Below are 57,671 nucleotides of genomic sequence, written 5' to 3'. Positions count from 1 at the left end.
GACCGCCGACGGGCTCATGCCGAGCTCGGCCGCGGCAAGCGCGAAGCCGCCCCGTCGCGCCACGGCAACGATGACAGGCAGGTGGGTGAGCAGGTCCCGATCCATTCATGAATTGTATCGCACAGTCTTTGCGAACAATGCAATCTTATCGACGACGGCACATTTATCCACATTGTCCCCGATACAGCGGGTGGGCTGATTTCCAGGAGACGAGACATGAACGCTTTGAAACATGTGACCTTCGCCGCGGGACTGGCGCTGGCGCCGATCGATGCCGGGGGAGCCGAACCGGCGGAGTGGCAGGCGCTTGCCGACGAGCGCGCGGTTATCCACATCGCCGATGCCATCGACCGCGCCGTCGATGCACAGGACTGGAAACTTGCCCGCAGCTATTTCGCGGATCGGGTTACCGCTGATTTCAGCAGCCTGTCCGGACAGCCGGCGGCCAATATTGCCTCCGACGACCTGATCGGCGCCTGGGCCGGCAACCTCAAGGGCAGCAAGACCAGCCTGCATCTGCGCACCAATCACCAGGTCGTTCTCGAAGCGGACACAGCGACCGTCCTATCGAACGGCTATGCCTGGAACCGCATGGAAGGCAATGGCGATCCGCTCTGGGAAGTCTGGGGCACATACGAGCACCGTTTCATCCGTTCCGACGCCGGCTGGAAGGTGGATGGCTTCACATTCCGCATGACGCATGAGCGCGGCAACCCGTGGGTCAAGACCACGCCCGGCCAGTGAACGGCGGCATCCGGCGGATCAGAATGGGAACGATATCATGACCATGAATTATTATACTCTCGGCAACAGCGGCCTGCGCGTCAGCCGGCTGGCGCTGGGTACGATGACATTCGGCACCGAATGGGGTTGGGGAGCGGACAGGGAGACCGCCCGCGCCATATTCGACGCCTATGTCGAGGCCGGCGGCAATTTCTTCGATACCGCCGATCTTTATACCGGCGGCACCGCCGAAACCTGGCTGGGCGAGTTCGTCGCCGAGCGCGGCCTGCGCGACAGAGCGGTGATCGCCACCAAATTCACGATGAACACCGAGCCCGGCAATCCGAATGCCGGCGGCAACGGGCGCAAGAATATCATGCGGGCGGTCGACGCTTCGCTGAAGCGGTTGGGTACAGACTATATAGACCTCTATCTCCTGCATGTCTGGGACAGGCTGACGCCGGCCGAGGAGGTCATGCGCACGCTGGACGACCTCGTGCGTGCGGGCAAGATACGCCATGTCGGCCTGTCCGACGTGCCCGCATGGTACGCGGCTCGGGCGCAGGCTATCGCCGAATTGCGCGGCTATGAGCCGGTCTCGGCCTTGCAACTGGAATACTCGCTCGCCGAGCGCACGATCGAAAACGAGTTCGTGCCTTTCGGCACGCGCCATGGCGCCGGTATCATGGTCTGGAGCCCGCTGGCCAGTGGCCTGCTCAGCGGCAAATACCGGCCGATGCAGGCCGGCAATGCCGGCCGGCTCGACGGGTTCCGCAACTCGACGCATCCGGGCTTCCAGAAATTCACCGAGCGCAACTGGGCGATCGTGGCCGAACTCGAGAAGGTCGCGGCCGAACTTGGCCGCGGCATGGCCGAGGTCGCACTCAACTGGGTGGCGACACAGTCGGGCATCGCCACCGTCATTCTCGGCGCAACGAAGCTCGAGCAGATGCAGGACAACCTTGGCGCGCTGGACTTCGATATCCCAGCCGCGCTTCGCGACCGGCTGGATTCGGTCAGCAGAACTCCCGCACCGTTTCCCTATTCCTATTTCGGATCGCAGATACAAGCGCGCGTCACCGGGGGCGCGACGACCGGCGATAAGCCCTCGGGCTACGCATTGCCGGTGCTTGTCGAAGGCGAGGCGGCCAGCGTCTCCACCAACTGATCGATCCGCCGGGGCGCTGGCCCCCATTTGCCGTCGGGCGCTGCGTGACATCGCGGCGCCCTTCGTGTATCGGAACTCGGCATCGCGCCATTGTTCGGGGGCGGCGCCTGCGCGAAGGGGGTGGCCACGCCCGGGCGCACCACATGCAAATGATGAGGACCAGATGACGGTGAAGCCCCTCTACCGACGTGTCTTGCTGAAAGCGTCTGGTGAAGCGTTGATGGGCGAACAGCATTTCGGCATCGATGTCTCGGTCGTCGACCGTATCGCCGGCGACATCGCCGAAGCCCGCGCGCTGGGCATCGAGGTCGGCGTGGTTATTGGCGGCGGCAATATCTTCCGCGGTGTGGCGGTTGCCTCCAAGGGTGGCGACCGCGTCACTGGTGACCATATGGGCATGCTCGCCACCGTCATCAATTCGCTGGCGCTGCGCACTTCGCTGAACAAGATCGGGGTCGATGCGGTGGTTCTTTCCGCGATCGCCATGCCTGAGCTTTGCGAGAGCTTTTCGCAGCGCCAGGCAACCGCCTACATGAACCAGGGCAAGGTGGTGATCTTTGCCGGCGGTACCGGCAATCCGTTCTTCACCACTGATTCGGCCGCGGCACTTCGCGCCGCTGAAATCGGCGCCGACGCGCTGTTCAAGGGCACACAGGTCGACGGCGTCTATTCTGCCGACCCGAAGAAGGACCCGAACGCGACGCGTTTCGAGCGCATCAGCCATGCCGAAGTGATAAATCGCGGGCTTTCCATCATGGATACGGCTGCGATTGCACTTGCGCGCGAAAACAACATTCCGATAATCGTCTATTCGATCCACGAAAAAGGTGGTTTCGGCGATATTCTGAGGGGCGGCGGCCGCTGCACGGTCGTCGCGGACGATTGATCCGGGGCCTGATCGCGGAAAAAGGCGAAACCGGTTTCGAAATCAGGCTCGAACACGGGGCCTTGCCCCGAAAGCAGTGAACCCGCGTCAGACGGGTCGAGGAGACTAAAATGAGTGGTGAGTACGACGATCTCAAGCGGCGCATGGATGGGGCAATCGCCGCGTTCAAGCATGACCTGGCTTCGCTGCGGACCGGTCGCGCTTCCAGCAACCTGCTCGACGCTATCCAGGTGCAGGCCTATGGCACCAGCATGCCGATCAACCAGGTGGCCAATGTCACGGTGCCTGAGCCGCGCATGATTTCGGTGTCGGTTTGGGACAAGTCGATGGTGGGCGCGGTCGATCGCGCCATCCGCGAATCCAATCTGGGCTTCAACCCGATCGTGGACGGCACCAATCTCAGGATTCCGCTGCCGGAACTCAACGAGCAGCGCCGCAAGGAACTCGTCAAGATCTCGCATGGCTACGCCGAGAACGCCCGTGTCGCAGCGCGCCATGTGCGCCGCGACGGCATGGACTTCCTGAAGAAGGCGGAGAAGGACGGCGTTATCAGCGAAGACGATCAGCGCAAGCGCTCCGACCAGGTCCAGAAGCTTACCGACGAAACGATCAGCACCATCGACCACCTGCTTTCCGACAAGGAAGCTGAAATCATGCAGGTTTAGGGTCTGGCCGGCGGCTGGCCCGAAAGCGAGATCATGGCAACGCCCGCGCATGTCGCGATCATCATGGATGGAAACGGACGCTGGGCCAAGGCGCGCGGCATGCCGCGGCTCGCCGGCCATCGCGCGGGCGTAGAGGCACTGCGCAAGACGGTGCGCGCCGCGCCCGATCTCGGCATTTCCTACCTGACTGTCTATGCCTTCTCTTCGGAAAACTGGTCGCGGCCGAAATCCGAAGTCAGCGACCTGATGGGCCTGTTGAAGCTGTTCATTCGCCGCGACCTCGCCGAACTGCACCGCAGCGGCGTGCGCGTCAGGATCATCGGCGACAGGGCAGGGCTGCAGCCCGATATCAGGCTCCTGCTGGAAGAAGCCGAAGCGCTGACATCGGCCAACGAGGCGCTGACGTTGGTCATCGCCTTCAACTACGGCGGACGCGACGAGATCGTGCGCACGGCGCGCAAGCTTGCCTCGGCCGTCGCGCGCGGCGAGCTCGACAGCGAGGCCATCACCGCCGAATCCTTTGCCGGCTGCCTCGACACACAAGGCATTCCCGATCCCGAACTGGTCATACGCACCAGCGGTGAGCTTCGCCTTTCCAATTTTCTTCTATGGCAGGCTGCCTATAGCGAGCTTGTTTTCCTGCCTTGCTATTGGCCCGACTTCAGCCGTGAGCACCTCGCCGAAGCCTTGCGCGAATTTGCCGGCCGCGAACGCCGTTTCGGCGGACTGGGCACGCAGGACGTCGCTTCGCGACCGGCCGCGGGATGAGCAATCTTCAGCTTCGCGTCCTTTCGGCGGTCGTGCTTGCCATCGCGACGCTTGGCCTGACCTGGCTCGGCGGCCTGCCGTTCCGACTGCTTTCAGCCGCGATTTCCGCGGTGATCTTCTATGAATGGACGCGCATGTCCCGCCCCTCCGGGACGACCGGGCTGGGTTTTTTGCCGGAAGCGCTGCTGCTGGTGTTCCTCGTCGCCCTGATCGCCGGCCTGCCAGCCTTGTGGCTGCTGCTGCTGGTGGCTGCACTGGTCGCCGTCACGGCCATCGCCGCCCAACTGCGCGGGGCCGGGCAGTGGGATGCGTCAGGCCTTGCCTATGCAGCCGTCTCGGGTCTTTCCCTTGCGCTGCTGCGTGACGGCGACCATTCCGGTCTCGTCGCCATCCTGTTCCTGTTCGCGGTGGTCTGGGCGACCGATATCTTTGCCTATTTCGTCGGCCGGGCCGTCGGTGGCCCGAGGCTGGCGCCGTCCATCTCTCCCGGCAAGACACGGAGCGGCGCACTCGGCGGCGCCGTGGGTGGGGTCGTTGCGGGGCTCATCCTGGCCGCCGCCGCCGGTGCGGGCAACCTGGCAATGCTCGGTCTCGTCGCGCTCGCGCTTTCAATCGTCTCCCAGGCTGGCGACCTCCTGGAATCCTGGGTCAAGCGCCGCCACGGCCGCAAGGATTCGGGCGCGCTCATTCCGGGCCATGGCGGCGTCATGGACCGTGTCGACGGGCTTGTCGCGGCGGCTTTCGCCCTATACGTCATCGGCTGGATTGCGGCGGGCGCCGATCAGCCGGCACAGGGGCTGTTTCCCATTTGAACGGCATCGTTCCACGATCGATGCGGGCGCGCCTTGGATTCGCCTGGATTGATGTCACAGTCGCGGCGCAACGATGTCGCGGAAGAACTGAGGGCTTGAGTTGAACGAGATTCTTCACGCGATATTCGGCATGGAAGGCTTCCTTCTCGGCACGCTCGTGCCCTTCCTGTTCGTGCTGACCGTGGTCGTGTTCGTCCACGAAATGGGCCACTATCTCGTCGGCCGCTGGTGCGGCATTGGCGTCAGGGCCTTTTCGATCGGTTTCGGCCCGGAACTCTTCGGCTTCAACGACAGGCACGGCACGCGCTGGAAGCTCTGCGCCATACCGCTTGGCGGCTATGTCAAATTCGTCGGCGACATGAACGCCACCTCCAGCCAGCCGTCGACGGAAGAGATCGAAGCGCTGACCGACGCGGAACGCAAGGTCGCCTTCCACACCCAGCCGATCTGGAAGCGGGCGGCGACGGTGGTGGCCGGGCCGCTGTTCAATTTCCTGCTGACGATCGTCGTCTTTTCGGTGCTGTTTTCAGCCTATGGCCGCTATGTCGCGGAACCCATGGTGGCCGAGGTGACCGCCGACAGTCCGGCGGCGAAAGCCGGCATCCTGCCCGGCGACCGATTCGTCAGCGTCGACGGTAGCAAGATCGAAACCTTCGGTGATGTCCAACGCCTGGTTTCGGGCCGGGCCGGCGACAGCATCACCTTCGTCATGCTGCGCGACGGCAAGGAAGTGACCGTGACCGCCACGCCGCAGCTGATGGAGCAGCAGGACGCGCTCGGCAACAAGGTCAAGGTGGCCGTGATCGGCGTCGTCAACAACAAGGAACTCGGCCAGCCCAGGCTGATCACCTACAGCCCCGCCGGCGCGTTGACCGCGGCGGTGGAGGAGACCGGTCACGTCATCCAGCGCACCGGCCAGTTCCTGCAGCGCTTCGTCGTCGGGCGCGAGGACAAGTGCCAGCTTGGCGGCCCGGTGAAGATCGCCGACATGGCCGGCAAGGCGGCGAAGCTCGGCTTCGAATGGCTCGTGCAACTCGTTGCGCTGCTGTCCGTGGGCATCGGCATCCTCAATCTTTTGCCGATTCCCCCCCTCGACGGCGGCCATCTCCTGTTCTACGGGGTGGAGGCCGTCATCCGCCGGCCGGTGTCGGAACGGATGATGGAAATGGCCTATCGGGCTGGTCTGCTTCTGGTTTTGGGCTTCATGGGTTTCGTATTCTGGAACGATCTGTTTGGGTGCTGAAATCATGAAGAAATTTGGCTTCGGCATGGTCGATGTTGAGACGCCGTTTACCATGCACGGGGATATGAGTGACGCGAAAGCCACGCACCAGGGTTAAGTAAATACAAATTAACCAGAAGCCTTGCGTGTAGGGAAAATCCGGTTAATACGGTACGGGAAATTACCGCACGTCCGGTTTTCTCGCCGTGGGGACTACGAGAAAAGGTTATTAAGCCCGATGAAGGCAGCATCCAAGTTTTTGAGCGCCGCTTCCGCGGCAGCCCTGTCCGCGGCTTTGGTCGTGCCAGGTGCGCTCGCAGTGCAGTTCGTTGCCACATCGGCGGCCGAAGCCGCTGTCGTCAGCAGGGTGGAGGTGAGCGGCAACCAACGTGTCGACGCCGATACCATCCGCAATTACATCACCATCAAGCCGGGCAAATCCTTCTCCAGCTCCGATATCGACAGCGCGGTCAAGGCGCTGTTCGGCACCGGGCTGTTCTCGGATGTGCAGATCAATCAGGTCGGTTCGACGTTGGTGGTCAAGGTTTCCGAGTACCAGGTCGTTAACCAGGTGTTGTTCCAGGGCAACAAGAAGCTCAAGGACAACGCGCTTGCGGCTGCCGTACAGTTGAAGCCGCGCGGCACGTTCTCGCAGGCGGCGCTCGACGCCGATGTAGAGTCGGTCAAGGCCGCCTACAGGCGTATCGGCCGTGACGATGCCGCCGTAACCACCGAGGTCATGCAGCTCGGCGACAACCGCGTGAACGTGGTCTTCCATATCAATGAAGGTGATCGCACGCAGATCGCAGCGATCAATTTCGTCGGCAACAGCGCCTATTCGAGCCGCCGCCTGTCAGATGTGATCTCGACCAAGCGCTCGTCCTGGGTTTCGTTCATCCTGCGCGACGACGTCTATGACGACGACAAGCTGCGCGCCGACCAGGAGCTGCTGCGGCGCTTCTACTACAATCACGGCTATGCCGACTTCCAGGTCGTATCCGCTGTCGGCGAACTCGACAACGCGACCAACAAGTACACGGTCACCATAACCGTCCAGGAAGGCGAGCGTTATACGTTCGGCGACATCAGCGTCGAAAGCACGATTCCGGAAGTCGACTCGAAGGCGCTTGAATCGGTGGTCGAGACCCACAAGGGCGACGTCTACAACGCCAAGAACGTCGAGGACACCATCATTGCCCTGACCGAGAAGGTGGCCGGCTCTGGCTACGCCTTCGCGCAGGTGACGCCGCGTGGCGACCGCAATTTCGAGAATCATACGATTTCGGTGGTCTACACCATCGACCAGGGCACCAAGGCCTATGTCGAGCGTATCGAGATCCGCGGCAACGACCGCACACGCGACTATGTCATCCGCCGCGAGTTCGACGTCAGCGAAGGCGACGCGTTCAACCAGGTGCTGATCCAGCGCGCGAAGAAGCGGCTGGAAGATCTCAATTACTTTGACAAAGTCGAGGTTTCGACGGTTCCCGGCTCGGCGCCGGACCAGGTCGTGCTGGTGGTCGATGTGGTCGAAAAGTCGACCGGCGAGTTCTCGGTCGGTGCCGGCTATTCGACCGGTGGCGACACCGCCGGTCCGTCGGTCGAAGGATCGATCACCGAGCGCAACTTCCTCGGCCGCGGCCAATTCATCAAGGTGTCGGCGGGTGGCGGCAAGAACTCGCGCGATTACAGCCTTTCGTTCACCGAGCCGTATTTCCTCGGGCGTCGTATCGCCGCCGGCTTCGATATCTACAAGCGGACCAGGGAATACGACGACTACGACAGCGATACTGTGGGCGCGACGGTGCGCTTCGGTCTGCCGATCACCGACAGCATCTCGACCCAGCTGGCGTACAATATCTCCCGGGAGAAGTATGAGGTAGACGACGGTTGCGATGCCACCGATGTAGATCCCAGCGGCAACTGCGATATTTCCCGAGCCGTGTTGGATGGCATCGAGCAAAGCCCTTGGATCAAGTCGTCGGTCAGCCTGGGACTGGTCTACAACACCATTGACGACATGAAGAACCCGCATGAGGGTATCTATGCCACCTCCACGGTTGAAGTGGCCGGCCTCGGTGGCGACGCCAAGTTCGTGAAGGTCACCGGACGCGGCAGCGTCTATCAGACGCTGTCCGAGCAGTTCGATCTTGTCGGCCTCATTTCGGGCGGCGCAGGCCATGTCGAAGGCTACGGCGGCGACGGCGATCTCCGCATCTTCGATCACTTCCAGAGCACCGATCGCATGATCCGCGGTTTCGCTTATGGCGGCATCGGCCCAGTCGACAGCGACGGTGCGGGTGACCACCTTGGCGGCACCACTTATTTCAACGCGTCGGCAGAGGCTCAATTCCCGCTGCCGGTCGTTCCAGAAAGCTTCGGTCTGCGCGGCGCGGTCTTTGCAGACGCGGCAACACTCTATGGCAGCAAGGTTGCCAATGATTTGGTTGACCAATCATCCGTGGGCATGAAATGGCGCGCCTCCGTCGGTGTCGGCCTGATGTGGGCTTCGCCGTTCGGCCCGATCCGTATCGACTATGCGATCCCGGTCAAGAAAGAAGCGAGGGACGACGTGCAGGAATTCAACTTCGGCATATCGACCCGCTTCTGACCGGCGGATGACGATGCTCCCGGGTCGTTGAGATCCGGGAGAAAATGTTCCGATCTAGCTGGATATAGCTTCTGGAATGACCGATCCGGTGTTCTTCGCGCCATCACGCCGGTATACGGCGGGCGAAGTCGCGAATCTGACCGGCTCGGTGCTTGTCGATTCCGGCCAGTCCGGCGTTTTCATCGACGCGCTGGCGCCTGCCAACGAAGGCGGCGAGAATGCACTCGTTTTCGTCGATGGCAAACGCAATTCCGTGCTGATGCCGTCGCTGCGGGCGGCCGCTGTGCTGTGCCCGGCGGAGTTCGCCGGCAAGGCGCCTACCGCCATCGCCGTCCTTGTACATCCTCGTCCGCAACAGGCATTCGCGCTGGTCGGACGACTGCTGTTTCCGACAGCGGCGACACCGGGGCCGATGACCGGTGAAACCGGCATCTCGCCGCATGCCCATGTCGATCCGAGCGCACATGTCGAGGAAGGTGCTGTCGTCGAAGCCGGGGCGGTGATCGGTCCGGCAGTGTCCATTGGCGCCGGCACCGTCATTGCGCCTCATGCCGTCATCGGCCGCTCCTGCCAGATCGGGCGGGACGGCTATATCGGCCCGGGCGCCAGCGTCCAGTATGCCTTGATCGGCAACCGCGTCATCATCCATGGCGGCGCCCGGATCGGCCAGGACGGCTTTGGCTTCGTTGCCGGTGCCAAGGGACCGGAACGTGTTCCGCAGATCGGCCGCGTCATCATCCAGGACGACGTCGAGATCGGTTCCAATTCCACCGTCGACCGCGGCGCCATGTCCGACACGATCATCGGCCAAGGCACCAAGATCGACAATCTCGTGCAGATCGCGCATAACGTCCGCATTGGCCGCAACTGCATCGTGGCCGGGCTTTCGGGTATCTCCGGTTCCGTCGTCGTGGGCGACAATGTCACCATGGGCGGCGGCGTCGGGCTTGCGGATCACCTGACCATCGGGTCGGGAGCGAAGCTTGCCGCGAGAAGCGGATTCATGAGCAATGTGCCCGCGGGCGAGATCTGGGGCGGCTATCCGGCACAGCCGATGGCGGAAGCCATGCGCGAGATAGCCATGCTGCGCAAGCTCGCCAGGACCCGCAAACAGGGCGAGGGGAGCAATGGCTGACATGACCGCGGCGACGACGCTGGAAGCAGTCGACATATTGGCGCTGATGAAGCTCCTGCCACATCGCTATCCGTTCCTGATGATCGACCGGATCGTCGACATCGATGGCGACGAATCCGCTACCGGCATCAAGAACGTGACCATAAACGAGCCGCATTTCCAGGGTCATTTCCCTGAGCAGCCGGTCATGCCGGGCGTTCTCATCGTCGAGGCGATGGCACAGACTGCCGGCGCCATCTGCATCCGCAGTCTTCGCACTGAAAAGCCGTCGCTGGTCTATTTCCTGACTATCGACAATGCCAAGTTCCGCAAACCGGTCGTTCCCGGCGATCAGTTGAAGATCCATGTCAAGAAAATCAAGAAACGCGGCAACCTGCTCAAATTCGCCTGTGAAGCCCTGGTCGACGGCAACAAGGCCGCCGAGGCCGAGATTTCAGCCATGATGGTCACCGGCGACTGACAAATCGAATGCTTATGAAAATCAACACATCCATCCATCCTTCCTCCGTCGTGGAGGAAGGCGCTCAAATCGGCCAGGGCGTTCGCATAGGACCGCTCTGCTATGTCGGCGCAGATGCCGTGATCGGCGACGGCGTCGAACTGGTCAGCCATGTCTCGGTGATCGGCGCGACGACGATCGGCGCGTCGACCAAGGTCTATCCGATGGCGATACTGGGGGGGCCGCCGCAGAACACCAAGCATAAGGGGGGCCGCACCACGCTCGTCATTGGCGAGAATTGCACCATTCGCGAAGGCGTGACCATGCATGTCGGCACCGATACCAGCCGCGGCGAAACGACGGTCGGCGACAATGGTAATTTTCTCGCCTACGCCCACATCGCCCATGACTGCGTCGTCGGCAAGAACGCCACCTTCGCCAACGGCGCGACGCTGGGCGGACACTGCGAAATCGGCGACAACGTCTATATCGGCGGTCTCAGCGCCGTTCATCAATTCGTGCGGGTAGGCGACAACGCTTTTCTTGGCGGGTGCTCGGCTTTTGTTGGTGATGTCATTCCCTATGCCATGGCGGCGGGAAATCGGGCCAGTCTGCGCGGCCTCAACATCATCGGGCTGAAGCGCTCCGGCCTGCCAAGATCCGAGATCTATCTGCTGCGCAGGGTCTATAAGACAATATTCGACAGCTCGCGCACCGTTGGCGAGAACATCGAATTCGCCAAGGCGGAATTCGCCACGTCACCGACCGCCATGAAGATCATCGATTTCATCTCCAGTCGCGGCAAGCGGCACTATGCTGTGCCATCGCTCAAGGGGAGCGATGGCGATGACGGCGATGACGAAGACTGAGGCGGCTGCAGCGGATTTCGTTCTCTTGCCGGGGGGCAGGGTCGGCATCGTCGCCGGCGGCGGCAGCCTGCCAGTGGAAGTCGCGCAAGGCCTGGCCGAGCACGGCTACCCGCCCTTCATCCTCTTGATGGAAGGTGAGGCCGACCGCCAGCAGGAGTTGCTCCGATACGAACACGACAGCCTCGCCCTCGAGCAGATCGGTTCACTGGTGGCGACGCTGAAGCGCCACGGCATCACTCATGTGGTCCTTGCCGGCGAAATCAAACGCAGGCCCCGGCTGACCGACATCCGTCCTAGCCTCGGCTTGCTGGCGATCGTGCCGTCGGTGATCATGGCGCTGGCGCGCGGCGACGACGGACTTTTGAAGGTGGTGACACGCGGCCTGGAGAAGCGGGGCATCAAAGTTGTCGGCGCGCATGAGGTCGTTCCCGAACTGGCGGCCGGCGAAGGCACGTTGACCGCGGCGAAACCAAAGCAATCCGACTGGCGTGACATCGAGGCCGCCAGGCTGGCCGCCAAGGCCATCGGCGCGCTCGATATCGGGCAGGCGGCGATTGCGATCGGAGGCCGGGCGATCGCGCTGGAAGGCATTGAGGGCACGAGCGGCCTGCTCGAAAGAGCGCGCGCGCTGCGTGGCCATGGCAGGCTTGCCGGAAAGACCCGCGGGGTGCTGGTCAAATGCGCCAAACCCGGCCAGGAGCTGCGGGCCGACCTGCCGTCGATCGGACCGCAGACGGTGGAGGCAGCCCATGCGGCGGGGCTTGCCGGCATTGCCGTCGAAGCGGGGCGCTCGCTGATCCTGGAGGGACCCGCCACGCTGTCGCGGGCGAACGCGCTGGGCCTGTTCATCGTCGGGCTGCCAGCGGCGGAGCCGGCGCATGGCTGACAGGGCGCTGAAGATCGCAATCGTGGCCGGCGAGGAATCCGGCGACCTGCTTGGCGCCGACATCGTGCGCTCGATCAAGCAGTCGACGGGCCGCGAGGTGCAGATCGTCGGTCTCGGCGGCCGTCATCTGCAGGCGCTCGGGCTGGTCTCGCCGTTCGACGCCGGCGAGATCGCGCTCATGGGCTTCAGCGCCATCCTGCGCGACCTGCCAAGGCTGATGCGGCGGATCGGACAGCTGGCCAGGATGGTCGCGGATGAGAAACCCGACTGCCTCATCACCATCGATAGTCCCGACTTTTCGCTGCGCGTGGCCAGGAAAGTGCGCGCGGCCAACCCGTCCATCCCGATCATCCACTATGTCTGCCCCAGCGTCTGGGCATGGCGGCCGGGCAGGGCGGTGGCGATGAAGCCCTATGTCGACCACATCCTCTGCATCCTGCCGTTCGAGGTGAAGGAGCTAGGCAGGCTCGGCGGACCGCCAGGCACCTATGTCGGACATCGCCTCACCCATGACGCGGGCGTGCTGTCGGCGGCCAGGACGCAGGCCCAACCGCGGGACCTTTCGCCGGATCGCCTGAAGACGCTGCTCGTCCTGCCCGGCTCGCGACGCAGCGAAGTGCGGCGGCTGCTCGAGCCGTTTGGGGAGACCGTGTCGATGCTGCGGGCACGCGGGCATCGCCTGCGGCTGATGTTGCCGACCGTGCCGCATGTCGCCGATGTCGTGCGCTCGGCGGTCGCTCGCTGGGACGAGAAGCCCGAGATCATCCTCGACGCTGAGCGAAAGTGGCAGGCCTTCGGCAAGGCCGACGCGGCGCTGATCGCGTCCGGCACGGTTTCGCTTGAGCTGGCGCTGTCCGATGTGCCGATGATCTCCTGCTATAGGCTCGACCCTGTTGCGCGCATCGTGGCGCCATATCTCGTTTCGGTCTGGTCGGCGCTGCTGCCCAATCTGATATCGGACCGGGCGCTGATCCCGGAATTCTACAACGAATATGTCAAGCCGAACAATCTGGCCCGCCAGCTCGAAGCGCTGTTCGCCGACACAGGCATGCGCAGATGGCAGAAGGACGGGTTCGCCGAGATCGCGCGGCGCATGACGACCGACAAGCCGTCAGGCGACATCGCCGCGCAGGTGGTAATGAGGTATATCAAAGGAGTGAGTAGTGAGTAGGAAATGCCGCTCTTTTCCCTACTGACTACTGACTACTGACTACTCACTACTGCCTTATTTTACCGCTTCGCGATCGGCACATAATCCCGCTCGGGCGCGCCGGTATAGAGCTGGCGCGGGCGGCCGATCTTCTGGCGCGGATCCTCGATCATCTCCTTCCACTGCGCGATCCAGCCGACGGTGCGGGCAACCGCGAACAGCACGGTGAACATGGTGGTGGGGAAGCCCAGCGCCTTCAGCGTGATGCCGGAGTAGAAGTCGACATTGGGATAGAGCTTCTTCTCGATGAAGTAGGGATCGGTGAGCGCGATCTTCTCCAGTTCCATGGCGATGTCGAGCAGCGGATCGTCCTTGATGCCGAGCTCGCCCAGCACTTCGTGCGCGGTCTTCTGCATGATCTTGGCGCGCGGATCGTAGTTCTTGTAGACACGGTGGCCAAAACCCATCAGCCGGAACGGATCGTCCTTGTCCTTGGCGCGGGCGATGAATTCGGGAATGTGATCGACATGGCCGATCTCCCCCAGCATGTTCAGCGCCGCTTCGTTGGCGCCGCCATGCGCCGGCCCCCACAGGCAGGCGATGCCGGCGGCGATGCAGGCAAACGGATTGGCGCCCGACGAGCCGGCGAGCCGCACGGTCGAGGTCGAGGCGTTCTGCTCGTGGTCGGCGTGCAGGATGAAGATGCGTTCCATGGCGCGCGCCAGGACCGGGTTGATCTTGTATTCCTCGCACGGCACGGCAAAGCACATGTGCAGGAAGTTGGCGGCGAAATTCAGTTCGTTCTTCGGATAAATGAAGGGCTGGCCGATATGGTATTTGTAGGCCATGGCCGCGATCGTCGGCATCTTGGCGATCAGCCGCATCGACGCCACCATGCGCTGGTACGGGTCGGATATGTCGGTGGAGTCGTGATAGAAGGCCGACAGCGCGCCGACCACGCCGCACATCACCGCCATCGGATGCGCGTCGCGGCGGAAACCGGTGAAGAAGCGCGACATCTGCTCATGCACCATGGTATGGCGCGTCACGCGGTAGTCGAAATCGTCCTTCTGCGCCTTGGTCGGCAGTTCGCCGTAGAGCAGGAGATAACAGACTTCCAGGAAGTCGCCATGTTCGGCCAACTGGTCGATCGGATAGCCGCGATGCAGGAGAATGCCGGCGTCGCCATCGATGAACGTGATCTCGGACTCGCAGCTTGCCGTCGAAGTGAAGCCGGGATCGTAGGTGAAGGCACCGGTGGTGCTGTAGAGCGTGGCGATGTCGATGACGTCAGGCCCGACCGAACCACTTCGCACCTTGAATTCGTGCGTCTTGCCGGCGAATTCCAGCTTTGCGGTGGCTTCCTGGGTCTTGCCGCCCAGTTCCCGTCTTGTCGCAGCTTCGGTCATTGCAAACTCCTTCTTGTTTCCTCATGCCGGCAAAGGCAAATTCTGCAAAGCGACACGTCGAAGTCACCGAATGCGCGTATTCGCGACCGCATTTTAGGGGGTGCGTGCCAGATTGGGCCAAGGCCCAATGTTGCACTGCGAAACGCGCCTTTCAATGCCAATCTTCTTGGGCCAGATTGCTCCTAATCGATTTGATCCGCGATGCGCGCCAAGCTCTCCTCGCGACCAAGCACGGCGAGAACGTCGAACACGCCGGGTGAGGTGCTCTTGCCGGTCAGGGCGGCGCGCAAGGGCTGGGCGACGGCGCCGAGCTTGTGGCCGCCGGCCGTCGCATAGTCGCGGATCGCGGCTTCAGCCGAGGCCGCCGTCCAGTCGCCTGAAACCGCCTCGAGGGCGTCGTGAGCGCCACGCAGGACCTTGCGCGCATCGTCATTGAGCAGCAGGGCTGCCTTCTCGTCCATCGGCAACGGCCGCGCGGCGAACAGGAAGGCGGCGCCGTCGACGAGTTCGACCAGCGTCTTGGCGCGCTCCTTCAGCCCCGGCAACGCTGCCAGCAACTGCGCCCTGTTCCTGTCGTCGAGGCGTGCGGCCATCGCCGGACCGCCCTCGAGATAGGGCAGGGTGGCGATGAAGATGTCGAACAGCTCGGTATCGCCCATGCGGCGCATATGGACGCCGTTCAGCGCCTCGAGCTTGGCGAAATCGAAGCGGGCGGCGCCCTTGTTCACGTCGCCGATATCGAACCAGGCGATCATGTCCTGGATCGACATGATCTCGTCGTCGCCGTGGCTCCAGCCGAGCCGAGCCAGATAGTTCAGCAGCGCTTCGGGCAGGTAGCCCATGGCGCGGTAGGCCTCCACGCCCAGCGCGCCGTGCCGCTTCGACAGCTTGGCGCCGTCGGCGCCGTGGATCAGCGGTATGTGCGACATTGAAGGCACATCCCAGCCCATGGCGTTGTAGATCACGGTCTGGCGAGCGGCATTGGTGAGGTGGTCGTCGCCGCGGATGATGTGGGTGACGCCCATGTCGTGGTCGTCGACGACGACGGCATGCATGTAGGTCGGATTGCCGTCCGAGCGCAGGATGATGAAGTCGTCCAGATCCTTGTTGGGAAAGCGCACGTCGCCCTGGACACGGTCATGCACCACCGTCTCGCCCTTGGTCGGCGCCTTGATGCGGATCGCGCCCTTGACGCCGGGAGGCGCCTGCGAAGGGTCGCGGTCACGCCAGCTTCCGTCATAGCGCGGTGGCAGGCCCTTGGCCCGCGCCGCCTCGCGCATTGCCTCAAGCTCAGCGGGGGTCTCGTAGCTGTAGTAAGCCTTGCCCATGCGCACCAGCTCCTCGGCCACCTCGCGATGGCGCGGCGCGCGCTCGAACTGCGACACCGCCCCGCCATCCCAGGAGAGGCCGAGCCAGGTCAGCCCATCGAGAATGGCGGCCGTTGCCGCATCGGTGGAGCGCTCGCGGTCGGTGTCCTCGATGCGCAGCAGCATCGTACCGCCGGTGTGCCTGGCATAGAGCCAGTTGAACAGCGCCGTACGCGCGCCGCCAATGTGTAGGTAGCCGGTGGGCGAGGGGGCAAAACGGGTGACAACCTTGTCGGACATACAACTCTCGGGAAACGTCTGGAGCGGGGTGCGGATCACGCGCACTTTCGCGCGCCGCGCGTTCATGTAGCATAGGGTGTCGAGGGCGCAAGGGGCAGACCCGATGGCTGGAGCGGGCCGGGCCGCGGAGGAAGGCGACGACGTCGTTGCTGGCGTCAGCGAACGCTCGCTTTTTGCCATGCCCGCGCCGGTCTCATTGCCGCTGGCGCCGCCGCCCTTGCAGCAGCCGGGCAAGTCGCTGCCGCCGGATGTTTCCGCGCCGCCTGGCGTCCCTGCTGTCCGCGCGGCCTCGCGCCTGCGCCGGGAGTTCGGTCGTGCTTCATGGCCTCGCCTGCGCAACGGAGTGGCCAGAGCCGCCGAGCTCGAACTCGATCGGGGCGTAGCCTTCCTGCTGATACCGGTGTTCCTGGCATGCGGATCGGTGGCCTATTTTTCGCTGGCGGCGGAGCCGGGCTTTGCCAAGCCTCTCGCGATCGCGATCCTGATGGCGCTGTGCGCGCTCGTTTCGCGCTCATGGTCGAAAACCCATCTGTGCTTCATGGCGGCGCTGTTGTGCGCACTCGGCATGCTCGCCGGCAAAGTCGAGACCTGGCGGGCGGGAACGCGGATGCTGGGCTCGGAAATCTCCACGCAAATCACCGGCCGCGTCGTTTCAGTCGACCAGATGGAGACCGGTCGCATCCGGCTGACCATCGACGTGACATCGACCGCACGGCCGAAACTACGCTACGCGCCGGAGCGCGTCCGCCTTTCGGCGCGCAAGGTGCCGGCTGAGGTGACGGCCGGCTCGCTCGTGACCGGCTATGCCAAGCTGTTGCCGCCGACCGGGCCGGTGCGGCCGGACAGCTACGACTTTTCCTTCGACAGCTACTTCGCCGGCATCGGTGCCAGCGGGTTCTTTCTCGGCAATCCCAAGATCGTCTCGGCCGATGATAGGCCGCTGTGGGCCGCCCTTTCAGCCGCCATCGAGAGTGCTCGTGAAAGCATTGCCGACCATATCAGGGACAGCATCGGCGGCGCCGAGGGCGAGATCGCCGCGGCGCTGATCGTGGGCGTGCGCGCCGGGATTCCCGACGAAATCAACGAAGCGATGCGACGCACCGGCATCTACCACATCATCTCCATTTCCGGGCTGCACATGGCGCTGGTCGCCGGCACCGTCATGGGGCTGCTGCGTGGTGGCTTCGCGCTGTTCCCGAACTTTTCCTCCCGCCGGCCGGTCAAGAAATACGCGGCCGCGGCGGCACTTTTCTCGATCGCCGCCTATCTCGTCATTTCGGGCGTCGTCGTTGCCGCCGAACGCAGCTTCATCATGCTGGCGGTGATGCTGATCGCCGTCCTGTTCGATCGGGCGGCACTCACCATGCGCAATCTGGCTATTTCGGCGATCGCCGTCATCGTGGTGTCGCCGCACGAGGTGGTAGGGCCGAGCTTCCAAATGTCGTTCGCCGCCACCGCGGCCCTGGTCGGCGCCTATGCCGGCTGGTCGGATCGCAAAGCCGACAAAGCGCGGACCCCGCCGCAACGGACCTTGCCTGGCCTCCTGACGCGAAAATTGCTGCTGGCGACAGGTAGGCTGGCGATGACCTCGATCATCGCGGGAAGCGCCACGGCGCTTTTCGCCATCTGGCATTTCCAGCGCGTTTCACCACTCAGCCTGTTCGCCAATCTTGCAGTCATGCCGATCGTTTCCGTCGTGATGTTCCTTGCGGTTGCCAGCGCGCTGCTGATGCCGTTCGGGTTCGATGGACCATCGCTTTATCTGATGGGCAAGGGACTGACCGTGATGATCACCATATCGGGATGGATCTCGCAACGCTCGCCGGTCGACGCGGTCGGGTTGATTTCGCAGCAATCCGTCCTTCTGGTGGCGATCGCCCTGGTCATCGCGACGATGGCCACGACATGGCTGCGGCTGGCGGCACTTCCCTTCGCGCTCGCCGGCCTGTTGACCGTCTCGGACACGCGCACGCCGGACGTGCTGATTTCGGAGGATGCCCGCCTGGTGGCGCTGCCGATCGGCGGCGGCGAGCTCGCGATCAACCGGGCGCGTCCGAACGAATTCACCGTCGACAACTGGAAACGCGCGCTGAAATCCGAAACCATCGTCGCGCCGGAACTGTTCGACAGCGGAGACCGACAGTTCGACGTCTTCGATCCCGCGCAACTTCCGGCGGGAGCGCCTTTCTATTGCTTCACCGGCCTGTGCATGGCCCGGCATCCCTCCGGGGCGATCATCGCGCAGGTGGAGGATCGCAAGGATGCCTGGAGGGCCTGCGCCTATGCGGATCTGATCGTCATCGACGACCCGGGGGGCTACGACCCCTGCCACAATCCGCTGGTCCTCGTCATCACCAAGCGGCAGCTCGCTCGGAACGGAAGTGCCGCCGTCTTCTTCGACCAGCAATCGGCGACGGAACCGGCCCAGGTCAGCTTTGCCGTCGACAGGCCATATCGGCCCTGGCACGAACAGCGAAAATTCTCGCGCGAGGCACGGGGACTGCCGCCCTACCGCAAACCCGAAAAGCCCAACGCCGAACCCGCTCAGTAGCGCCTGATCAGTCCGACCAGCTTGCCTTGCACCTTGACCCTGTCCGGTCCGAAAATACGTGTTTCATAAGCCGGATTGGCGGCCTCGAGCGCAATCGAGGCGCCCTTGCGACGGAAGCGCTTCAGCGTCGCTTCCTCCTCGTCGACCAGGGCCACGACAATCTCGCCGGGACTTGCGGTGTCGGCGTTGCGAATGATGACCGTATCGCCGTCGAAGATGCCGGCCTCGATCATCGAATCGCCCTTGACCTCCAGCGCATAATGCTCGCCGCCCATGATCATGTCCGGCGGCACCGAGATGGAATGCGTCTGATGCTGGATAGCGTCGATCGGCACGCCGGCCGCGATACGGCCCATGACCGGGATCGAAACCGCTGAAACCGCGTCGTCGTCATTGCCGGCGGCGGGCAGGCGCGAGGGCGCCGCCGGCTTGATCTGCCTGTTAAGGCCGCCCTGTCCAAGGCTGCCCTGGATGACGCTCGGGGAGAACTTCTTTGCCGCGTTAAGACCCGGCGCGATCGAATCCGGCAGGCGCAGCACCTCCAGCGCGCGCGCCCGGTTCGGCAGGCGGCGAATGAAGCCGCGCTCCTCCAACGCCGTGATCAGCCGATGAATTCCCGACTTGGAGGCGAGGTCCAGCGCTTCCTTCATCTCGTCGAAGGACGGCGGAATGCCGCTTTCCTTCAGCCGTTCATGGATGAACATCAAGAGTTCATGTTGCTTGCGCGTGAGCATGGCGGCCCCCAAAGGCATTGCACGAAGGGTCTGGAATCAGAATCAGAAAACAAACCCAGAACAAACACTATCTGTTCCAGTTGTGTTCCGCAACCATTTAAAGTTTAATGAATTTGTTAAGGCGGCGGAAACGAAAGGCCCTCCTGCAGCCAGCATCCTGCCAGCGCCGTCCGTCGTCAATGCGCTCTCAGCCTCTTTGAAACTATTTTGGTTAATGGCCTGTGGCCCGGCCGATCTCCACTCTTGGTACAAGCCTGCAAACCGTGTGGCCGGCAGGTGCCGGCTGCCTTTTGGGGCGGATCAAAATCTCCGCAGCTCGTGAACGAAACGAAACCAAAATGCCAACTTCCTGCCGGAAAGCGGCCAGGCATCACCGAATGCGACGGGCTGCGTTCGTTCGCTCCTTGCTTCCGGTTCGCTTGACTAAACCGTATAACAATATACGGTTTTCGAAGAGGGACACCAATGACCACGCCGAAGCAGGCCGCGCGACGTGAACGGATAGAGGAGGCCGCCTATGCGGTGCTCCGGGAAACCGGCTACAGAAGCGCTTCCCTGCTTGCCATCGCCAAGCGGGCATCGGCCTCGAACGAAACCCTCTACAACTGGTACGGCAACAAGCAGGTCCTGTTTCGATCCTTGATCGAAGCGAATGCGGGAGAAGCAAGGAAGCTGCTGGAGGACGCCCTTCGCCAGGCGCGCGATCCGCTCGAAACCCTGAACTTGCTCGGGCCAGTCCTGCTGACCCTTGTGACGGGCGACAAGGCGGTGGCGCTCAATCGCGCCGCAGCCGGCGACGTCAACGATACAGGCACGCTTGGCCAGTCGATCGCGCAATTCGGCCGCAATACCATAATGCCGCTCGTTGGCGACCTGCTTCGAACCGCAAGTCGGGCCGGCCTGATCGCCTGTGACGATCCTGCCGAAGCCGCCGACATCTACGTCCGGCTTTTGATCGGCGATCTCCAGGTTCGCCGGATCGTCGGAGTGCTCGAGGAATTGCCTCGGCCGGAAATCGAGCAAAGATCGAACCGGGCGTTCACCCTGTTCTTGCGCCTCTATGCGGCCAGCCCTTGCCCCGGCGGCAAAACGGCCGGCCCCTTTCCGGGGCGCTCTTCTCACCGAGGAACATCGTGACCATGAGCAAAATTCCCGATCTCGCAGCGATCGAGGCAATGGACACCGCGGATCCGCTGCGTGCCATGCGTGACCGCTTCACCTTGCCTCAAGGGGTGATCTATCTCGACGGCAATTCGCTGGGCGCCGCTTCGCCCGCCGTGTTCGGGGAGCTGCAGCAGGCCGCCACGCAGGAGTGGGCGCAGGATCTGATCCGCGCCTGGAACACCGCCGGCTGGTTCGACATGCCGGTCGAACTCGGCGACCAGCTCGGGCGCCTGATCGGGGCCGCCGCCGGCCAGACGGTGGTCTGCGATACCACCTCGATCAACATCTACAAGGTGCTGCATGCGGCACTCGGGATGCGGCCGGACAGGTCGGTCATCGTCGCCGAGGGGGACAGCTTTCCGACCGATCTCTATATGGCCGAAGGCGTTGCCTCGACGCGGCCGGGCACGATGCTGCGGCTCGAGGGCGTCGATGCGCCGACCATAGAAGAACTGATCGACGAGCAGGTCGCGGTCATCCTGGTCAACCACGTCAACTACAAATCCGGGCAGCTGCGCGACATGGCCGCGCTTACGCGCAGGGCGCATGATGCCGGCGCGCTGATCGTCTGGGATCTCTGCCATACCGCCGGCGCCCTGCCGGTCGAGCTCGACCGTTCGAACGCAGATTTCGCCGTCGGCTGCACCTACAAATATCTCAATGGCGGCCCGGGTGCCCCGGCCTTCATCTACGCGGCCGAGCGCCACCATGGCGATGTCCGCCAGCCGCTCAGCGGCTGGTGGGGCCATGCGCGGCCTTTCGCCTTCGAACAGGGTTTTGCTGCCGGCACAGGCATCCGCCGGTTTCTCTGCGGCACGCAGCCTGTGCTGTCGATGCGCGCGCTCAAAGGGGCGCTCGATGTCTGGAACGACATCGACATGGCAGAGGTGCGCAGGAAGAGCATCGCCTTGACCGATCTGTTCATCCGGCTCGTCGAGGCAAAATGCGGCGTCTACGGCCTCGAACTCGAAAGCCCGCGCGACGGCAATGAGCGCGGCAGCCAGGTGTCGTTCCTCCACCCGCATGGCTATCAGGTGATGCGGGCCCTGATCGAGCGCGGCGTGATCGGCGATTTCCGCGCGCCATCCACGATTCGCTTCGGCTTCACGCCGCTTTATGTCGGCTATGTCGATGTCTGGCAGGCGGTCGAGGTGCTGGAAGACATTTTGCGCACGGACGCCTGGCAGGAGGCGCGTTTCGCCGTCAAGGCGGCGGTGACTTAAGAGCCTGTCGCTCAGAAAAGCGCAGCGGTTTCGAGATAACGACATGCACTCGGCAAAGCTACGTCAGAGCCGGGTGCGGACCTTCCACAGCTCCGGGAACAACTCGACCTCCAGCATCTTCTTCAGATAGGACGCGCCCGATGTGCCGCCGGTGCCGCGCTTCATGCCGATGATGCGCTCGACCGTGGTGACGTGGTTGAAGCGCCAGCGGCGGAAATAATCCTCGAAGTCGACCAGCTTCTCGGCGAGTTCGTAGAACATCCAGTAGCGCTGCGGGTCGCGGTAAATGGTCTGCCAGGCGACCAGGACCTCTTCGTTTTCGGTCCGCGTTTCGCGCCAGTCCGTGCGCCTTGCGTCGACGCCGATGTCGAAGCCGTTGCGGGCGAGCAGCAGCAGCGCCTCGTCGTAGAGCGACGGCTGCGCCAGGATCGCCTCCAGTTTCTCGCTGAGGTCCGGCCGATGCTTGTGCGGCCCGAGCATTGCGAGGTTGCGGTTGCCGGCCATGAATTCGATGGCGCGGTATTGCCAGGACTGGAAGCCCGAGGACTGGCCGAGCGCATCGCGGAATTCGGTGTATTCGCTGGGCGTCATCGTGCGCAGCACGTCCCAGGCATTGTTGAGCTGCTCGAAGATGCGCGCGACGCGCGAAAGCATCTTGAAGCTCGGTTCGAGACGGTCGGCGCGGATGGAGCGGATTGCGGCGCCGATTTCGTGCAGCGCGAGCTTCATCCAGAGTTCCGATGTCTGGTGCTGGATGATGAACAGCATCTCGTCATGGGCTGACGAAAGCGGCTGCTGCGCCTCGAGCACCTTTTCCAGATGCAGATAGTCGCCGTAGGACATGCGCTCCTTGAACGACATTTCCGCGCCCTCGGTGGAAGGGTCGTAGGGCTTGCTCAATTGATCTTCTCCGCGCGCAGCCGGAAGCGCTGGATCTTGCCGGTTTGCGTCTTGGGCAAAGCGGCGATGAATTTTACCGAGCGCGGGTATTTGTAGGGCGCGATCGTCGCCTTGACATGGTCCTGCAGGCGCTTCACGGTCATTGCGTCCGGCGCCACGCCTTGCACCAGCACCACATGCGCCTCGACGATCTGGCCGCGCTCTGCATCCTCGGCGCCGACCACCGCGCATTCGGCGACATCGGCATGCGCCAGCAGCGCCGCTTCGACCTCGGGGCCGGCGATGTTGTAGCCGGCACTGACGATCATGTCGTCGGAGCGCGCGGCGAAGTGGAAGAAACCGTCCTCGTCCTGCCAGAACGTGTCGCCGGTGAGGTTCCACCCGTCGCGGACATAGTCGCTCTGCCTGGCATCGGCCATGTAGCGGCAGCCGGTCGGTCCCCGCACCGCGAGCCTGCCCGCGGTGCCGCGCGGCACTTCACGCATTTCGTCGTCGACGATGCGCGCCTGATAGCCGCCAACGGCCTTGCCGGTGGAAGCGGGCTTCATGTCGTCGAAACGGTTGGAGATGAAAATATGGAGCATTTCCGTGGCGCCGATGCCGTCGAGGATCGGCTTGCCGGTCTTCTCAGTCCATTCCTCGAAGACCGGCGCGGGCAAGGTCTCGCCGGCTGAAACGGCGACCCGCAGCGACGATAAATCGGCCCCTTCGTCCATGGCCTTGAGCATTGCGCGATAGGCGGTGGGCGCGGTGAAGGAGATTGTCGCTTTGTAGCTTTCGATGATTTGGACCATGTTGGGCGGTGTGGCCTGTTCCAGCAGCGTCGCCGCGGCGCCGAAACGCAGCGGGAAGATGGCGAGCCCGCCAAGGCCGAAGGTGAAGGCCAGCGGCGGCGAGCCAACGAAGATGTCGTCCGGCGTCACCTGCAGGATCTCGCGGGCGTAGGCGTCGGCGATGATCAGGAGGTCGCGGTGAAAATGCATCGTCGCCTTCGGCACGCCCGTCGTGCCCGAGGTGAAGCCGAGCAGGGCGACGTCGTCGCGCCCGGTCTGCACCGCGGCAAATGTCACGGGTTTGTCGAGGGCTGCACGATCGAGTTCGGCATCGTGGTTGGCAGTACCGTCGAAACCGATGACCTGCTTGAGGAACGCGCTGTCCTTGGCGCAGGCGGTCATCTCGTCCATCAGCCTGGTGTCGCATAGCGCTGTCGAGATTTCGGCCTTGTCGACGATCTTGGCGAGTTCGCCGGCGCGCAGCATCGGCATGGTGTTGACCACGACGGCGCCGACCTTGGTGGCGGCCAGCCAGCAAGCCACCATTGCGGGGTTGTTGGCCGAGCGGATCAGCACCCGGTTGCCTGGCTTGACGCCGTAATTCTCGACCAGCGCATGCGCCAGCCTGTTCGTCCAGTCGGACAATTCCTTGTAGGTGCGGCGGCGGCCATTGCCGATCAGCGCGGTGTGGTCGCCGAGGCCTTTCTCGACCAACCTGTCGGTCAGTTCGACGCCGGCATTGAGCCGCTCGGGATAGTCGAAGCCGTCGAGCAGGAAGTCCGGCCACTGGTCGGGCGGCGGCAGGTTATCGCGCGTGAAGGTATCGATATGCGCTGATGGCCCAAGCATTTTCGGCTGCCCCTGTCTGCCTCACGCCCATCGCTGAACAGGGCACAGGATCGCACCAGTCGAAATTTGTTTCAAGCCTAAAATGTTTTGCTCCGGGAGCATTGACGTTGCCGCTGTCGATGGCCATTGCTAGCGGCTGAAACAATCCCGTCCGGGGGAGGGTGCCGATGCTCGAACATCGCATTGCCGATTGGGACAATGCCTACGCCAACGGCGCCAACATCGCTGGCAGCGATCGCTGGCCGGCTGCATGGGTCGAACCGGCGCAGGCATTTCGCGATGCGCTTGCGGCAAAGGGCAGGGCTCAGCTCGATAGCGCCTATGGCGACAGGCCGCGCAACCGGCTCGATCTCTTCCTTCCCGCCGCCACGCCCAAGGGGCTCGTCGTGTTTATCCATGGCGGCTACTGGCTGGAGTCCGACAAGGATAGCTGGTCGCATCTCGCCAAGGGCTCGGTTGACAGCGGCTTTGCCGTGGCGATGCCGTCCTATACGCTCTGCCCCGACATACGCATCGCCGGCATCTCCCACGAGATCGGCGCGGCGATCGGCAAGGCGGCGGCGATGGTCGGGGGACCGCTTATGCTGACCGGGCATTCGGCCGGCGGCCATCTCGCCAGCCGCATGGCGACGATGTCAACGCCCCTGGCAGCCGACGTGGCAAGGCGCGTACGCCACGTCGTTTCGATTTCAGGCCTGCACGACCTGCGTCCGCTCATGCGCACCGGCATGAACGCGGCGCTGAAAATCGATGAAGCCGAGGCGCTGACGGAAAGCCCGGCGCTGCTGCGGCCCATGGATGGCGCGCGCATCACGTGCTGGGCCGGAGGCGGCGAGCGGTCCGAGTTCTTGCGCCAGAGCGCCTTGCTGGCCAATATCTGGACAGGGCTTGGTGCCGTCACGAGCGCGGTGGTCGAGCCGGACCGACATCATTACGACATTGTCGAAGGCCTGGCCGATCCGGCGCATCCGCTGACACGAGTTTTGCTAGCGGAGTCAACGATCTGATTTGTCGCTAGAATCAGCGGGCTATACGGGGAATATTCACCTCAGCATGAGAACGCTGCAAGCGTCTCCTGCAGCCGCGGTGGATACAAATGGTTCGCGCACGATCAGTCCGTTGGCGTCGGCCAGCATCCTCAGCATCGAGGAATCCTGGATGCTGAAAGGGGTTGCCACCAGCATGCCGGCCTCTTGTCTGACCGCCGCCCGCACATAGTCCTGGCGCAGATCATTGGCCTGCATCGCGGCGCCCAGCCGTGCCTGACGGATATCTTGCCGGAAATTGCGGCCGCCGAGGCGTGCCAGAAGCGGTTTCAGGAACAGTTGCGAGCAGACGAGGCTCGCCACCGGATTGCCGGGCAGGCCGATGCACCTGATGTCGCCGAGGCGGCCGAACATCAGCGGCTTGCCGGGACGCATGGCGATCTTCCAGAAACCGAGCGTCATGCCTTCGCCGGTCAGCACGTCATGGATCAGATCGTGGTCGCCGACCGAGGCGCCGCCGAGCGTGACGATGACATCAGCGCCGGCCGTGACCGCTTTCCTGACCAGCGCCGCGATGGCTTCCTCGCGATCGGCAGCAATGCCGAGATCAAGCGCATGCGCACCGACCGATTGCGCGGCGGCGGCGACGCCATAAGCGTTTGACGAAATGATCTGGTCGGGGCCGAGTTCGCTGCCGGGCGGCAGCAACTCATCGCCGGTGGCGATGATGGCAACCAGCGGCCGCTTTACGACGCCCACCTGGGGATGATTGGCCGAGGCGACAAGCGACAGTGCTGCCGGATCGAGCACGCGGCCTTTTTCCAGCAGGATGTCGCCTTCGGAGAAATCGAGCCCGAAGCGGCGGATGTTGCGACCCTCGGCCGTCGGTTCGACCACCTCGATGCTGCCGCCGCCGAGGTCACGAACATTTTCCTGGATGACGATGGTGTCTGCGCCTTGCGGCAGCGGAGCACCGGTGAAGATGCGCACGGCCTGGGCCTTGCCGACGGCGCCGTCAAAGCCGCGCCCGGCCGCCGACATGCCGATCACCGAAAGCCGGGACGGCACGGACGCGACATCGATGGCGCGCACCGCGTATCCGTCCATGGCAGAGGCGTTGAAGGGCGGCTGGGTGCGCAACGCCACTACCGGTTCCGCGAGAACACGATCCACGGCCTCGAGGAGCGAAACGCTTTCGCTCGCAAGCGGCGCAGCACCCTCCAGCAGGCGTTCGAGCGCTGCTGCGACCGGAAGCAGCGCCATCAGGCGACCGCCCCATCTTCGCCAGCGGCCTTGTAGTCGCCCGACTTGCCGCCGGTCTTTTCGACCAACCGGATGCCGGTGATGACCATGGCGCGGTCGACCGCCTTGGCCATGTCGTAAATGGTCAGGCAGGCAACCGAAGCCGCGGTGAGCGCTTCCATCTCGACGCCGGTCTTGCCGGTGACGCGCGCCAGCGCAATGATCTTCAGTCCGGGCAGGGCAGGATCGGGCTCAATGTCGACGGACACCTTGGTCAACAGCAGCGGATGGCAGAGCGGGATCAGCTCATGCGTCTTCTTCGCCGCCATGATGCCGGCTATGCGCGCGGTGCCCAGCACATCGCCTTTCTTGGCATTGCCGGCCAGGATCATCTTCAGCGTCTCGGGCCGCATCGAGACGAAACCCTCGGCGACAGCGGTGCGCGTCGTTTCGTCCTTGCCGCCGACATCGACCATGTTGGCCTGGCCCTGCTCGCCGAGATGGGTGAGGGCGGCCGTCATCGTCAGACAGCCTCGGCCGCTGCCTTGCCGGTGAGCAGCGCGCGCGTTGCGGCGGTCACATCTTGCTGGCGCATCAAACTTTCGCCGACCAGGAAGGTGCCGATGTCGCTCTTTTGCAATCTGAGGCAGTCGTCATGAGAGAAGATGCCGCTTTCGCTGACCAGCAAGTAACCGCCCGGCACCATCGCCCGCAGTCGTTCCGAGGTTTCGAGACGGGTCTCGAATGTCCGCAGATTACGGTTGTTGATGCCGATTAATTGCGACGACAGCTTCAGTGCGCGCTCCGTCTCGGCCTCGTCGTGGACCTCGATCAGCGCATCCATGCCGAGTTCGAATGCCGTCGCTTCAAGCTCGCTCGCCAAATCGTCATCGACGCTGGCCATGATGATCAGGATGGCGTCCGCCCCCCAGGCGCGAGCTTCATGGACCTGATAAGGATCGAACAGAAAATCCTTACGCAGCGCGGGCAGGGTGACGGCGGCTCTTGCCTTGGTGAGAAATTCCGGCGCGCCTTGGAAGGACGGTGCATCGGTCAGCACCGAAAGGCAGGCGGCGCCGCCCTTTGCATAGGCCCGCGCGAGCGCTGGCGGATCGAAGTCGGCGCGGATCAAGCCCTTGGACGGGCTTGCCTTCTTGATCTCGGCGATCAGAGCGAAGCCGCCGGATCTGCGCTTCGCCTCAAGTGCCGCGAGAAAGCCGCGCGGCGCGTCAGTGTCTTTCGCCCGCGCCTTGATCTCGGCCAGCGGCACGCGCGCCTTGGCCGTCGCGATCTCGTCGCGCTTGTAGGCTTCGATCTTGCGCAGGATGTCCGACATCTGTCTAACCGTTCGAAATCTCGACCAGCCGGTCGAGCACCTGCAGCGCCCGGCCGCTGTCGATGGCTTGCATTGCCGTCGCCATGCCGTCGGCGAGCGTCGTCGCCTTGCCAGCCACCACCAAGCCGCCACCGGCGTTCATCAGCACGGTGTCGCGAAAAGCGCCCATGCCGCCACCCAGCATAGCGCGCAACGCCTCGGCGTTGTAGGCAGCGTCGCCGCCGCGCAGTTCTTCCTTGGTGTGACGGGCCAGACCAACCGTTTCGGGCGTCAAGGTGAAGGTGCGGATCTCGCCGCCGATCAGTTCGGCGACATGCGTTTCGCCCGTGGTGGTGATCTCGTCGTAGCCGTCACCATGAACGACCCAGGCATGCTCGGTGCCCAATGCCTTCAGCGTCTCGGCCACCGGCATGATCCATTCCGGCATGAACACGCCGACCATCTGCCGGCGCACGTCGGCCGGATTGGAGAGCGGACCGAGCAGGTTGAAGATGGTCCTGGTGCCGAGCTCCACGCGGGTCGGGCCGACATGCTTCATCGCCGGGTGATGTGCCGGCGCGAACATGAAGCCGACACCGGCCTCGTGGATGCAGCGGCCGATGGCCTGCGGCGTGAGATCGATCTTGACGCCGAGCGCGGTCAGGACGTCGGCCGCACCGGTCAGCGAAGACAACCCGCGATTGCCATGCTTGGCCACCGGAACCCCGCTGGCGGCGATGACGAAAGCGGATGCCGTCGAGATGTTGACGGAGTGCGAATTGTCGCCGCCGGTGCCAACGATGTCGATGGCGCCGACAGGTGCGTCGACGCGAAGCATCTTGGCGCGCATGGTGGCGACGGCGCCCGAAATCTCGTCCACCGTCTCGCCGCGCACACGCAACGCCATCAGGAAGCCGCCGATCTGACCGGGCGTAGCATCGCCCGACATGATGATGTCGAAGGCCTCGCGCGCCTCGTCGAAGGACAGGGCGGTGCCGGTCGCGACCTTGGCGATATGGGTTTTCAGCGCGCTCATCTTGTCGAGGCTTGGGCAACGGCGGCCTGGTCGACGCGGACGCCGTACTGCGTCTGCAACTGCGCCACCAACTGGTCGAGCAGGTCGTCCGACATGCCGGCGGTGAAGGACTTGCGCGCGTCCTCGGGCACCGAACTGGCGTCGGCCCCGGCGGGTTCGAACACCTCGGCGACCTTGAACAGGATTTGCGCGTCGCTGGTGGGAGAGGGGATCAGGCCGGTGCCGCCTTCGCCGACGCCGAACATCACCGCTGCACCTTCCTTGCCGAAATCGGCGTCGTCGGCCTCGCGCTTCAGGCCACGCTTGGTCTGCTTTTCCAGCTTGAGCTCGCCGGCGATGACGTCGAGCGTTGCGCCGGCCTTGAGCCGCTTTTCCAGCTCCTGCGCCTTGGCGGTCAACCGCTTGGCCGTCTCGGCCGCAGTCCAGTCGGCAACGACTTTCTGGCGAACTTCGTCCAGCGTGCGGTCGCGGGCCGGCGTGATCGAAGCCACTTCATAGAAAATGAAGCCGTTATCGGCCGTGGTCAGCGCCTCGTTTTCGGTATTCGGTTCGGCTTCGAAGGCAGCCTTGATCAGAGCAGGCGATTCCGGCAGGTCCTTGACGATGGAGCCATCGGGCCGCAGGCCACTGCGATCGATCGCGTCGATGGTGACCACCTTCAGCTTCAGCTTGGCGGCGGCGTCGGCCAGCGAACTGCCGGCGGCGCGGCTGTCCTCGTAATTGTCGTGCACGTCCAGAAGGATGCGGCTTGCCTCGCCCAGCGCCAGGTCCTTGCGGATCTGGTCCGACACTTCGGCCAGCGGCTTCACGACTTCGGGCTTGATCTCGGTGACGCGCAGCAGCACGGGACCGAAGGCACCCTGCACGACAGGGCTCACCTCATTGACGTTGAGCGCAAAAGCAGCGTCGGCGACCGCCTTGTCGGCGATCTTGTCCTTGGCGAGCGTTCCGAGCAGCGTGTCGGCCGGAGTCTTGCCTTCCGCGGTGACGAGCTTGTCGAAGGTTGCGCCGGACTTCAACGAATCGAGCGCGGCCTTGGCCTCGTCCGGCGTCTTGAACACAAGCTGCTCTATGGTGCGCATCTCCGGAGTGGTGTATCGCGCCTTGTTCTTGTTGTAGTCGTCGCTGACCTGGGCGTCGGTCACCGAGCTCGTATCCATGATGTCCTGCGGCTCGAGCCTGACATAGGAAAACTTGCGGTATTCGGGCGCGGCATAGGTCTTCTTGTTGGCCTCGAAATAGGCCTGCAGCGCGCTGTCGCTCGGCGCCTCGATGGGTTCGACCAGCGCCTTCGGCAAGGTCAGATAGTCGACCGTACGATCCTCGCCACGGTACAGGGCCACCGCCTTGAAGAAGGTGTCAGGCGCCTTGAGACCGTCCGAAACCGCCTCGACGATCTGCTGGCGCACCGCGACCTGGGCCCGATTCTTCAAATAATCCTCCGGGCGCATGCCGACTTCACGCAGTCTGTATTCGAAGGCTCTCCGGTCGAACTGTCCGCCGGGACCCTTAAAGGCCGGATCCTCGCGCGTGAGTTCGGCCAGCCGGTCCTTGGACAGGCCAAGGCCGAGCTTGCGAGCCTGTTCGTCGAGGACCGCGCCCGAAACAAGCTGCGCCAACACCTGGTTGTCGACGCCGAGCGCCTTTGCCTGTTCGTGGGTGAGGCGTTGGCCGAACTGCTGCGACATGACGGCGAGCTGGCGGTCATAGGCAAGGCGGTATTCGTTGATCGACACCTTGGTGCCGCCAGCCGTGATGACGGAGTCGTGGCCGGCAAGGCCACCCATCAGCCGCCCCGACACGCCCCAGACCGCGAAACTGACCACCAGCAGCGAGAGCAGTAACTTCGCGACCCAGGTGCCCGCCGCGCTTCTCAATATACCAAGCATCGTTACTTCCGATTTATGCGCATTTTCGGATGCGCCGAGTCTGAAACAAGCGCAATAGCGCCCTTCCGGTCCACTGTCGATTGCTTTGTGGCTTGATTTTGGTAGTGAGAACGCCAGCCGAATGTCACCCGGAGAAGCAAACGATGACGCCAGGAATTCGCCCGCTCGTCGCAGGCAACTGGAAAATGAACGGTACCAGCGCCTCGCTCAACGAACTCAGGATGATCGGCAACGGTTTCATGAGCGGGCTCGACGCAGATACCGAGGCGCTGGTCTGCGTTCCCGCGACCTTGCTCGCCCATGCCGCCGAGATTCTGTCGCGTACGCCGGTTCATGCCGGCGGTGAGGATTGCCACGCCAAGGAGAGCGGCGCCTATACCGGGTGCATCTCCGCGGAGATGCTGAAGGATGCGGGCGCGACCCACGTCATCGTCGGCCATTCCGAATGCCGCGAACAGCGCGGCGAGGATGATGCCACAGTCCAGGCCAAGGCCTCCGCAGCCTGGCGCGCCGGGCTTGTGGCCATTGTCTGCATCGGCGAGACGCGACAGGAGCGCGAAGCGGGCGCGACGCTGGACGTGTTGTCACGCCAGGTTGCCGATTCGGTGCCGGCAAGCGCCACCGCGTCCAACACGATCGTTGCCTATGAGCCGGTGTGGGCGATCGGCACCGGCCTGACGCCGACCGTCGCGGATGTAGCCGAGGCGCATGCGCATATTCGCGAAAAACTGTCGGAGAAGCTCGGCACCGCCGCGGGCAAGATGCGCATTCTATATGGCGGTTCGGTCAAGCCGTCCAATGCAGTGGAACTGCTTGGGGTCAGGAATGTCGACGGCGCGCTGGTCGGCGGCGCCAGCCTGAAAGCGGCCGACTTCCTGGGCATCGCGGAAGCCTATCGCAGCATCTCTTGATGACTTCGCGCGGCGCCGAAGCTGCCGCGGCGCACGGGAAATCGTTGTAAAGGACGCCTTGCTTCCCATATTCCGGCCACGGGCTTGGAAATGCCGTGAAAGCATTGTATTGAGCCGCCTCCAATTCCCCGGTCGTGTCCGCGGCCGGGCAGGGCATTGCCAGGATAAACTATGCAAACCGTACTGATCGTCATCCATCTCATGGTCGTTCTGGCCCTTGTCGGCGTTGTGCTGCTGCAGCGCTCCGAAGGCGGCGGCCTTGGCATTGGTGGCGGATCCGGCTTCATGACGGCGCGCGGCGCCGCCAATGCGCTGACCCGGGCGACGGCGATTCTGGCGGCCGCTTTCTTCGTGACGTCGCTGACCTTGTCGATCATTGCCCGCTACGGCGAGAAGCCGATCGACATTCTCGACCGCGTTCCCGCGACATCGGACGGCGCCGGCAAGGGTGTACTCAACCAATTGCCTGGCACGACCACCCCGACGCCGCCTTCAGGCAATGCCGAGCCGACGCCGCCTTCCGGCAACGGAGCCGCGACGACGCCGCCAGCCAATGCTCCGGCCACGCCGCCGGCGGCCAACGGCACCAGCACCGCGCCTGCAGCCCCGCAGGTTCCGAACCAGTAGTCTGGGCTCCTTCTCAAGACCTTGTGACAGCAAGGTAGTGTCGGCGTGCGAACGCCCGCTTCCGGCGCTTGCGGCCGTCGCAACCGAACTGCTTTCAGTTCGGGTTCCGGCGGCCAGGCTCTCGGCGCGCTCTGACCTTGATCTCCATGCACACTGAGGCGATCTGTTGTCGTTTGACCACAGTCGCGGCAAATGCGGTGCCATCACGAAGATTCGACGGGAAGTGCAGCGGCCTCGCGCTTGAGGCGCCCGCGCTTATTCGACTATAGATTGCGCGCGGCATTTTCGGTGTCCTTGGGGGACGCCGGGCGACGCCGTGGGCAACAAATATCGAACGATCGGATCTTCGCCATGCAGCTTCGCAGCTTCATCTTCCTGGGACTTTGCGCCGCACTCGGCATGAGCTCCCCGGCTTTCGCCGGCGTGCCAGCCAATTTGGCCGCCAATCAGTCGGTCGGCAAGACCGATGCCATCAACGTCGCAGCCAAGAGCGATGCGGCGCAGTTGAGGCTTCTCAAGAAGAAGAAAAATCCGACACCGGACGATCTCGCCCAGATCAAAAAGATCGAGGCCAAGATCGTTGCCGACAGGGAAGCTGCCAAGGCCAAGGCGCTGGAAGCCAGGAAGATGGCGATGCGCGAGGCGGCGAAGGCGAAGGCCGAGGCGGAACGGCAGGCGTTCCTGGCCAAGAGAGGCAAGACTGCCCCGGCGACCGAAGTGGCCGCGGCCAAGTCGGTCAAGAAGATCACGAAGATCATCGAGCCGTTGACGCCGATCGAGCCGATTCCTTCGGCCGAATCGGAATCGGCCGAGGTGATGAACGTTGCGCTGACCGGCAATAATGGCGAATTGCGCAGCGAGCTGCCCGGCCAGAAGCAGCGCACCGGCGGCGGCCTGTTCGCCGGACTATTTGGCGGCCAGATGGCATCGTCCTCGATCAATTATCTGCCTGAGACCCGTGCGCTGGATTCGGCGCTCGCGAGGAAAAACGCCAAGAAGCCATTCAAGGTAAAGCCGGAGTTCGTGCCACAGGACGTGGAATTCACCGGTTACGAGGCCGGCACGATCGTCATCGATACGAGTGCTCGCCGGCTCTATCTGGTGGAATCATCGTCCACCGCCCGCCGCTACGCCATCGCGGTCGGCCGCGAAGGATTGCAGTTCAAGGGCACCGTGGCGGTCGGCGACAAGCAGGAGTGGCCACGCTGGATTCCGACGCTGGACATGCAGAAGCGCGAGCCCAAGCATTATGCCCAGTACAAGGACGGCATGCCCGGCGGCGGTCAGAATCCGCTCGGCGCTCGCGCGATCTACCTCTATGACGGCAAGAAGGACACGCATCTGCGCATCCACGGCACCATCGCGCCGCAGTCGATCGGAACCAGCGCTTCCAATGGCTGCTTCCGCATGATGAACGAGCACGTCATGGACCTCTACAGCCGTGTCAAGGTCGGCACCAAGGTCGTCATCATCTGACGTTTGCAGCAGCTTGCCAGAAGGGCCGGTTCAGCCGGCCCTTTTGTTTTGCCTCGGTCACGGTCGCGTTCCAGTGGAACGGGCCAGCCCGTTCGATGGGCCTATCCGAAAACCGGATCCCATTTTCGGATCACGGTTCGAGCGCCTTCTTGGGAAAAAGCCTTAGCGGCGGTTTTTTCTCTGGCGGAATCAATCCGGCCGCGTTAAGCGATGACTCCCATGGCGCGATATGTATTCATCACAGGCGGCGTGGTCTCCTCACTTGGAAAAGGCATTGCCGCAGCGGCCCTAGGGGCTCTCTTGCAGGCGCGGGGCTATCGCGCACGCATCAAAAAACTCGATCCGTACCTCAATGTCGATCCAGGCACGATGTCGCCGTATCAGCATGGCGAGGTGTTCGTCACAGATGATGGCGCGGAGACCGATCTCGATCTTGGCCATTACGAACGGTTCACTGGCCGTTCCGCCAACCAGCAGGACAACATCACCACCGGCCGCATCTACAAGAACATCATCGAGCGCGAGCGGCGCGGCGATTATCTCGGCGCCACCGTGCAGGTCATCCCGCACGTCACCGACGAGATCAAGAATTTCGTCCTCGACGGCAATGACGACTATGATTTCGTGCTGTGCGAAATCGGCGGCACCGTGGGCGACATCGAGGCGATGCCTTTCCTGGAGGCGATCCGCCAGCTCGGCAACGACCTGCCGCGCAACAACGCCGTCTATGTGCATCTGACGCTGATGCCCTATATCCCGACCGCGGGCGAATTGAAGACCAAGCCGACCCAGCATTCGGTCAAGGAGCTGCGCGGCATCGGCATCGCGCCCGACATCCTGCTGGTCCGCGCCGACCGGGCCATACCCAAGGAAGAGCGCAGAAAACTGTCGCTGTTCTGCAATGTCAGGGAGAGCGCGGTCATCCAGGCGCTCGACGTGCCGCACATCTACGACGTGCCGATGGCTTACCACAAGGAAGGGCTCGATTCGGAAGTGCTGGCCGCTTTCGGCATCGACCCGGCGCCGAAGCCGCGCATGGAGCCGTGGCAGGCCGTGTCCAACCGCATCCACAACCCGGAAGGCGAGGTGACCATCGCCATCGTCGGGAAATATACCGGCCTCAAGGACGCCTACAAATCGCTGATCGAGGCGCTGTCGCATGGCGGGTTGGCCAACCACGTCAAGGTCAAGCTCGACTGGATCGAATCGGAAATCTTCGAGAAGGAGGATCCGACGCCGTGGCTGGAAAAGGTGCATGGCATCCTGGTGCCCGGCGGTTTCGGCGAGCGCGGCTCGGAAGGCAAGATCCTGGCGGCGAAATTCGCGCGTGAGCGCAAGGTGCCGTATTTCGGCATCTGCTTCGGCATGCAGATGGCCTGCATCGAGGCGGCGCGATCCCTGGCCGGGGTCGATGAGGCCTCCTCGACCGAGTTCGGCCCGACCAAGGAGCCGGTCGTCGGCCTGATGACGGAGTGGCTGAAGGGCAACATGCTGGAGAAGCGCCGGGCAACCGGCGATCTCGGCGGCACGATGCGGCTCGGCGCCTATCAGGCCGAGCTCGCCAAGGGTTCCAAGATCGCCGACATCTATGGCGACACGCAGATTTCCGAGCGTCACCGCCACCGCTACGAGGTCAATATCGACTATAAGCAGCGGCTGGAGGATTGCGGCCTGGTGTTTGCCGGCATGTCGCCCGACGGCGTGCTGCCCGAAACGGTCGAATACCCCGACCATCCCTGGTTCATCGGCGTGCAATACCACCCCGAGCTGAAGAGCCGGCCGCTCGACCCGCATCCGCTGTTCGCCAGCTTCATCGAGGCGGCGGTCGAACAATCGCGCCTGGTATAGGCCGCACCAGGCGCGGTTCGGCATCTGATGCAGACTTATGTCGCCCTTCTCTACAGCATCGTCCTGGGAGAAGGGCGCCGGGTCGTGATGTCCGACCTGAGGGCGATGGCGGAGGACCTCAGGCTGAAGAATGTCCGTACGCTCGTGGCGACGGGCAATCTTGTCTTCGAGGCGCCGGCGACGGACGTCGCCGTTCTCGAGCAGCGTCTCGAAGCCGCCTTCAAAAAAGCTTTCGGCCGCCATGTCGACATCATCGTGCGCGCTGCCGAAGATTGGCTGAGGCTTGCAGCCGGCAATCCGTTTCCGGCTGAATCCGCCGAGACCGGTGACCAGGTGGCGGTACGGATAATGCGCAAGCCCGTGCCCGACGATGCGGCGGCGGCGCTCGAGACCTATGCCGCCGCCGATGAGAAGGTGATGTCACGCGGCGGCGACATCTGGGTCGTCTTTTCGCGGGAACGACCGAGGTCACGGCTGCTCGCGGCCGCCAATCACAAACGCCTGGGCATCGGCACGTCGCGCAACTGGAACACGGTGCGCCGGTTGGCCGAGATGGTAGCAGTAGGCAGTAGGCAGTAGGGAGGAGGCGGCTGCTTTCCCTGCCTTCCTGCCTACTGCCTCATTTCAAGCCTTCGCCGTCTTGGCGCCGGCACCCACGGCCGCGGTGCGCAGCATGTAATAGATGACGCCGGCAATCCCGACGCCGAAGAACCAGCCATAGACGCCCCACCAGGATGGCAGCCAGTTGGTGAAGTTCGGCAGGATCGAGGAGAAGACGGCGCCAATGCCGGCAGCGATGAAGGCATTGACATGCCAGCCGCCCTGGAAGCGGAACTCGCCATCCTCGCGATAAAGCGCCTCGACGTCGACCTCCCCCTTCCGGATCAGGTAGTAGTCGACCATCATGACGCCGAAGATCGGCCCCATCGTCGCGCCGATGATGTTGACGAAGGATGCAGCGCTGCCTTCCCAAGGCGCGAAGGGATAGAGCACGAGCGCGATCAGTGCCGCGATGTAGCCGCCCTTCTTGAAGTCGATCTGGCGCGGGAAGACGTTGGAGAAGTCGAAGGCCGGCGAGACGAAGTTGGCCACGACATTGATGCCGAGCGTCGCCACCGCGAAGGTCAACGCGGCGAGCGCGGCCAGGAACCAGCTGCCGAATTTCGCCGAGATCTGGTCGGGGTGCAGCAGCACCTCGTGATAGACGTCGTAAGCGGCAATGGTGGTGACGCCAGCGACCAGCGAGAACAGGATGAGATTGACCGGCAGACCCCAAATATTGCCCTTGCGCAGCGATGCCTTGTCCGGTGCATAGCGGGCGAAATCGCAGAAGTTGAGATAGAGAGCCGAAAAATAGGTCACCCAGATCGCGGCGACGGCGAACAGCGACGTCCACGATCCCGGCGTGCCTGGCACGCCCGCATCCTTGGTCTTTTCGAGCAGCACATCCATCGGAATGTCACTGGTGAAGGCGAAGGTCCCCGCTTTGACGCAGAGATAGACGGCCAGGATCAGCATCATCACCCAGACAGCCGGCCCGGCCCAATCCTGGAAGCGGCGCACCGTCTCCATGCCCTTCTGGATAATCAGCAGCTGCAGCGCCCAGATGACCACGAAGCAGATCACTTCCAGTCCGGAGTGGCCGAGGAAATGGGTGTTGGCGTTGAAATCGGCGAACCATTGCGAGCGGATCAGCAGCGCGACAATGGCGCCGGAAGCGGCCGCCGTCTGTGCGCCGTACCAGAAGCAGGCGACGATGGCACGCACCAGCGCCGGTATGTTGGCGCCCCAGATGCCGAAGGATGCACGGGCGAGCACTGGGTAAGGCACGCCGGTCTTCACGCCGGCATAGCCGACCATGTTCATCAGCGCGTAGATGATGAGCGAGCCGATGCCGATGGCGATGATGAAGTTGACGAAGCCGCCGCAGAACAGGAAAAGGCTGGCGGCGAGGTAATAGCCCCAGAGGCTGTGGACGTCCGACGTCCAGACGTTGAAGATCGAGAATGGTCCCCAGTTTCGTATCTTGGCCGGTGCGAGATCCTCGTTATATAGATCCGGCGATGCGCCTTGTATCGTCATTGCAATTGTCCCCTTCTTGCAGCACGCGCCCTCACGCGTTGACCGTCAAGGTTACGCCTGACGTCAGGGAAGGGGCAATCGGCTGATTTGCGGGCTTTGGCCTTAAAGATATTCAATGGGGATCGCGCTTATCGCGCGGCATGATGCTTGCACTCTGACCGGCGAGTCCGATTCGTGGCGCTTTCAAGCGCCGGCGCGACGACATCGCAGTCGCGGCGGGCAAACCTGCCCTTTTTTTGCCAGGCGTCCGTTTTTTATGGAACCAAGTGGATGATGGCGCGTTTGATGGGGTTCGGTCGAACACGTCGCGACCGAGCGGGAGGATACGATGGATTATTTGCATTTTTTTTCGCCCGTGCGGATCTCACGCGGGCAGGGACACCCTATCGAGGAAATCGACAGTGTTGCCGAGGCCATGGTGTTTTTGCGTAAATGGCCGACCGGGCGACGTGGCCCCGTCTATCAATGCGCGCTGAACTGCTGCGCGGCCGCCTTGTCGGGGCAGATGTCGGCTGAAGAAGCCAGGAAGGCGTTCACCGGCTTCGCCCGGATCACGCGGCTTCTGGATGACGACATGGCCTTGTCGGTGGGCAACGAGCCGGCGGGGCGCGTGTACGCGCTGCGGCGGTAACGTTCTGGACCGACTGTAGTCGAAAACGGTGCCGGCTCCCGGCGCAGATTTCACTGTTTGTCCGTTTGCCATTGTGTCTGCGAACGCCTAATGCGGCGCAGCCCAGGATGGCCACCATCTGCTTGTGGTCGGCAACTGCCAATCCTGGAAAGGCGGTTCCCCCGTCTTGTTCGCCGCAGTTGAAAGACCATCGACCAGATCACAAAACAGCGTGCCACTTTCCAAGGTGCAGCAAAAACCGGGCGCAAGCTTCCGATATTTCGGAATGATTCCGCCCAGCACTCGAAAGAAGACAGCACTTCAGGCCATAGGATTTGGCAGGCGCAGAAGGACCGCGTTCAGACTTACTGCTCGAGAGAGGGGCTTGCCTACTTCGCATATGTCGCCGATATGGGGATCGGTGGCCATACCGCCGCATCAACCAACCAATTGACGCTAAAAATGCCGGGACACCAAGAGCATAAGGCGGCAATCGCCCCGATGGTGGACTGGACATATAAGCGAATAAAATCAACTAGGTATCGGAGACCGTGTGCAAAAACTGCACACGAAAATTCTGCTTCTCTTCTATTTTCGTTCCTACGATGGGGGGGCCGTTTGGCCGCTCGAAGCGCATTTTTCCGGCTGCGCTCATCTGGGCCGCTACGGTCTACGCCAGCGCATCCGAGGGGGCGCATTTTGGTCCGCGTATGAACCATTAGGTCGTAGGACGTTCTCCTCGGAACCAACATTATTTACGGCAGGCAGTTGGAGGATTTCAAGCATCATCCCGCGCGGCGGAACCAGACACGCCTGGCGCGTTCGTCTCATCGAAATAGCGTTGCAGCGCGAATGCCAGCGCAATGTGGATTACGAGATAATTCTGGTCCGATCCAACATCGGGCATACGCAGGACGGTGGCCGCGACCAAGGGCTTGCCGTTCTGCGCCGGGACGGTCGGCGAGGCCGTCAGCGGCAAGTTCACCGAGACCGTTCAGCTATCGAGCGGTAAGTTCGTCGTGTCGAGCAGAGCCACGAATTCATCCTTGTCCCGGGGCGGCTGATCATCGACCGCCAGCTCGGCGGCGGGGTGAGCGGGATTGTGCAAGGCGGATCAGTCTCACGGCAGTTGGGGCCGCAAGGAGAGCTCGGTGTTTTCCGGCTGGCCGTGGAAGGCGGAATCCAGCCAGCGTACAATGCCCGGGAGCCCGGAACATCGACGACCAAAAGTCGGCGCGTCGCTGTTCGAAGTTACCGCATAAGGCGGCAGAACTGTCCGACGACTTCGGCCGGGCCCACACTGTTGTCCTTACCACTCCTGCGCAGCGCTATTTCTCCGGCAGCCCGGCTGCCGCCATCAGGCTCACGATCCGTTCGGAAGCCTTGAGATATACCGGGCTGGTGTTTTTGGTCGGCGCCGGCACATTGAGCGTGGTCGAGCCGGGCCTCAGCTCAAGGGCCTTGGTCATCGTCGCCCGGGCTTCGGCGACGCGGCCCAATTGCTGATAGGCGGCGGCCAACAGCAGATGTGTGCGCCCGCTGGCCGACGTGATCGCGATCGACCGTTGCAACCAGGGCAAGGCTTCTTCGGCGCGGCCCATGAGCAGATAGGTGAAACCTGCCCCGATCGCCCAGGTCCAACGCGCGACCGGGGGCGTATCGAAGCTGTCCGCCTGCTTGAACGTGGCGAGTGCATCGTCGAAGCGGCCGAGGAAAACCTGGGACAGCCCGATGAGGTACAACGCGATCCCATCCCATGGATCGCGGGCGAGCACCTTGCCGCATGCGACCAGACTTTCGACGAATCGGTTTGTCGTCGACAGATACCGGCAATGCGCTTCCAGCACCGGGATGTAGTCCGGCTGCGCGCGCAACGCGCGCGCCATGATCGCCCCGATGCTGGTCTCGACCGTCTCTCTCTCTTCGGTGGGATACCAGGCCATCTGAATGCCGCGGAGCTGAAAAGCCGCCAGCGCGACCTGCAAGTCGACATTGTCGGCGTCGTCGGCAAGGGCTTTTTCCAGGATCACCTGCGCGGCGCGAAAGCGTTCCAGCGTCGTCTGGTCGATCGAGGCCGTCGCCTGCTCGATGGCGACCTTGGCGGGGCCGGTCGGCACGCCTTCGGCCCGGCGTTCATCGGTATTCTGAAGCGCATTGATGCGCAGCGACAGCGCGTGGCCCATTCCAGCGGTCAGGCGGGTCTGCTGACGTTGCGCATCGGCGGCGGCCAGATCAACGGAAAGCGATATTGTCCATTTGACCGCGCCGGTTGCCGGTTCGGTCATGCGCGCACGCAAATTCCACGCAGTTGCTGCCTTCTCCAGTTCGCTGCTGACGACGTAATCGGCGCCCTTCGCGGCGTCGGAAGGAACCACCACACGGATGGCGTCGATTTTCGCGAGTCCGTCGGTGAGGTCACGGGTGACGTCAGCCGCCATCCGGGCGGCCCGCGGGTTGTCGCCCGCCGCCATGGGCATCACGGCGATGGTCATGGGTGACCCCATCAGGAGATGGGGCAGCCAGAGCGCCGCCGTCAAGGCCGATACGCCCAGTCCCGCCATGGCCAGGAGTGCGGCGCGGCGCCGCATGCCAAAACGGTGCCGGCCCGGCGCCGATTCGTTGTTTGTCTCGGGGACGAACGGCGGGGCCGGCTGTTCCGGCGCGTCCCTGTCCATCGTGTCCGACACCTCAGCCACGAACAGGTAACCGCGGCCGGACATCAGTTTGATGATCTGCCGCTGCTCGTCGCCCAGCGCGGTGCGAAGCTCGCGAATGGACTGGAACAGGCTATCTTCGGCGACATGGACGCCGGGCCAAACCGCCTCCATCAGTTCTTGCTTGCTGAGAACTCGCCCCGCATTGCAGGCGAAAAACTTCAACATTTCGAGGCTTCTCAGCCGGACCTTGATGACGGCGCCGTCCGGCCCGCGCAGTTCCACGCGTTTCCGATCCAGTTCAAATCCTAAAAATTGCAACACGCCGTACTACCCCCGCAACGGCAAACAGCCGCTAAAAATGTCTCCAATTACCATAAAACGCGGCCAGATGCGGTCCATTCAGAACCAGAGCGGTCCATTCAGAAAATGTCGGAAAGCTTCAGAACATGGCGGTGGCCGATTCAGGACTTCCCCGGCGCGCGATGACAGAAACGGACAGGAATGACGTAGGCGGGGGTGAATCGAAATCCGGCATCCGGCGGCCGCGCGTCTCTGTTGGAGCCGGGGAAACATGGGTTCAAGAACAGTTTCGACCTCCGACCGCGGCGCTGCTTCATCGCGCGGCGTCGTTTGGAACCGCGCAACGTCATCGGGCCGCCTGTTGCGCGCCTCATTGCTGGTTTCGACGGCGCTGACAGCCACGGCCTATTCGGCTCCGGCCCGGGCGCAGGACGCGACCTGGCTCGCCAGTCCGGCCGACGGCAATTACAATAACGACGCCAACTGGAGTTCCGGCGCCGCGCCGACCACCACGGCCACGTTCGGCGCTTCGTCCGTCACCAGCCTGTCGTTTTCCTCAAATACCACAATAGACGGCTGGACGTTCAATGCGGGTGGCCCGGATTACGATTTCATCAACGGCAGTGCCCTCGCCTTCAACGGCGCCGGCATCGTTGCCAACGGTGGCCGCGTCGCCATCACCAACAACGGGGGCCTATACTTCTACAGCAACAGCAGCGCCGGCAGCGCCGCTATCACCAACAGCGGCTACCTGGCTTTCTACGACAACAGCACGGCCGGCGGCGCCACCATCACCAACACCTCCACTCTGGATTTCAACAACGCCAGCACGGCGGGCAGCGCCGTTATCACCAACAACGGCAACCTGTATTTCTACAACAACAGCACGGCGGGCAGCGCCGCCATCACCAACAACGGCAACCTGTACTTCTACGACGCCAGCACGGCGGGCAACGCCGCCATCACCAACGACAATTATCTTTCTTTCAACAACACCAGCACGGCGGGCAATGCCGCCATCACCAACGCCAGCTATGGCTATCTGTATTTCTTCGACAACAGCACGGCCGGCGATGCCACCATCACCAACACCAGCAGTCTGTCTTTCCGTGGCACCAGCACGGCGGGCGGCGCCACCATCACCAACAACGCCGGCCTGTCTTTCTTCGAGAACAGTAGGGCGGGCGGTGCCGCCATCACCAACAACGCCGGTCTGTATTTCTACGACACTAGCACGGCCAGCAATGCCGCCATCACCAACAACTACGAGCTGACTTTCTGGGACGCCAGCACGGCGGGCGACGCCGCCGTCACCAACAATTCGGGCGGCACGGTCGATTTTTCGTACAGCACCGGCCCGAACGGCGACCACAAACTAAGCGCGGGCTCGATTGCGGGGCCCGGCAGCTATGTCCTCGGCGCCAACCGACTGACGGTCGGCTCGAACGGGCTTTCGACCGAGGTGAGCGGCGTCATTTCAGGCGCGGGTGGATCGCTGGCCAAGATCGGCACGGGCACGCTGACCCTGTCGGGAACCAACAGCTATAGCGGCGGTACCACGATTTCCGGCGGCATTCTGCAACTCGGCAACGGCGGCGCGACCGGCGCGATCATCGGCGCACTCACGCTGGGATCCGGCGGCAGGTTCGATGTCGTCAACGCCGACACCAGCGGCATCACCAGCCTGACCAATGCGGGCGGCATCGTCAACGTTGGCGATGACAACCTGCTCGCCGGGTCGATTTCCAATACTGGCGCGGGCCGGATCAATCTGGGCGCGCGCGCCGCCCTCTACGACACTGGCAGCGTGCTGAACAACGACGCCACCATCAATGTCGGCACCGACGGCATCGTCAGGAGCAATGGCGACATCAACAACAATGCCGGCGGCGTCATCACCTTCGAAGGCCCCGGTGGCACGGCGCAATTGTCGCCAGCGGGTAGCGTCTACAACAGCGGCCAGATCAATGTCATCGGCGGCGACGTCTGGATGGGGTTGAGCTATTTCAACAATCAGAGCGGCGGCAGCGTCTCGCTCACCGGCGGCGACATGTCCTGGGTGAACAGTTTCACCAATGCCGCCGGGGCGACGTTGAATATCGCCGCGGGCCACAAGCTCAGCGTGCAGTTCCTCAACTTCTATGGCGGCACCGCCACCGGCGCGGGCACGATCGAGGCCGCGGGCGGCATTTACCTCTGGGGCCCCGGCGCGATTGGCACGACGCTGGCCGGTACGGCGTCCTTGTCCAAGGGCGGCCCCGACACGACGGTTCTGACGGGCGCACACAGCTACACCGGCGGCACGACGATCAACGCCGGCACGTTGCAACTCGGCGATTCAAGCATGGCCGGCGCGATCCTGGGTGCTGTCAACGTGGCGGGCTATAGCGGCACGTTCGATGTCGTCAACGCCAATACCAGCGGCATCACCAGCATCACGAACACCGGCACGACGAATTTCCGCAACGGCACCAGCGCGGGCAGCGCCACCATCGCCAACGAGGGCTACCTGTCGTTCTACGACAACAGCACGGGCGGCAGCGCCGCCATCACCAACAACCAATACCTATATTTCTGGAACGCCAGTACAGCCGGCAGCGCCGCCATCACCAACAACGGCAACCTGTCGTTCCACGGAAGCAGCACGGCGGGCAACGCGACCATCGCCAACAGCGGCTCCATGGTTTTCAGCGACAGCAGCACAGCCGGCAACGCCACCATCACCAACAATGACGGCCTGTCCTTCTACGGCAGCAGCACGGCGGGCGGCGCCACCATCACCAGCAACGCCGTCCTGTCCTTCGTCGACAACGGCACAGCGGGCGGCGCCGCCATCACCAACAACGGCGGCCTGTATTTTTACGGCACCAGCACGGCCGGCAATGCCGCCATCACCAATGTTCTGGTCGGCACGGTCGATTTTTCGGGCAGCTTAGGCCCGAACGGCGACGGCAAACTGAGCGCTGGGTCGATCGCGGGCGCCGGCGACTACAACCTCGGCGGCAACGAACTGACGGTCGGCTCGAACGGGTTTTCGACCGAGGTGAGCGGCGTTATTTCAGGCGCCGGCGGCGCGCTGGTCAAGACCGGCGGGGGCACGCTGACCCTGTCGGGAGTCAACAGCTATAGCGGCGGTACGACGATTTTGGACGGTGTGCTGCAACTCGGCAATGGCGGCGGGGCGGGCTCGATCTTCGGCGACGTCGTCAACAACGGCGTGCTCGCCTTCAACCGCAGCAATGCGGTGATCTTCTATGGCGACATCTCCGGCAGCGGCGCCGTGCGGCAGATCGGCCACGGCACGACGATCCTTACCCGCAGCAACACATACTCGGCGGGCACGACGATTTTGGGCGGCACGCTCCAGATCGGCGACGGTGGCGCGACTGGCAGCATCACGGGCGACGTGACCAACAACAGCACGCTGGCCTTCAACCGCAGCGACGTAGTGACTTTCTCCGGCGTCATCTCGGGCAGCGGCGCTGTCCGGCAGATCGGCGCGGGCATGACGATCCTGACCAGCGAGAACACCTTCAGCGGCGGCACCACGATCGCGGGCGGTACGCTGCAACTCGGCAACGCCGGCGGCGCCGGCTCGATCATCGGCAACGTCATCAACGACGGCGTGCTCGCGTTCAACCGAACCGGGACGCTGACACTCGCCGGCGACATCTCGGGCAGCGGCGCGGCGCAGCAGATCGGCTTGGGCACCACGATCCTGACGGGCACCAACAGCTATTCTGGCGACACCCTGGTCACCGATGGCCGGTTGCAGTTCGGCGACGGCAGCGCGGGCCGCAGTAATACGCTCGGCGGCAACCTCATCGTGGCCGGCGGCACGCTGGCGATCCAAACGCCGGCGACGGTAAGCGTCGCCCAGACCGTGACCTTCGGCGCCAACACCGCGTTGTCCATCACCGCTGGCGCCAACAGCCCGGTGCTGTCGGCGAACAGTGTCACGATTGGCAACAATGTGGCCTTGAACATCAGCGGTATCGGCGATGCGAGCCAACTCGACAAGGTGCTGATCGACACCACGTCGGGCATCAGCGGCGACTTCGCCAGTGTGTCCGTGGGCGGCTTCGGCGGCACGGTGGACTACCTCACGGTCTCCACCCGCAAGTCGACCGACAGCTTGCAATATATCGCCAGCTACGGCTTAAGCTGGAACGCCGGCAATGACCTCGCCCACGGCAGCTTTACTCTGGCCAATCCGACCGACAGCTTCACCGTCGGCGCAACGCTCAGCGACCAGGCCGCCAATCCCGTCACCGGATGGAACGGCACCGCGCTGACCAAGGCCGGTCCCGGCACTCTGATCCTGACGGGGGACAACACCTATACTGGCGGCACGACGATTTCCGGCGGCACCCTGCAACTCGGCAACGGCGGCGCGACCGGCTCGATCCTCGGCCACGTCGTCAACGACGGCGTGCTCGCCTTCAATCGCGGTGATGTTGCCTCCTTTGGCGGCGTGATCTCGGGCAGCGGCGCGGTGCGGCAGATCAGTGGGGGCACGACCATCCTGACCGGCGACAATACGTATAGCGGCGGCACGACGATCGCGAGAGGCACCCTGCAAATCGGCAATGGCGGTGTAACCGGCTCGATCCTCGGCAACGTCGTCAACAACGGCGTCCTCGCCTTTAACCGCTCCGATGCGGTGACCTTCGCCGGCGACATCTCCGGCACCGGCGCTGTCCAGCAGATCGGCAGCGGCACAACGATCCTCGCCGGCAGCAATACCTACGCGGGCGGCACGACGATTTCGGGCAGAACGCTGCAACTCGGCGATGGCGGTGTAATCGGCTCGATCACCGGCAATGTCTCCAACGACGGCGTGCTCGCCTTGAACCGCTCTGACGTGGTGACATTTGGCGGCGATATCTCCGGCAGCGGCGCTGTCCAGCAGATCGGCCAGGGCACGACGATCCTGACTGGCGCCAACAGCTATAGCGGGGGCACGACGATTTCGGGCGGCACGCTGCAAATCGGCGAGGGGGGCGCGACCGGCAGCATCACGGGCCATGTCGCCAACAACGGCACGCTGGCCTTCAACCGCTCCGATGCGTTCACCTTCGCCGGCGCAATGTCGGGTAACGGCGCGCTCAATCAGATCGGCAGCGGCACGACCACGCTGACCGGCGCGGGTAGTTCGGTGGGCATGGTCACGATCGGCAATGGCACGCTGGCGCTCGGTCAGACCGGCACGTTCAGCGCCGCAAGCTACACGACACAGAGCGGTGCGGTCACGGCCATCGGCGGAGCCGCACAACTCGCCGTGACCGGAGCCTTCACGCAGGACACCGGCTCGACACTGAACGTCACCCTGGGCGCGAACGAGCCGACCATCACGGCGGACTCCGCGTCGCTGAGCGGAACCCTGAAAATTGCCGGCCTCACGGCGCCTTCGTCTGCCAGCGCACTGGCGGGCACGCAGTTCACGGTCCTCGCGACGACGAACGGCATTTCCGGCGACTTCGCAAACATCACCATCGGCGGCTCGTCAAACCCGGTCGACTACCTGAGGGTGACGGGTGGCAGGAGCGTTGACAATCTCGACTACAACATCGGCCTCGGCCTGATCTGGACCGTCGGCGCGGCGCAAGGCAACGGCACTTTCACGCTGACGAACAGCACGGACGCCTTCAATGTCGATGTGGCGCTGACAAACCAGACCGGTCCCTTCGCCAGCGGCTGGGACGGCAAGAGCCTGACCAAAGCCGGCGGTGGTGCGCTGACGCTCTCGGCGATGAGCACCTACACCGGCACGACGACCATCAATGGTGGCACGCTGGCGATCACGGCGACCGGCGGTATCACCTCCGATGTCATCAACAACGCCACGTTCCGGAACGCCGGCACGGTGGCCGGCAGCGTGACCAACAATGCCGGCGCGATCTTCACCCAGACGGGGGGTGGCGTCTCGAGCGACGTGATCAACTACGGCACCGTGAACGCCAATGGCGGTGCGCTGAATGGCGCGATCGCCAACAATGCCGGCGGCATCTTCACTGTTGGCGGCACGCTGACCGGCGACAGCACTTTCAACAACGCCAATGGCGCGACCCTCACGGTGTCCGCGACTGGCGACTACACCCTCGCGGGGCTGCTGACCAACAGTGGCGCCGTCACGGTCGCTGCGGGCGGCTCGCTGACGGCGCCCGGCGGCATTCTCAACCGTGCCGGCGGCGTCATTACGAACAACGGCACCTTGACAGACGCTCTCGACAATGCCGGGCTCGTCACCAACAACGGCACCTACAATGCCACTGTGGCCTCCAATTCCGGCACGATCAACAATACGGCCGGCGGAATATGGAGCGGCAACTTCAACACGTCGGGTATCGTCAACAATGAGGGGACGATCAATGGCAGCCTGATTCAGACCGCGGGAACGACGGCCAACAACGGCACCATCACCGGCGCCGCCGCGGTCTCGGGCGGCCTGTTCACGGGTAGTGGTTCGGTCGGCGGCCTGACGATCGCCAGCGGCGCGACCGTCGCCCCGGGCGTGGCAGGCGGCATCGGCACGATGAGCGCGGCCGGCAACGTCACCTTCGATGCAGGCTCGATCTATCAGGTCACCGTCAACACCGCCGGTCAGGCTAGTCGCATCAACGCCACGGGATCGATCGCGATCAATGGCGGCTCGGTCAATGTGCTGGCGGGTTCGGGCCATTATGCGCCCAGCACCACCTACATCATCCTCAGCACGACGACCAATGGCGGCAGGACGGGGACGTTCGATAGCGTCAGCTCCAATCTGGCCTTCCTCACGCCGACGCTCGGCTATGACGCTAGCGACGTTACTCTGACGATGACCCGCAACGCTATCGATTTCGCCGCAATCGGCATTACGGCGAACCAGATCGCCACTGGCGGCGGCGTCGAAAGTCTGGGCTTCGGCAATCGGGTCTACAGTGCGGTGTTGAACCTGTCCGCTCCACAGGCGCAATATGCTTTCAATCAGCTCTCAGGCGAGATCCACTCATCAACCAAGACCGCGCTGATCGAGGACAGCCGCTTCGTCCGCAGTGCCATCAATGATCGCATTCGCGCCGCTTTCGATGCCGTCGGCGCGTCGGGTACGGTCTCGACCTATGAGGGCGGAAAGCCTGTGACGGTGAAGGCGAATACCGACCGTTTCGCGGTCTGGGGCCAGGCGTTCGGCTCGTGGGGCCATACGAGTAGTGACGGCAACGCCGCCCGTCTCGGCCGCAAGACCGGCGGCTTCTTCATCGGCGCCGATGCGCCGGTGTTCGACACCTGGCGCTTCGGCGCCGTCGCCGGTTACAGCCAAACGTCCTTCGACGTGAAGGATCGCCGCTCCTCTGGTTCAAGCGACAACTACTATGTCGGACTCTACGGCGGCACGGCCTGGGGTGATCTCGCGTTCCGGACGGGTGCTGCCTACACCTGGCACGACGTCTCGACCAACCGGAGCGTGGCGTTTCCCGGCTTCGACGGAAGCCTGAAGGGCGGCTACAACACAGCAACAGCACAGATGTTCGGCGAACTCGCCTATGGATTCAGCGCGGGTAGCGCCCGAGTCGAGCCTTTTACCAACCTTGCCTACGTGAACTTCCATACCGATGGTTTCACCGAGCAGGGCGGCGCAGCGGCGCTGACCGGCGCCTCGGCCAACACCGACGCGACCTTCGCGACGTTCGGCCTTCGTGCCTCGACGACCTTCGACATCGGCGGGACCGCGCTCAATGCGAAGGGCATGGTCGGCTGGCGTCATGCTTTCGGTGACATGGCGCCGACCTCGACCGTGCGCTTTGTGGGCGGCGGCAGCAATGCCTTCGCCGTCGGCGGGGCTCCGATCGCCCGGGATGCCGCGGTGATCGAAGCCGGTCTCGATTACGCGATTACGTCCAGCGCCACCCTCGGCGTCTCCTATGGCGGCCAGTTCGGCTCGGGAATGTCCGACCAGTCGGCCCGCTTCAACTTCAACGTCAAATTCTGATGGCGAGCGGCGTGAACGAGCATAGTCAGAGCTGATCCGCTGCGAAGCGCTCGATGCGAAACGCGAACATCATGAAAGCGGCAATGCAAGAGCAACATGGGCTGAACGATCACGGCGCTCCTCGCCGGACTGGAACCTGAGTTGACGATAACCAAAAACACACGAGAAAATCCGACAAAATCGCTCCTCCCGCTATTCTACAAGGACCCCGTTCTCCTGCGTTTCGAGGACCATCGCGATCCTGGGCTTGCGCCAGTGCCGGGCTTCGGGTTTGCGCGCGAGGCGGTCGCCATTCCGCTCTGCATCGGCGAATTCGCCATGCCATGCGGCACTACCCGATCGCCTTCGCCGTCGACGACAACGCCTCGCCGATCGCACTCGTCGCGATAAAGCGGGAGCTCAATCTGTTCATCGAGCGCGATAGCTCGTGGCGCGAGAACACCTACATCCCGGCCTATGTGCGCCGCGATCCCTTCATCGGCACCGAGACGTCAGCATCGATCGCGCATCGGATCGCTTCGTCCCATCGGCCGCGAACTAGCGCGACGAGGAGCGACTGTTCGACGAGGCCGGTGGTCCGACTGCGACCGCACAATCGGCGATGGCCTTCTGCCAGGCCTACTTCGCCGATTCAAAGAACACGGTGGCCTTTGGCCAGGCGCAGATCGCCGCGAAGGTGCTGACACCGTACCATGTGGACTTCCGGCTTCCGGACGGCTCGCGGCACCAGACTAAGCAAAATGTGACTTGCGACGGCGCACCGTTGATGTGGCTGCCACTATCGAGCACCGAGCCCATGCAGGAGGTTGTAGTCGCCCATCTCGGCGAGGCTACGCTTTCTCAACCCGCTCGCGGTTTCCTGGAGTTCGCGGTTGGGTTGCGACAGGGGCGCACATTCTTGGACCGTTTGAAACGGCAGTCGATAACCGCAGCGAATAGAACGCCTCAATCTTACTATTGGACGTACTTGTGTGACGTTCCCATGATGCATTCGACGGACGAGTTGCCAGAACCCTTTCAAGCTTACGCGATCTGTCAACAGCAAATACAAAATGGGGAACATCATGTCTGATATGAGCACCAAGCTGCGGATGCTAGCCGCCGCAGCCTCCATCGCAACAATGGTAACCTGCTCAGCATACGCGCAGAGCTTCGACACCTCGGGCGTCAAGGTCGATCAAGCTCTTGCGGATCGCCTCCCGGCAAAGATCAAGTCAGCAGGCGTGCTGACGATCGGGTCCGACACGGCCTATGCGCCATGGGAATTTTTGAGCGAGACTGATGGCCAGACGCCAGTCGGCATCGACGTCGACATCGCCGATGCGATCGGTAAGAAACTCGGGGTCAAGATCGATTTCCAGACCTCGGCTTTCGACGCCATCCTGCCCGCGCTCGGAACGAAGTTCGACCTCGGCATTTCCGCACTCTCGATCACCAAGGAGCGCATGAAGGCGGTTAACTTTGTCAGCTACACTCAATCGGGCAATCTATGGGCCGTAAAGGCAGGTAATCCCACGAACTTTGATCCAGCCAATCTATGTGGGACCAAGATTGCGATCATGTCCGGCACGTCCCACGAAAAAGAGGTCGTGGAAGAAAGTCAGAAGTGCACTTCGTCTGGAAAGAAAGAGATAGAACTCATTCCTTTCAAGGTCCAGACCGAGGCGTTGACCCGTGTTGCGGCCGGTGGTGCGGATGCAACGTTTTCCGGACCGGCCACAATTGGCTATGCGGCGAAGAACTCCAACGGCCAGTTGGAGACAATGGAAGCAACCCCCGCAATGGCTCAGATCGGGAACAACGGCATCGCAGTAGCCAAATCCGATGAGAAATTGACGGAGCTCATCGCGGATACCATCAATTCTCTCATCAACGATGGTACGTACAAGGCTATTCTGGATACTTGGGGTATCGGTTCCGCCATTGTCGATAAAGCCGTGGTAAATCCTCAGGTTAACGACTGAAATCATGGATTTCGAACCAGATACCAGAGCCGGCCTGCGGCCGGCTCCCATACAAAATCCATCGGAGATCGCGCGAAACCTCGTGGTTCCGCGTCGGCATCCAGGGCGCTGGGTCGCGGTTGCGATCATCTCGATAATCTCTGTTCAGATTGCGATCGCCGTCGCAGGAAACACCAATTTTCACTGGGATATCTATCTGACCTATCTGCTTCATCCGCAGGTGGTGAGGGGCGTCGGCTGGACCCTGCTCCTCACTGTGGTCGCGATGGCGACGGCGATCGTCATCGCGGCGCTTCTCGTGATCATGCGTGACGGCGACAATCCAATCCTCCGCGGACTGGCCTATGCGTGGATATGGTTCTTCCGCGGAACGCCCGTCTACACGCAGTTGCTTTTCTGGGGCCTTTTCGCCGTATTGTTTCCCAGCCTAAGCATCGCGCTCCCTTTCGGTCCCGAGATCGTGAGCGTGGAGACGAAATATATCGTGACCCCCGCTCTCGCTGCGATATGCGGGCTCGGATTCAATGAATCCGCTTACCTGACAGAGATATTCCGAGCCGGTTTCAACTCGATCGACCGCGGGCAAGCCGAGGCAGCGCAGGCGCTTGGCATGCGGCCAGCAAAGATTTGGTGGCGGATACTCATGCCGCAGGCAATGCGAGTGATCATTCCTCCGACCGGCAATGAAACGATCGGCATGCTGAAGATGACGTCCCTGGTTCTCGCGGTACCGTTTACGCTGGACCTTACGTTTGCGACCAACGCGATCGCCAACCGGCTCTATCTGCCGATTCCGCTGCTGATGGTCGCCGGCACCTGGTACCTCGTTATCACAAGCCTGCTGATGGTCGGCCAGTATTTCCTCGAACGGCACTTCGGTAAGGGCGTATCGGCCCACCCGGCGCGAGTGGAGTGACCCATGGAGGCAAGCATCTCCGATTTCTGCGTGGAAATGCGGAACATCCACAAATTCTACGGCACCGTCCACGCCCTCAAAGGCGTCGATCTGCAGGTGAGGCGCGGCGAGGTCTGCGTTGCCATCGGCCCCTCAGGTTCCGGCAAATCGACGCTTCTCCGCTGCATCAACCAATTGGAGGGCATCTCAACGGGACGCGTGTTCGTTAAGGGTGAGTTACAGGGATTCGTGGAGCGGAAAGGCCGCTTCCACCCCTTGTCGCCGGGCCGGGTCGCTGCACAGCGGCGCTCGACCGGCATGGTGTTCCAACGCTTCAACCTGTTTCCGCACATGACCGCTCTGGAAAACGTGATGGAGGGACCTCTTCACGTAAAAGGTTGGGCGCGAGCGCGCGCGAAAGCCAAGGCGATTGAACTCCTAAAACGGGTCGGGCTGGATGGGCTCGGAAGCCGATATCCCGCCCACCTGTCCGGCGGGCAGCAGCAGCGGGTCGCGATAGCGCGCGCTTTGGCAATGGAGCCGGAGGTGATGCTCTTCGACGAGCCAACCTCGGCGCTCGATCCCGAGCTCGTAGGCGAGGTCCTCGACGTCATAAAGGATCTGGCGCGAAGCGGCATCACCATGGTCGTGGTGACGCACGAGATCGGATTTGCACGCGAGGTTGGCAATCACCTGGTCTTCATGGACCAGGGACAGATCGTCGAGGAAGGTCACCCAAAGACGTTGCTCGCCAATCCGAAAAACCCGCGGACGATCGCCTTCCTGTCGAAGGTGCTATGAGATGGGCGTAGCTATCACTGAAACCAGAAATGCTGACGAGATGGGGCTTCATGCCGCTTCTCAACTGATCCGGAAGCAACCTGATACACAGGTGCATTCGGCTATCTCAGATCGCCGCCCGCAGATCGTCGAGGAACTCCGCAAGGATTCGAGAGGGAAGGCGATTTGGCGGCCTGATCAGGAGGGTCCGGAAGTAAAGTGGAGGCTCGAACGGCCGCAACGTCAGCCCGCGCCCCTCGTAAGGTTCGGCCGTCAAAGGATCGACAAGGCCAACCCCGATGCCGGCGGCCACCATCGCGCAGATCGTTGTCGAATAAGGCGTTTCCATTACCGTTCGGATCGCGACGCCAGCTTCATTGAAAACGTGCTCGGCGTCGCGTCGCGTCGTATCTTCCCGAGCGAGAGCGATAAAGGGATACCCCGCAAAATCCATTGGGCGAATGACGTCCAAGGCCTCGAGCGGATGTCCTTGGGGCACCGCCACAGTGACGCGAAACTGCGCAAACTCATTCGTCTCAACGCCCGTACGATCGATCTCGTCGGCGACGATCCCGAGATCGAACTGACCGGAAGCTACCAGATCGCGCACGTTGGACGACATGCGCGCCTGAAAAGTCACAGCGATATTCGGATTGCGAGCCATGAACGCATGAAGGGCGCGGGGGAGGACATTGGTCGACAGGGCCGAAAGACAGGCGATCCTCAGTTCACCAGAACCATAATCTCGAATGCGGGCAGCCGCCCCCCTGAGATGGCTCAAGCCGATAAAGGCCTGTTCGACTTCGCGGAAGAAAAGCTGTCCCTCGGGCGTAGGGTGGAGTCTGCCTTTGATCCGCTGAAAAAGAGCGAAACCAAGCGAGCGTTCAAGTTCCTGTATCATTTTGCTGACCGCGGGCTGGGATACGTGCAAAACCTCAGCCGCGCGCGCCGTGGTGCCGTTGGTCATAACGATCCGGAAAACTTCGACCTGCCGAAGGTTCATGCCGGCTCTCCCTCAAAATCAATAACTTTGCGGAATAGAAATACCGCAACAGTACATGTTTTTCGATTGAAATCGCCGAGGCGGTCGCTGTTGCTTGGAAAGGCCGTGTGATGAATGATCTCACCCAATGCGTTCTCACGCCTGAAGTACCGACCGAGGGATTTGCACCTCTCGGCGTTGGCGTTCACAGGGCTTCGACGATAGTGTTCAAGGATGCCGCTGCTTATGCCTCGCGCGGCGAACGCGGTCACGAAGGCTATTCCTACGGCCTTTACGGCACCCCGACGACACGCACTCTGGAAGCCAAGATAACCAGCCTCGAATCCGGCATGTGGACCTTTCTCACCCCGTCCGGACAGGCGGCGAATGCGCTTGCCGTCATGCCTTTCCTGGACGCGGGTGACCATATCCTGATCGCCGACACGGCCTATCCGCCGATGCGGGATCTCGCGGAATCCGACCTGCGCCGTTTGGGCGTGGATGTGGAATTCTTCGATCCGCTTTCACCGGAGGACGTTGCATCGAAGATGCGGACCATGACGCGGATCGTCTGGTGTGAAAGCCCTGGCTCTACGACGATGGAAATCCTCGACCTGCCGAAGCTGGCGGCGATCGCTCACCAAGGGGAAGCGCTGGTCGGCTTCGACAACACATGGGCGACGCCGCTTAACTTCAAGCCGCTCGAACACGGCGCGGATATTGTCACGGAGGCACTCACCAAATTCGTTTCGGGCCATTCCGATGTGCTGATGGGCTCCATCACGGTCGGGGATGGCGCACTCATCAAACCTATCCGCTCCCTGATCGGGCGGATGGGCATCGGCGTCTCGCCGGATGATGCCTCGCTTGTGCTACGCGGCTTCGAAACCCTCGGTGTGCGTTTGCGTCACTCCGAAAGGGTTGCTCTCGACTTCGCCCGCAAGCTTGCGGACCATCCGCTTGTAGAGCGCGTGTTGCATCCGGCGCTCGAAAGCTTTTCCGGGCACGCGATCTGGAAACGCGACTTCCTCGGTTCGAGCGGGGTCTTCAGTATCCTCTTCAAGAACAGCGCGTCGCAGCATCTGGCCGCCGCGCTCGATACCCTGAAGATCTTCGCCATCGGCGCATCCTGGGGCGGAACCCGGAGCCTTGCCGCGCCCATGTCCATCGATGCCTTTCGAACTGCGACCCGCTGGCCGGGTCCGGATGTCATTCTCCGTCTGAGCATCGGGCTCGAGGACGAGCACGAACTATGGGCCGATATCGAGCGTCTCCTGACAAGCATCGAGGCCCAGGAAAACAAAAGGTCCGAGGCACCCTTCAAGACTGCTCGCAGTAGCTGACGGTTTAGGACAGCCCCTGCCAACCAATCATCAAGAGGACCAGAATGCCGAATTTGGATAGCGCGCTCCGTGCCATCGACGACAATTTCGACTTTTCGGTGCGCAAGCTTCTGGAATTGGTCGCCATCCCATCGATTTCAGGCGAAGCTTCGGGGGGACCGGGCATTGCCCGGGCGGCCGAGTGGCTCCAGGCGGAGCTGTCGTCCGTCGGGCTGTCTGCGGAGATCATCGAAACGAAGGGGCACCCAGTCGTTCTCGCCCAATCTCCCCAGACCTCGCACTTCAAGCGTCCGCGGCTGCTGTTCTATGGACACTACGACGTGCAGCCGACTGGCGACGTAAATCAGTGGAAGCATCCTCCCTTCGAGCCGCGCGTGATCGAGGAGAACGGCGTCCATCGCTTCTACGGTCGTGGTGCGTCCGACAGCAAAAGCCAGCTTTGGACCTTTATAGAGGCGCTGCGCGCATGGAAGACCGCCAAAGGCGATTTTCCAGCTGATATCGTCGTGATGCTGGAAGGAGAGGAGGAGTCAGGCTCGCCGAGCCTGCCCGAATTCATCGACGCCCATCGAAATGACCTTCGATGCGACGTTGCGTTCATTTGCGATGCCGAGATGTGGTCACCAACACAGCCGGCAATCACGACCCAACTCAAGGGGCTTGTCCATGAACGAGTGACGATCTTTGCTCCCAATCCCGATCTCCATTCAGGGCACTACGGTGCGGTAGCCGCAAATCCCATCCGCATACTGAGCGACATTCTGGCAGGCATTCATGACGAAGCCGGGCGAGTGAACATCGACGGTTTCTATGACGACGTGTCCGAGATCCCGAATAGGCTGCGCCTGCGATGGCGGGAGTTGGAGCGGGACACAGCCCACTTCGAAGAGGTCAACCTGAGCGGTGGCGTAACAGAGGAAGGATATTCCGCGCTGGAAGCGATGTGGGGGCGCCCGACCGTCGATATCAATGGGATCACAGGTGGAAATCAGGGGCCGGGCGAACGGTCAGTTTTGCCAGGGAGCGCTACGGCCCGTCTTTCTTTCCGGCTTGTCCGAGGACAAGAGCCGGACAAGGTCCGCGCTGGATTCAGGGCTTATGTCAAATCAAAACTTCCGAAGGGATGCACGGTGGAATTCGTCGGCGCCGGCGGCAGCTCGGCGGTGGTGCTTTCGCAGGACAGTCCGTTTCTCGCGGCTGCCGCGCGCGGACTGGAACAGGAGTGGGAAAGCCCTACCATTCTGAGAGGAACAGGCGGCGCGATACCGCTCGTGCAACAACTCAGTGAGGTCCTTGGCGCCGAATGCGTCGTCATCGGTTTCATCTTACCGGGCGATGCAATCCATGCGCCGGACGAACGCTACGATACGCGACGTCTTCTCAAAGGAATTCGCAGCTGGGTACGGATCTTTGAAGAGATCGGAAATCCTTGAGGACAAGCTCGAGCAACGGCTTGCAACGAGCAAGCATGACAGCAGACCGGAATAGGCAAATTAGTGGAACCCTTTGATCCTCGGACTTCCGTCAAACCGGCGGAGAGTTTGCATTGTTCAACTGGACGCAGAATGCCTGCCACCCGCATCGACACCGATAGCCTTGGTCCCCGACAGCTGCCTGCCGGGGCGCTTTACGGCGTGGCCACCCTGCGCGCGCAGGACAATTTCGACATCTCCTTCCGTAAGCTCGGCGACGCCCCCGAGTTGCTAAACGCGCTCGCACGCATCAAGCACGCCGCGGCGGCTGCCAACCGCGACATCGGCGTGCTGCGGCCTGATGTCGCTGATGCGATCATCGCAGCGTCGATCGAAGTCGAGAGCGGCCAGCACGCCGATCAATTCATCGTCGACTTGCTTGAGGGATCGGGCGGCACATCCATTAACATGAACGTCAACGAAGTGATTGCAAACCGGGCGCTGCAACTGTTGGGCGATCAACCCGGCCAATACGACCGAGTGCATCCGAACGATCACGTCAACATCGGTCAATCGACCAATGACGTTGTGCCGGCGGCCGTGAAGCTCGCAGTTTATGAAAAGTCCCAGACGCTGATAGACGCCTTGACGCGTCTTGCAGAGGCGCTGGAGGATCGCGCCAGAGCTTTTGAGGATGTGCTGAGACTCGGCAGGACTTGCATGCAGCCGGCCCAACCCATGCGCCTGGGCCAGGCGTTCGGTGGCTACGCGGCTGCGATCCGAAGGCTCATGGCCAAAAT

46 protein-coding genes and 2 pseudogenes (2 of these 48 running past the window's edge) are annotated in these 57,671 nt (G+C 62.9%); 33 read left to right on the top strand and 15 right to left on the bottom strand.

Annotated elements, in window-relative coordinates; genetic code table 11:
* Positions 1-105: the start of a LysR family transcriptional regulator gene (locus LB551_RS24560; protein ID WP_224660705.1), read on the bottom strand. 822 nt of this gene lie to the left of the window's left edge; the window shows 105 of its 927 coding nt (coding positions 1-105); its start codon is at positions 103-105; its stop codon lies off the left edge, out of view.
* Positions 106-216: 111 nt separating this feature from the next.
* Between LB551_RS24560 and LB551_RS24555 the strand changes: the two genes are divergently transcribed.
* The 13 genes from LB551_RS24555 (at position 217) to lpxB (ending at position 13,355) form a co-directional block, all read left to right on the top strand.
* On the top strand, positions 217-744 hold the full coding sequence (locus LB551_RS24555; protein WP_224660704.1) for a nuclear transport factor 2 family protein: 528 nt from the start codon (positions 217-219) through the stop codon (positions 742-744).
* Positions 745-781: 37 nt separating this feature from the next.
* The gene (locus LB551_RS24550; protein WP_224660703.1) at positions 782-1,891 is read left to right on the top strand and encodes an aldo/keto reductase; all 1,110 of its coding nucleotides are present in this window, start codon (positions 782-784) and stop codon (positions 1,889-1,891) included.
* Between the two features lie 163 nt (positions 1,892-2,054).
* Positions 2,055-2,777 carry a UMP kinase gene (gene pyrH, locus LB551_RS24545; protein ID WP_140498986.1) on the top strand — a complete coding sequence of 241 codons (723 nt, stop codon included), beginning with the start codon at positions 2,055-2,057 and terminating at the stop codon, positions 2,775-2,777.
* Between the two features lie 110 nt (positions 2,778-2,887).
* Positions 2,888-3,442 (top strand): ribosome recycling factor, encoded by a 555-nt coding sequence (gene frr / locus LB551_RS24540; protein ID WP_140498698.1) that lies wholly within the window; start codon positions 2,888-2,890, stop codon positions 3,440-3,442.
* Between the two features lie 33 nt (positions 3,443-3,475).
* Positions 3,476-4,210: an isoprenyl transferase gene (locus tag LB551_RS24535; RefSeq protein ID WP_224660702.1), complete on the top strand. Its 735-nt coding sequence runs from the start codon at positions 3,476-3,478 to the stop codon at positions 4,208-4,210.
* On the top strand, positions 4,207-5,022 hold the full coding sequence (locus LB551_RS24530) for a phosphatidate cytidylyltransferase (RefSeq protein ID WP_224660700.1): 816 nt from the start codon (positions 4,207-4,209) through the stop codon (positions 5,020-5,022). Before LB551_RS24535 ends, LB551_RS24530 begins: the two co-directional genes overlap by 4 nt.
* A gap of 100 nt (positions 5,023-5,122) precedes the next feature.
* Positions 5,123-6,265, top strand: a complete 1,143-nt coding sequence (gene rseP, locus LB551_RS24525) for an RIP metalloprotease RseP (protein ID WP_224660699.1) — start codon at positions 5,123-5,125, stop codon at positions 6,263-6,265.
* Positions 6,266-6,482: 217 nt separating this feature from the next.
* On the top strand, positions 6,483-8,855 hold the full coding sequence (gene bamA, locus LB551_RS24520) for an outer membrane protein assembly factor BamA (RefSeq protein WP_140548365.1): 2,373 nt from the start codon (positions 6,483-6,485) through the stop codon (positions 8,853-8,855).
* A gap of 76 nt (positions 8,856-8,931) precedes the next feature.
* Positions 8,932-9,990 (top strand): UDP-3-O-(3-hydroxymyristoyl)glucosamine N-acyltransferase, encoded by a 1,059-nt coding sequence (lpxD, locus tag LB551_RS24515; RefSeq protein WP_224660697.1) that lies wholly within the window; start codon positions 8,932-8,934, stop codon positions 9,988-9,990.
* Positions 9,983-10,450: a 3-hydroxyacyl-ACP dehydratase FabZ gene (gene fabZ, locus LB551_RS24510; protein ID WP_140548369.1), complete on the top strand. Its 468-nt coding sequence runs from the start codon at positions 9,983-9,985 to the stop codon at positions 10,448-10,450. The genes lpxD and fabZ overlap by 8 nt, the downstream gene beginning before the upstream one ends.
* Positions 10,451-10,464: 14 nt before the next feature.
* The gene (gene lpxA, locus LB551_RS24505; RefSeq protein ID WP_224660696.1) at positions 10,465-11,298 is read left to right on the top strand and encodes an acyl-ACP--UDP-N-acetylglucosamine O-acyltransferase; all 834 of its coding nucleotides are present in this window, start codon (positions 10,465-10,467) and stop codon (positions 11,296-11,298) included.
* Complete coding sequence (locus tag LB551_RS24500) at positions 11,285-12,184, top strand: LpxI family protein (protein ID WP_411970966.1); 900 nt, start codon at positions 11,285-11,287, stop codon at positions 12,182-12,184. Before lpxA ends, LB551_RS24500 begins: the two co-directional genes overlap by 14 nt.
* Complete coding sequence (lpxB, locus tag LB551_RS24495; RefSeq protein ID WP_224660694.1) at positions 12,177-13,355, top strand: lipid-A-disaccharide synthase; 1,179 nt, start codon at positions 12,177-12,179, stop codon at positions 13,353-13,355. Before LB551_RS24500 ends, lpxB begins: the two co-directional genes overlap by 8 nt.
* Positions 13,356-13,414: 59 nt before the next feature.
* On the opposite strand, the gene gltA is transcribed toward lpxB, so the two are convergent.
* A complete protein-coding gene (gene gltA / locus LB551_RS24490) occupies positions 13,415-14,743 on the bottom strand; it encodes a citrate synthase (protein ID WP_140498678.1) in 1,329 nt (442 codons plus the stop codon).
* Positions 14,744-14,925: 182 nt separating this feature from the next.
* On the bottom strand, positions 14,926-16,350 hold the full coding sequence (gene gltX, locus LB551_RS24485; RefSeq protein ID WP_224660693.1) for a glutamate--tRNA ligase: 1,425 nt from the start codon (positions 16,348-16,350) through the stop codon (positions 14,926-14,928).
* Between the two features lie 103 nt (positions 16,351-16,453).
* On the opposite strand from gltX, the gene LB551_RS24480 reads away from it, so the two are divergent.
* Positions 16,454-18,901: a ComEC/Rec2 family competence protein gene (locus LB551_RS24480; RefSeq protein ID WP_224660692.1), complete on the top strand. Its 2,448-nt coding sequence runs from the start codon at positions 16,454-16,456 to the stop codon at positions 18,899-18,901.
* On the opposite strand, the gene lexA is transcribed toward LB551_RS24480, so the two are convergent.
* Positions 18,895-19,635 carry a transcriptional repressor LexA gene (gene lexA / locus LB551_RS24475; RefSeq protein WP_140548381.1) on the bottom strand — a complete coding sequence of 247 codons (741 nt, stop codon included), beginning with the start codon at positions 19,633-19,635 and terminating at the stop codon, positions 18,895-18,897. The two genes, LB551_RS24480 and lexA, sit on opposite strands and share 7 nt — an antisense overlap.
* 465 nt (positions 19,636-20,100) lie before the next feature.
* Between lexA and LB551_RS24470 the strand changes: the two genes are divergently transcribed.
* Positions 20,101-20,772: a TetR/AcrR family transcriptional regulator gene (locus LB551_RS24470; RefSeq protein WP_224660691.1), complete on the top strand. Its 672-nt coding sequence runs from the start codon at positions 20,101-20,103 to the stop codon at positions 20,770-20,772.
* A 2-nt stretch (positions 20,773-20,774) separates the two neighbouring features.
* Positions 20,775-22,022, top strand: a complete 1,248-nt coding sequence (gene kynU, locus LB551_RS24465; protein WP_224660690.1) for a kynureninase — start codon at positions 20,775-20,777, stop codon at positions 22,020-22,022.
* 63 nt (positions 22,023-22,085) lie between these two features.
* Here kynU and kynA read toward each other — a convergent pair whose 3' ends face one another.
* Positions 22,086-22,922 (bottom strand): tryptophan 2,3-dioxygenase, encoded by an 837-nt coding sequence (gene kynA / locus LB551_RS24460; protein WP_263496014.1) that lies wholly within the window; start codon positions 22,920-22,922, stop codon positions 22,086-22,088.
* Positions 22,919-24,544, bottom strand: coding sequence for an AMP-binding protein (locus tag LB551_RS24455; RefSeq protein WP_224660689.1), 1,626 nt, complete (start codon positions 24,542-24,544; stop codon positions 22,919-22,921). Before LB551_RS24455 ends, kynA begins: the two co-directional genes overlap by 4 nt.
* A gap of 167 nt (positions 24,545-24,711) precedes the next feature.
* Here LB551_RS24455 and LB551_RS24450 point away from each other — a divergent pair, with 167 nt between their 5' ends.
* A complete protein-coding gene (locus LB551_RS24450) occupies positions 24,712-25,551 on the top strand; it encodes an alpha/beta hydrolase (RefSeq protein ID WP_224660688.1) in 840 nt (279 codons plus the stop codon).
* Positions 25,552-25,587: 36 nt separating this feature from the next.
* Here the strand turns inward: LB551_RS24450 and glp are convergent, their stop codons facing one another.
* Genes glp through LB551_RS24425 form a run of 5 tightly spaced genes read right to left on the bottom strand, consistent with a single transcriptional unit; the run spans position 25,588 to position 31,012 of the window.
* Positions 25,588-26,793, bottom strand: a complete 1,206-nt coding sequence (gene glp / locus LB551_RS24445; RefSeq protein WP_224660687.1) for a gephyrin-like molybdotransferase Glp — start codon at positions 26,791-26,793, stop codon at positions 25,588-25,590.
* Positions 26,793-27,293, bottom strand: a complete 501-nt coding sequence (gene moaC, locus LB551_RS24440) for a cyclic pyranopterin monophosphate synthase MoaC (protein WP_224660686.1) — start codon at positions 27,291-27,293, stop codon at positions 26,793-26,795. The genes glp and moaC overlap by 1 nt, the downstream gene beginning before the upstream one ends.
* A 2-nt stretch (positions 27,294-27,295) precedes the next feature.
* Complete coding sequence (gene trpC / locus LB551_RS24435; RefSeq protein ID WP_140548397.1) at positions 27,296-28,108, bottom strand: indole-3-glycerol phosphate synthase TrpC; 813 nt, start codon at positions 28,106-28,108, stop codon at positions 27,296-27,298.
* A 4-nt stretch (positions 28,109-28,112) separates the two neighbouring features.
* Positions 28,113-29,123 (bottom strand): anthranilate phosphoribosyltransferase, encoded by a 1,011-nt coding sequence (gene trpD, locus LB551_RS24430; RefSeq protein WP_224660685.1) that lies wholly within the window; start codon positions 29,121-29,123, stop codon positions 28,113-28,115.
* A complete protein-coding gene (locus LB551_RS24425) occupies positions 29,120-31,012 on the bottom strand; it encodes a SurA N-terminal domain-containing protein (protein ID WP_140638167.1) in 1,893 nt (630 codons plus the stop codon). The genes trpD and LB551_RS24425 overlap by 4 nt, the downstream gene beginning before the upstream one ends.
* Before the next feature lie 143 nt (positions 31,013-31,155).
* Here LB551_RS24425 and tpiA point away from each other — a divergent pair, with 143 nt between their 5' ends.
* From tpiA to LB551_RS24400, 5 genes are all read left to right on the top strand, one after another.
* Positions 31,156-31,923: a triose-phosphate isomerase gene (gene tpiA, locus LB551_RS24420; protein ID WP_224660684.1), complete on the top strand. Its 768-nt coding sequence runs from the start codon at positions 31,156-31,158 to the stop codon at positions 31,921-31,923.
* A 171-nt stretch (positions 31,924-32,094) separates the two neighbouring features.
* The gene (gene secG, locus LB551_RS24415; protein ID WP_224624629.1) at positions 32,095-32,550 is read left to right on the top strand and encodes a preprotein translocase subunit SecG; all 456 of its coding nucleotides are present in this window, start codon (positions 32,095-32,097) and stop codon (positions 32,548-32,550) included.
* Positions 32,551-32,901: 351 nt separating this feature from the next.
* A complete protein-coding gene (locus LB551_RS24410) occupies positions 32,902-34,026 on the top strand; it encodes a L,D-transpeptidase (RefSeq protein ID WP_224660682.1) in 1,125 nt (374 codons plus the stop codon).
* 210 nt (positions 34,027-34,236) lie between these two features.
* Positions 34,237-35,874 carry a CTP synthase gene (locus LB551_RS24405; RefSeq protein WP_140498648.1) on the top strand — a complete coding sequence of 546 codons (1,638 nt, stop codon included), beginning with the start codon at positions 34,237-34,239 and terminating at the stop codon, positions 35,872-35,874.
* A gap of 27 nt (positions 35,875-35,901) precedes the next feature.
* Entirely contained in the window at positions 35,902-36,453 is a 552-nt protein-coding gene (locus LB551_RS24400) for a DUF1697 domain-containing protein (protein WP_224624627.1), read from the top strand.
* Between the two features lie 45 nt (positions 36,454-36,498).
* Here the strand turns inward: LB551_RS24400 and LB551_RS24395 are convergent, their stop codons facing one another.
* Entirely contained in the window at positions 36,499-37,956 is a 1,458-nt protein-coding gene (locus LB551_RS24395) for an NCS1 family nucleobase:cation symporter-1 (RefSeq protein WP_224624626.1), read from the bottom strand.
* A 328-nt stretch (positions 37,957-38,284) separates the two neighbouring features.
* Between LB551_RS24395 and LB551_RS24390 the strand changes: the two genes are divergently transcribed.
* On the top strand, positions 38,285-38,587 hold the full coding sequence (locus tag LB551_RS24390; RefSeq protein ID WP_140548411.1) for a DUF982 domain-containing protein: 303 nt from the start codon (positions 38,285-38,287) through the stop codon (positions 38,585-38,587).
* 757 nt (positions 38,588-39,344) lie between these two features.
* On the opposite strand, the gene LB551_RS24385 is transcribed toward LB551_RS24390, so the two are convergent.
* A complete protein-coding gene (locus tag LB551_RS24385) occupies positions 39,345-39,473 on the bottom strand; it encodes a DUF3732 domain-containing protein (protein WP_224660718.1) in 129 nt (42 codons plus the stop codon).
* Positions 39,474-39,483: 10 nt separating this feature from the next.
* Between LB551_RS24385 and LB551_RS24380 the strand changes: the two are divergent.
* Positions 39,484-39,707 (top strand): annotated as a pseudogene (locus LB551_RS24380) (DUF3363 domain-containing protein); the annotation flags it as partial.
* Between the two features lie 187 nt (positions 39,708-39,894).
* Here the strand turns inward: LB551_RS24380 and LB551_RS24375 are convergent.
* Complete coding sequence (locus LB551_RS24375) at positions 39,895-41,505, bottom strand: tetratricopeptide repeat protein (protein WP_224660681.1); 1,611 nt, start codon at positions 41,503-41,505, stop codon at positions 39,895-39,897.
* 289 nt (positions 41,506-41,794) lie between these two features.
* Between LB551_RS24375 and LB551_RS24370 the strand changes: the two genes are divergently transcribed.
* The 6 genes and pseudogenes from LB551_RS24370 (at position 41,795) to LB551_RS24350 (ending at position 53,155) form a co-directional block, all read left to right on the top strand.
* Complete coding sequence (locus LB551_RS24370; protein ID WP_224660680.1) at positions 41,795-49,495, top strand: autotransporter-associated beta strand repeat-containing protein; 7,701 nt, start codon at positions 41,795-41,797, stop codon at positions 49,493-49,495.
* Between the two features lie 323 nt (positions 49,496-49,818).
* Positions 49,819-49,965, top strand: a pseudogene (locus LB551_RS30185) (SapC family protein); the annotation flags it as partial.
* An 86-nt stretch (positions 49,966-50,051) separates the two neighbouring features.
* The gene (locus LB551_RS30180; protein ID WP_411970965.1) at positions 50,052-50,567 is read left to right on the top strand and encodes a hypothetical protein; all 516 of its coding nucleotides are present in this window, start codon (positions 50,052-50,054) and stop codon (positions 50,565-50,567) included.
* Positions 50,560-51,459 carry an ABC transporter substrate-binding protein gene (locus LB551_RS24360; RefSeq protein ID WP_224660679.1) on the top strand — a complete coding sequence of 300 codons (900 nt, stop codon included), beginning with the start codon at positions 50,560-50,562 and terminating at the stop codon, positions 51,457-51,459. Before LB551_RS30180 ends, LB551_RS24360 begins: the two co-directional genes overlap by 8 nt.
* Before the next feature lie 4 nt (positions 51,460-51,463).
* Entirely contained in the window at positions 51,464-52,375 is a 912-nt protein-coding gene (locus LB551_RS24355) for an amino acid ABC transporter permease (RefSeq protein ID WP_224660678.1), read from the top strand.
* A gap of 3 nt (positions 52,376-52,378) precedes the next feature.
* Positions 52,379-53,155, top strand: a complete 777-nt coding sequence (locus LB551_RS24350) for an amino acid ABC transporter ATP-binding protein (protein ID WP_224660677.1) — start codon at positions 52,379-52,381, stop codon at positions 53,153-53,155.
* Between the two features lie 106 nt (positions 53,156-53,261).
* Here the strand turns inward: LB551_RS24350 and LB551_RS24345 are convergent, their stop codons facing one another.
* On the bottom strand, positions 53,262-54,137 hold the full coding sequence (locus LB551_RS24345) for a LysR substrate-binding domain-containing protein (protein WP_224660676.1): 876 nt from the start codon (positions 54,135-54,137) through the stop codon (positions 53,262-53,264).
* Between the two features lie 110 nt (positions 54,138-54,247).
* Between LB551_RS24345 and LB551_RS24340 the strand changes: the two genes are divergently transcribed.
* The 3 genes from LB551_RS24340 to LB551_RS24330 form a co-directional block, all read left to right on the top strand.
* Entirely contained in the window at positions 54,248-55,459 is a 1,212-nt protein-coding gene (locus LB551_RS24340) for a trans-sulfuration enzyme family protein (RefSeq protein ID WP_224660675.1), read from the top strand.
* A gap of 44 nt (positions 55,460-55,503) precedes the next feature.
* Positions 55,504-56,892, top strand: coding sequence for a M20/M25/M40 family metallo-hydrolase (locus LB551_RS24335; RefSeq protein WP_224660674.1), 1,389 nt, complete (start codon positions 55,504-55,506; stop codon positions 56,890-56,892).
* A 132-nt stretch (positions 56,893-57,024) separates the two neighbouring features.
* Positions 57,025-57,671 carry the 5' end (the start) of an aspartate ammonia-lyase gene (locus LB551_RS24330; protein ID WP_224660673.1) on the top strand. The gene runs 754 nt beyond the window's last position, so the window shows 647 of its 1,401 coding nt (coding positions 1-647); its start codon is at positions 57,025-57,027; the stop codon falls past the right edge of the window.

Source organism: Mesorhizobium sp. BR1-1-2 (assembly GCF_020165435.1).
Lineage (GTDB): Bacteria > Pseudomonadota > Alphaproteobacteria > Rhizobiales > Rhizobiaceae > Mesorhizobium.
Note: the sequence above shows the minus strand (reverse complement) of the source record. Positions and strands in the feature narration are given on the sequence as shown.

Coding starts and splice junctions, on each gene's coding strand:
- LB551_RS24555 (WP_224660704.1), top strand. CDS start 217: ATGAACGCTTTGAAACATGTGACCTTCGCCGCGGGACTGGCGCTGGCG.
- LB551_RS24550 (WP_224660703.1), top strand. CDS start 782: ATGACCATGAATTATTATACTCTCGGCAACAGCGGCCTGCGCGTCAGC.
- pyrH (WP_140498986.1), top strand. CDS start 2,055: ATGACGGTGAAGCCCCTCTACCGACGTGTCTTGCTGAAAGCGTCTGGT.
- frr (WP_140498698.1), top strand. CDS start 2,888: ATGAGTGGTGAGTACGACGATCTCAAGCGGCGCATGGATGGGGCAATC.
- LB551_RS24535 (WP_224660702.1), top strand. CDS start 3,476: ATGGCAACGCCCGCGCATGTCGCGATCATCATGGATGGAAACGGACGC.
- LB551_RS24530 (WP_224660700.1), top strand. CDS start 4,207: ATGAGCAATCTTCAGCTTCGCGTCCTTTCGGCGGTCGTGCTTGCCATC.
- bamA (WP_140548365.1), top strand. CDS start 6,483: ATGAAGGCAGCATCCAAGTTTTTGAGCGCCGCTTCCGCGGCAGCCCTG.
- lpxD (WP_224660697.1), top strand. CDS start 8,932: ATGACCGATCCGGTGTTCTTCGCGCCATCACGCCGGTATACGGCGGGC.
- fabZ (WP_140548369.1), top strand. CDS start 9,983: ATGGCTGACATGACCGCGGCGACGACGCTGGAAGCAGTCGACATATTG.
- lpxA (WP_224660696.1), top strand. CDS start 10,465: ATGAAAATCAACACATCCATCCATCCTTCCTCCGTCGTGGAGGAAGGC.
- LB551_RS24500 (WP_411970966.1), top strand. CDS start 11,285: ATGACGAAGACTGAGGCGGCTGCAGCGGATTTCGTTCTCTTGCCGGGG.
- lpxB (WP_224660694.1), top strand. CDS start 12,177: ATGGCTGACAGGGCGCTGAAGATCGCAATCGTGGCCGGCGAGGAATCC.
- gltA (WP_140498678.1), bottom strand. CDS start 14,743: ATGACCGAAGCTGCGACAAGACGGGAACTGGGCGGCAAGACCCAGGAA.
- gltX (WP_224660693.1), bottom strand. CDS start 16,350: ATGTCCGACAAGGTTGTCACCCGTTTTGCCCCCTCGCCCACCGGCTAC.
- LB551_RS24480 (WP_224660692.1), top strand. CDS start 16,454: ATGGCTGGAGCGGGCCGGGCCGCGGAGGAAGGCGACGACGTCGTTGCT.
- lexA (WP_140548381.1), bottom strand. CDS start 19,635: ATGCTCACGCGCAAGCAACATGAACTCTTGATGTTCATCCATGAACGG.
- LB551_RS24470 (WP_224660691.1), top strand. CDS start 20,101: ATGACCACGCCGAAGCAGGCCGCGCGACGTGAACGGATAGAGGAGGCC.
- kynU (WP_224660690.1), top strand. CDS start 20,775: ATGAGCAAAATTCCCGATCTCGCAGCGATCGAGGCAATGGACACCGCG.
- LB551_RS24455 (WP_224660689.1), bottom strand. CDS start 24,544: ATGCTTGGGCCATCAGCGCATATCGATACCTTCACGCGCGATAACCTG.
- LB551_RS24450 (WP_224660688.1), top strand. CDS start 24,712: ATGCTCGAACATCGCATTGCCGATTGGGACAATGCCTACGCCAACGGC.
- glp (WP_224660687.1), bottom strand. CDS start 26,793: ATGGCGCTGCTTCCGGTCGCAGCAGCGCTCGAACGCCTGCTGGAGGGT.
- moaC (WP_224660686.1), bottom strand. CDS start 27,293: ATGACGGCCGCCCTCACCCATCTCGGCGAGCAGGGCCAGGCCAACATG.
- trpC (WP_140548397.1), bottom strand. CDS start 28,108: ATGTCGGACATCCTGCGCAAGATCGAAGCCTACAAGCGCGACGAGATC.
- trpD (WP_224660685.1), bottom strand. CDS start 29,123: ATGAGCGCGCTGAAAACCCATATCGCCAAGGTCGCGACCGGCACCGCC.
- LB551_RS24425 (WP_140638167.1), bottom strand. CDS start 31,012: ATGCTTGGTATATTGAGAAGCGCGGCGGGCACCTGGGTCGCGAAGTTA.
- tpiA (WP_224660684.1), top strand. CDS start 31,156: ATGACGCCAGGAATTCGCCCGCTCGTCGCAGGCAACTGGAAAATGAAC.
- secG (WP_224624629.1), top strand. CDS start 32,095: ATGCAAACCGTACTGATCGTCATCCATCTCATGGTCGTTCTGGCCCTT.
- LB551_RS24410 (WP_224660682.1), top strand. CDS start 32,902: ATGCAGCTTCGCAGCTTCATCTTCCTGGGACTTTGCGCCGCACTCGGC.
- LB551_RS24405 (WP_140498648.1), top strand. CDS start 34,237: ATGACTCCCATGGCGCGATATGTATTCATCACAGGCGGCGTGGTCTCC.
- LB551_RS24400 (WP_224624627.1), top strand. CDS start 35,902: ATGCAGACTTATGTCGCCCTTCTCTACAGCATCGTCCTGGGAGAAGGG.
- LB551_RS24395 (WP_224624626.1), bottom strand. CDS start 37,956: ATGACGATACAAGGCGCATCGCCGGATCTATATAACGAGGATCTCGCA.
- LB551_RS24390 (WP_140548411.1), top strand. CDS start 38,285: ATGGATTATTTGCATTTTTTTTCGCCCGTGCGGATCTCACGCGGGCAG.
- LB551_RS24385 (WP_224660718.1), bottom strand. CDS start 39,473: ATGCCCGATGTTGGATCGGACCAGAATTATCTCGTAATCCACATTGCG.
- LB551_RS24370 (WP_224660680.1), top strand. CDS start 41,795: ATGGGTTCAAGAACAGTTTCGACCTCCGACCGCGGCGCTGCTTCATCG.
- LB551_RS24360 (WP_224660679.1), top strand. CDS start 50,560: ATGTCTGATATGAGCACCAAGCTGCGGATGCTAGCCGCCGCAGCCTCC.
- LB551_RS24355 (WP_224660678.1), top strand. CDS start 51,464: ATGGATTTCGAACCAGATACCAGAGCCGGCCTGCGGCCGGCTCCCATA.
- LB551_RS24350 (WP_224660677.1), top strand. CDS start 52,379: ATGGAGGCAAGCATCTCCGATTTCTGCGTGGAAATGCGGAACATCCAC.
- LB551_RS24345 (WP_224660676.1), bottom strand. CDS start 54,137: ATGAACCTTCGGCAGGTCGAAGTTTTCCGGATCGTTATGACCAACGGC.
- LB551_RS24340 (WP_224660675.1), top strand. CDS start 54,248: ATGAATGATCTCACCCAATGCGTTCTCACGCCTGAAGTACCGACCGAG.
- LB551_RS24335 (WP_224660674.1), top strand. CDS start 55,504: ATGCCGAATTTGGATAGCGCGCTCCGTGCCATCGACGACAATTTCGAC.